The 40466-nt window shown below is 63.4% G+C and carries 37 protein-coding genes and 2 pseudogenes; 18 read left to right on the forward strand and 21 right to left on the reverse strand.

What is annotated here, in order from left to right; genetic code table 11:
• Window positions 1-203 precede the first annotated feature (203 nt).
• Both ACTHNZ_RS20925 and ACTHNZ_RS20930 read left to right on the forward strand, forming a co-directional pair.
• Entirely contained in the window at window positions 204-839 is a 636-nt protein-coding gene (locus ACTHNZ_RS20925; protein WP_440544496.1) for an acyl-homoserine-lactone synthase, read from the forward strand.
• Window positions 840-870: 31 nt separating this feature from the next.
• Window positions 871-1665: a hypothetical protein gene (locus ACTHNZ_RS20930; protein WP_440544497.1), complete on the forward strand. Its 795-nt coding sequence runs from the start codon at window positions 871-873 to the stop codon at window positions 1663-1665.
• Here the strand turns inward: ACTHNZ_RS20930 and ACTHNZ_RS20935 are convergent.
• From ACTHNZ_RS20935 to ACTHNZ_RS20950, 4 genes are all read right to left on the reverse strand, one after another.
• On the reverse strand, window positions 1610-2416 hold the full coding sequence (locus ACTHNZ_RS20935; protein ID WP_440544498.1) for an oxidoreductase: 807 nt from the start codon (window positions 2414-2416) through the stop codon (window positions 1610-1612). The genes ACTHNZ_RS20930 and ACTHNZ_RS20935 overlap by 56 nt on opposite strands.
• 36 nt (window positions 2417-2452) lie before the next feature.
• The gene (locus ACTHNZ_RS20940; RefSeq protein ID WP_440544499.1) at window positions 2453-5605 is read right to left on the reverse strand and encodes an efflux RND transporter permease subunit; all 3153 of its coding nucleotides are present in this window, start codon (window positions 5603-5605) and stop codon (window positions 2453-2455) included.
• Window positions 5602-6717 (reverse strand): efflux RND transporter periplasmic adaptor subunit, encoded by a 1116-nt coding sequence (locus ACTHNZ_RS20945; protein ID WP_440544500.1) that lies wholly within the window; start codon window positions 6715-6717, stop codon window positions 5602-5604. The genes ACTHNZ_RS20940 and ACTHNZ_RS20945 overlap by 4 nt, the downstream gene beginning before the upstream one ends.
• A 96-nt stretch (window positions 6718-6813) precedes the next feature.
• The gene (locus ACTHNZ_RS20950) at window positions 6814-7431 is read right to left on the reverse strand and encodes a TetR/AcrR family transcriptional regulator (RefSeq protein WP_440544501.1); all 618 of its coding nucleotides are present in this window, start codon (window positions 7429-7431) and stop codon (window positions 6814-6816) included.
• A 92-nt stretch (window positions 7432-7523) separates the two neighbouring features.
• Here ACTHNZ_RS20950 and ACTHNZ_RS20955 point away from each other — a divergent pair, with 92 nt between their 5' ends.
• On the forward strand, window positions 7524-9056 hold the full coding sequence (locus ACTHNZ_RS20955) for an efflux transporter outer membrane subunit (RefSeq protein ID WP_440544502.1): 1533 nt from the start codon (window positions 7524-7526) through the stop codon (window positions 9054-9056).
• Window positions 9057-9177: 121 nt separating this feature from the next.
• Here the strand turns inward: ACTHNZ_RS20955 and ACTHNZ_RS20960 are convergent, their stop codons facing one another.
• The 7 genes from ACTHNZ_RS20960 to ACTHNZ_RS20990 form a co-directional block, all read right to left on the reverse strand.
• Window positions 9178-10164, reverse strand: coding sequence for a helix-turn-helix domain-containing protein (locus tag ACTHNZ_RS20960; RefSeq protein WP_440544503.1), 987 nt, complete (start codon window positions 10162-10164; stop codon window positions 9178-9180).
• 108 nt (window positions 10165-10272) lie between these two features.
• Complete coding sequence (eutC, locus tag ACTHNZ_RS20965; protein WP_440544504.1) at window positions 10273-11067, reverse strand: ethanolamine ammonia-lyase subunit EutC; 795 nt, start codon at window positions 11065-11067, stop codon at window positions 10273-10275.
• Window positions 11064-12458, reverse strand: coding sequence for an ethanolamine ammonia-lyase subunit EutB (locus tag ACTHNZ_RS20970; RefSeq protein WP_440544505.1), 1395 nt, complete (start codon window positions 12456-12458; stop codon window positions 11064-11066). The genes eutC and ACTHNZ_RS20970 overlap by 4 nt, the downstream gene beginning before the upstream one ends.
• A 116-nt stretch (window positions 12459-12574) precedes the next feature.
• Window positions 12575-13993: an ethanolamine permease gene (eat, locus tag ACTHNZ_RS20975; protein WP_440544506.1), complete on the reverse strand. Its 1419-nt coding sequence runs from the start codon at window positions 13991-13993 to the stop codon at window positions 12575-12577.
• A 270-nt stretch (window positions 13994-14263) separates the two neighbouring features.
• Window positions 14264-15589 (reverse strand): MFS transporter, encoded by a 1326-nt coding sequence (locus tag ACTHNZ_RS20980; RefSeq protein ID WP_440544534.1) that lies wholly within the window; start codon window positions 15587-15589, stop codon window positions 14264-14266.
• Between the two features lie 252 nt (window positions 15590-15841).
• Window positions 15842-16777, reverse strand: coding sequence for a hydroxymethylglutaryl-CoA lyase (locus ACTHNZ_RS20985; RefSeq protein WP_440544535.1), 936 nt, complete (start codon window positions 16775-16777; stop codon window positions 15842-15844).
• Between the two features lie 32 nt (window positions 16778-16809).
• A complete protein-coding gene (locus tag ACTHNZ_RS20990) occupies window positions 16810-18030 on the reverse strand; it encodes a CaiB/BaiF CoA transferase family protein (protein ID WP_440544507.1) in 1221 nt (406 codons plus the stop codon).
• 223 nt (window positions 18031-18253) lie between these two features.
• Between ACTHNZ_RS20990 and ACTHNZ_RS20995 the strand changes: the two genes are divergently transcribed.
• The gene (locus ACTHNZ_RS20995) at window positions 18254-19192 is read left to right on the forward strand and encodes a LysR substrate-binding domain-containing protein (protein ID WP_440544508.1); all 939 of its coding nucleotides are present in this window, start codon (window positions 18254-18256) and stop codon (window positions 19190-19192) included.
• A gap of 34 nt (window positions 19193-19226) precedes the next feature.
• On the opposite strand, the gene ACTHNZ_RS21000 is transcribed toward ACTHNZ_RS20995, so the two are convergent.
• Entirely contained in the window at window positions 19227-20138 is a 912-nt protein-coding gene (locus ACTHNZ_RS21000) for a LysR family transcriptional regulator (protein ID WP_440544509.1), read from the reverse strand.
• Window positions 20139-20282: 144 nt separating this feature from the next.
• On the opposite strand from ACTHNZ_RS21000, the gene ACTHNZ_RS21005 reads away from it, so the two are divergent.
• The 6 genes from ACTHNZ_RS21005 to ACTHNZ_RS21030 are packed head-to-tail and all read left to right on the forward strand — an operon-like array spanning window position 20283 to window position 27726.
• Window positions 20283-21254, forward strand: a complete 972-nt coding sequence (locus ACTHNZ_RS21005) for an ABC transporter permease (protein WP_440544510.1) — start codon at window positions 20283-20285, stop codon at window positions 21252-21254.
• Window positions 21251-22162 (forward strand): ABC transporter permease, encoded by a 912-nt coding sequence (locus tag ACTHNZ_RS21010; protein ID WP_440544511.1) that lies wholly within the window; start codon window positions 21251-21253, stop codon window positions 22160-22162. Before ACTHNZ_RS21005 ends, ACTHNZ_RS21010 begins: the two co-directional genes overlap by 4 nt.
• A gap of 8 nt (window positions 22163-22170) precedes the next feature.
• A complete protein-coding gene (locus ACTHNZ_RS21015) occupies window positions 22171-23148 on the forward strand; it encodes an ABC transporter ATP-binding protein (RefSeq protein ID WP_440544512.1) in 978 nt (325 codons plus the stop codon).
• On the forward strand, window positions 23145-24188 hold the full coding sequence (locus tag ACTHNZ_RS21020; RefSeq protein WP_440544513.1) for an ABC transporter ATP-binding protein: 1044 nt from the start codon (window positions 23145-23147) through the stop codon (window positions 24186-24188). Before ACTHNZ_RS21015 ends, ACTHNZ_RS21020 begins: the two co-directional genes overlap by 4 nt.
• A complete protein-coding gene (locus ACTHNZ_RS21025; protein ID WP_440544514.1) occupies window positions 24185-25798 on the forward strand; it encodes an ABC transporter substrate-binding protein in 1614 nt (537 codons plus the stop codon). The genes ACTHNZ_RS21020 and ACTHNZ_RS21025 overlap by 4 nt, the downstream gene beginning before the upstream one ends.
• A complete protein-coding gene (locus tag ACTHNZ_RS21030) occupies window positions 25795-27726 on the forward strand; it encodes a CocE/NonD family hydrolase (protein ID WP_440544515.1) in 1932 nt (643 codons plus the stop codon). Before ACTHNZ_RS21025 ends, ACTHNZ_RS21030 begins: the two co-directional genes overlap by 4 nt.
• Window positions 27727-27785: 59 nt before the next feature.
• Here ACTHNZ_RS21030 and ACTHNZ_RS21035 read toward each other — a convergent pair whose 3' ends face one another.
• A complete protein-coding gene (locus tag ACTHNZ_RS21035) occupies window positions 27786-28202 on the reverse strand; it encodes an ACT domain-containing protein (protein ID WP_440544516.1) in 417 nt (138 codons plus the stop codon).
• Window positions 28203-29158: 956 nt separating this feature from the next.
• On the opposite strand from ACTHNZ_RS21035, the gene ACTHNZ_RS21040 reads away from it, so the two are divergent.
• The 3 genes and pseudogenes from ACTHNZ_RS21040 (at window position 29159) to ACTHNZ_RS21050 (ending at window position 29977) form a co-directional block, all read left to right on the forward strand.
• Window positions 29159-29362 (forward strand): hypothetical protein, encoded by a 204-nt coding sequence (locus ACTHNZ_RS21040; RefSeq protein ID WP_440544517.1) that lies wholly within the window; start codon window positions 29159-29161, stop codon window positions 29360-29362.
• Entirely contained in the window at window positions 29343-29678 is a 336-nt protein-coding gene (locus ACTHNZ_RS21045) for a helix-turn-helix domain-containing protein (protein ID WP_440544518.1), read from the forward strand. The genes ACTHNZ_RS21040 and ACTHNZ_RS21045 overlap by 20 nt, the downstream gene beginning before the upstream one ends.
• Window positions 29678-29977: pseudogene (locus tag ACTHNZ_RS21050) on the forward strand (HigA family addiction module antitoxin). Before ACTHNZ_RS21045 ends, ACTHNZ_RS21050 begins: the two are co-directional and overlap by 1 nt.
• Window positions 29978-30008: 31 nt before the next feature.
• Here the strand turns inward: ACTHNZ_RS21050 and ACTHNZ_RS21055 are convergent.
• Both ACTHNZ_RS21055 and ribA read right to left on the reverse strand, forming a co-directional pair.
• Window positions 30009-30704, reverse strand: a complete 696-nt coding sequence (locus ACTHNZ_RS21055) for a DUF6880 family protein (protein WP_440544519.1) — start codon at window positions 30702-30704, stop codon at window positions 30009-30011.
• Between the two features lie 346 nt (window positions 30705-31050).
• Window positions 31051-31698 (reverse strand): GTP cyclohydrolase II, encoded by a 648-nt coding sequence (gene ribA, locus ACTHNZ_RS21060; protein ID WP_440544520.1) that lies wholly within the window; start codon window positions 31696-31698, stop codon window positions 31051-31053.
• A gap of 204 nt (window positions 31699-31902) precedes the next feature.
• Between ribA and ACTHNZ_RS21065 the strand changes: the two genes are divergently transcribed.
• Window positions 31903-32379: a CBS domain-containing protein gene (locus tag ACTHNZ_RS21065; protein WP_440544521.1), complete on the forward strand. Its 477-nt coding sequence runs from the start codon at window positions 31903-31905 to the stop codon at window positions 32377-32379.
• 30 nt (window positions 32380-32409) lie between these two features.
• Here ACTHNZ_RS21065 and ACTHNZ_RS21070 read toward each other — a convergent pair whose 3' ends face one another.
• Window positions 32410-32733: a hypothetical protein gene (locus ACTHNZ_RS21070; RefSeq protein ID WP_440544522.1), complete on the reverse strand. Its 324-nt coding sequence runs from the start codon at window positions 32731-32733 to the stop codon at window positions 32410-32412.
• Window positions 32734-32885: 152 nt separating this feature from the next.
• Here ACTHNZ_RS21070 and ACTHNZ_RS21075 point away from each other — a divergent pair, with 152 nt between their 5' ends.
• Both ACTHNZ_RS21075 and ACTHNZ_RS21080 read left to right on the forward strand, forming a co-directional pair.
• Entirely contained in the window at window positions 32886-33089 is a 204-nt protein-coding gene (locus tag ACTHNZ_RS21075) for a hypothetical protein (protein WP_440544523.1), read from the forward strand.
• 122 nt (window positions 33090-33211) lie between these two features.
• Window positions 33212-33916, forward strand: a complete 705-nt coding sequence (locus tag ACTHNZ_RS21080) for a helix-turn-helix transcriptional regulator (RefSeq protein WP_440544536.1) — start codon at window positions 33212-33214, stop codon at window positions 33914-33916.
• Here ACTHNZ_RS21080 and ACTHNZ_RS21085 read toward each other — a convergent pair.
• On the reverse strand, window positions 33879-34208 hold the full coding sequence (locus tag ACTHNZ_RS21085; protein WP_440544524.1) for an XRE family transcriptional regulator: 330 nt from the start codon (window positions 34206-34208) through the stop codon (window positions 33879-33881). The genes ACTHNZ_RS21080 and ACTHNZ_RS21085 overlap by 38 nt on opposite strands.
• 218 nt (window positions 34209-34426) lie before the next feature.
• Here ACTHNZ_RS21085 and ACTHNZ_RS21090 point away from each other — a divergent pair.
• Window positions 34427-34900 (forward strand): annotated as a pseudogene (locus tag ACTHNZ_RS21090) (acyl-homoserine-lactone synthase); the annotation flags it as partial.
• A gap of 54 nt (window positions 34901-34954) precedes the next feature.
• Here ACTHNZ_RS21090 and ACTHNZ_RS21095 read toward each other — a convergent pair.
• From ACTHNZ_RS21095 to lhpI, 3 genes are read right to left on the reverse strand one after another with little or no spacing between them, the layout of a single operon-like run.
• Entirely contained in the window at window positions 34955-35620 is a 666-nt protein-coding gene (locus tag ACTHNZ_RS21095; protein WP_440544525.1) for a DNA-3-methyladenine glycosylase, read from the reverse strand.
• 3 nt (window positions 35621-35623) lie between these two features.
• Window positions 35624-36505 (reverse strand): transcriptional regulator GcvA, encoded by an 882-nt coding sequence (gcvA, locus tag ACTHNZ_RS21100; protein WP_440544526.1) that lies wholly within the window; start codon window positions 36503-36505, stop codon window positions 35624-35626.
• 48 nt (window positions 36506-36553) lie between these two features.
• A complete protein-coding gene (gene lhpI, locus ACTHNZ_RS21105) occupies window positions 36554-37480 on the reverse strand; it encodes a bifunctional Delta(1)-pyrroline-2-carboxylate/Delta(1)-piperideine-2-carboxylate reductase (protein ID WP_440544527.1) in 927 nt (308 codons plus the stop codon).
• Window positions 37481-37776: 296 nt separating this feature from the next.
• Between lhpI and ACTHNZ_RS21110 the strand changes: the two genes are divergently transcribed.
• Window positions 37777-38631, forward strand: coding sequence for a helix-turn-helix domain-containing protein (locus ACTHNZ_RS21110; RefSeq protein ID WP_440544528.1), 855 nt, complete (start codon window positions 37777-37779; stop codon window positions 38629-38631).
• Between the two features lie 122 nt (window positions 38632-38753).
• Here ACTHNZ_RS21110 and amaB read toward each other — a convergent pair whose 3' ends face one another.
• Complete coding sequence (gene amaB / locus ACTHNZ_RS21115) at window positions 38754-40295, reverse strand: L-piperidine-6-carboxylate dehydrogenase (RefSeq protein WP_440544529.1); 1542 nt, start codon at window positions 40293-40295, stop codon at window positions 38754-38756.
• Between the last annotated feature and the right edge of the window lie 171 nt (window positions 40296-40466).

A 40466-nucleotide genomic window follows, 5' to 3' on the forward strand; every position in this document is an offset into this window, starting at 1 on the left:
TGCCAACTCATTCACAGGTGTCATTTATAAGCAAATCGTCGGCTCATTTCAATCTCATTATTTGATTCGTCCGACTTGCCAAGGCGCCCCATCCGCGTCGGCAGGGAGCGCCGCACCCGCTCGAGTCCTGTCAACGTTGACAGTTACCGCCCCTCCGGGCGCGCGCTGTAATGCCCTCATCCAAAATCGAAGCGAGGGATTTCATGCGGACATCCGTTCACGGCGACGGGGCGTTGCCCGAAGACCTCGATGCTGCGCTCGCGCACTATCGGCACCGAATCTTCATCGAACAGTTGGGATGGCGGCTGCCGTGCGCCGATGGCCGCTTCGAGCGCGACCAATACGATCGCGACGATACCGTCTACGTCGTCGCCCATGACGAATCCGGCTCCATTTGCGGTTGTGCGAGGTTATTGCCGACTACCGAGCCTTACTTGTTGCAAGAACTGTTTCCCACATTGCTGGCAGACGGCATCGAGCCGCCGAAGGCCGCGGCCGTCTGGGAGCTTTCGCGGTTCGCGGCGGGCACCTCGGATGGGATGGCCGGCGAAGACACCGGCGCATGGGCCGTGCGGCCGATGCTGGCCGCCGTCGTCGAGTGCGCGGCCAAGAGGGGCGTGCGCCAGTTGATCGGCGTGACGTTTCTCAGCATGGAGCGCCTGTTTCGCCGCATCGGCGTACACGCTCACCGGGCCGGCCCGGCCCAGCGCGTCGACGGCCGCATGGTCGTTGCTTGTTGGATCGATTTGGATGTCCAAACGCTGACGGCGCTCGGCGTCGATCCGTCCCTCCTTGCCCAGCAGGATTGCAACGCGCTTGCGCGGGCGGCATACGCCTGACCCGTAACCCTTGTCTGAACGAAGAACGATCGTGGATATCACCCAGGACGCCCCCGCCCCGCTTTGGACTGATGATTTTGCCGCGTGGGTGCGGTTGGCAGTGAAGTACGCCGGTCATACATCGGCGATGCCGCTGCTGCGGCTCGATCGGCACGGGCTGACCGTGGCCGTCCATGACGACGCCGATGCGCCGGTCATCGGCTTGCCCCAGCGCGCGGCGATCATCGGCGATGCCACGCCGCTTTGCGAGTTGAGGCTCGTCGCCCGGTCGATCGAGCGGGAAGAAGGGCGTCCGGCGACGGCCATTTTGGAGCCGTCGCGCGCCGACGACCACGCGTCGTTATGGCAAACGCTGCGTGCCTATCGCGCGCAATTGGGCGCCGCGCCGTCCGGCGAGCAACCGGCGCCGCTACCCGGTCCTGATTCGTCCGCGCCCGAATGGCGATATCGCGCATCGTGCGATGCCGCTTTCACGCTCGCAAACCATGACGACGCTTGCTTTTTTTCGCGTTGGCTCGACTATCACTTCGCCGAACTACGCGCACGAGCGAGGATGAACGATGTGGGAGGCGATCTGCGCGAGATCTTCATGCGCGTGGCGGATCAGGAGGTCGACGTTCGCTTCGTCTTTCACGCCGGCGCGCGCGCGGTGCGGACATCGAGCGAGCTGGCCTGCCGCTGGATCGCGGAACAAGCCGAGCACCAGTTGGGCATGACCGTCGAGCATTGGGTGCCCGGGACCATGCCCACCCGCAGCACTGCAGCCCATCTCAGCCTAGGCCGAAAGCCTTCCTCAGGCTTGCGTCCACGGGGCCGGCAGGCATGAACCGTCTGAGCTTGCTGAGCAAGGCGGCCTGCCCGCCCGGCGTGCGGCGCATGCGCCAATTGCCGAGCGCGGCTTCGACGATGGTTTTCGCCACGCCGTCGGGCGCGGGCGCGCCTTTGACGCTATCCACTACGGCACGCGATGCAAGGCCGCGCTCTCGATCGTACGCGGGGATCTTCGAACTCGCCTGCGGGGCGTTGACATCCAAATTGGTCCTCGTGAACGACGGCTGGACGAGCGTAACCCGAACACCGAACTGACGCACCTCATGGTCCAGGCTTTCGGTCAACCCCTCGACCGCGTGCTTGGACGCCGAATAGATTCCCATGTACGGCGCCGGCAGAAAACCGAGCACGGAGCTGACGTTGACGATCCGTCCGCTGCGCTGCGCCCGCATGTGAGGCAGCACCGCCTGCGCCGTCCGTAGGATGCTCAAGACATTGGTGTCGAACAGCGACGCGGCTTCGCTCGCCCCGGTTTCCTCCACCGCGCCGATCAAGCTCGTTCCGGCGTTGTTGACGAGCACGTCGATACGTCCGGCACGCTCGACAATCGATTGAATGCCGGCCTTGACGGATACATCGTCGCGCACGTCCATTTCGACCAGCTCGACACCGGGCAATGAAATCGCGTTGGCGATGCTGCGCACCGTTCCGAAAACGCGGCATCCTCGTTTGGCAAACGTCTGGGCGGCGGCGCGTCCGATGCCCGACGATACGCCCGTCACAACGACAACAGTGGGATTCGACATGATGGTTCCCCTCGTACGAGTCAATGGGTGGTGTTGTTAATTGGGCGCATCGAGTGCATCGCGCAGGCGCGGCTCGGAAGACCGCCGCCGTTCCTCTCCGCTATCGCTACCGCTTTCGCGCACATCAGCGGCGCTGCCGGGCCGGATCTTGAACCAGATCGAATACATCGCGGGCAAGAACACGAGCGTCAAAACCGTTCCTGCGAACGTGCCGCCGATCAGCGTGTATGCGAGCGTCCCCCAGAACACTGAATGCGTCAGCGGGATGAAGGCCAAGACCGCGGCCATGGCCGTGAGAATGACGGGCCGGGCGCGCTGCACCGTGGCCTCGACCACTGCGTGGAAAGGATCCAATCCTGCCAGCTTGTTCTGATGGATCTGCCCGATCAGGATCAGCGTGTTGCGCATCAGAATCCCGGAGAGCGCGATGAGGCCGACGAGCGCATTGATGCCGAAGGGCTGACGGAACAGGATCAGCGTCGGCACCACGCCGATCAAACCGAGCGGGCTCGTCATGAACACCATGACCATCGCCGAGATCGAGCGAGTCTGGAAAATGATGATGACGAGCGTGACCGCCAGCATGATCGGGAACAGCGGCAACATGGCCTTCGTCGCTTTGCCCGATTCCTCGATGGAGCCGGCCTGCTCGATCCGATAGCCCGCCGGCAACTTGGCGATAATCGGTTGCAGTTGCTTCGTCATCGCCGTCGACACATCGGGCGGCTGGAGATCGTCGGCGATGTCGCCGCGCACCGTAATCGTCGGAACGCGGTCGCGCCACCGCATGATCGGCTCTTCCATGCGCACGTCGACTTTGCCGATCTGCGACAGCGGGATGCGTTGCCCGCCCGCGCCCGCCAGCGTGAAATCGCCGATCTTCGCCGGGTCGAGGCGAACGTCGCCCGCCGAACGCGCGATCACCTGTACCGTTCGGATATCCTCGCGCACGGCTGTCACAGGCACGCCAGTCAGGAAAAACTGCAGTTGCTGCGCGACGGCGCTCGACGTCAATCCCACGGCTTGCAACCGATCCTGCTGCAACGTGAAATGCAGCGTGGGCTCTCGCGTTCCCCAATCGGTGTTGACCGTGCGCATCATCGAGCTCGCATCCAGCACGCGTTCGACTTGCGCAGCAATGCCGCGCAGCTTGTCGGGATCCGGGCCGGAGACACGATAGGCAACCGGGAACGGCGAGTACGGCCCGAATACGAGCTGCGTCACGCGCACGCGCGCTTCGGGCGCGAGGCCGTCGGCAACTGCTTGGCGCAGCCGCTGCTTCAGCGCATCGCGCTGCTCCTGGTTGTCCGTGCGCACCACTATCTTGGCAAACGACGGATCGGGCAATTCCGGCCCCATCGCCAGGTAAAAGCGCGGCGCACCTTGTCCGACGTAAGCGGTGACGATCTTGGCTTCCTTCTGCTTCGCCAGCCACGCCTCGACTTTCTGCGTAGCGGCGCTGGTTTGAGAGATGGACGTGCCATAGGGCATCTGCACCTCGACGAGCACTTCGGGGCGGTCGGAGATCGGGAAGAACTGCTTCTTGACCACCGCCATGCCGAGGATGGCCAACACGAAAAGACCGACGACAGAACCGGCGACGAGCCACTTGCGCGCAATCACGCGCGTGAGCAGTTGCCGGAAGCGGTTGTAGCGCGGCGTAGCGTAGATCGCGTCATGCCCGCCTTCCACCTTCTTGAAGTCGGGCAGCATCTTCACGCCCAAGTACGGCGTGAAAATCACCGCAACGAGCCACGACGCGATCAGCGCGATGCCGACGATCCAGAACATGTTGCTCGTGTATTCGCCCGCGGTGGAGCGCGCGAAACCATTGGGCATGAAGCCCACGGCCGTCACGAGCGTGCCCGACAGCATCGGTGCGGCCGTGTGGCTCCAGGCATAGGCGGAGGCGGCCACGCGGCTGTAGCCTTCCTCCATTTTCACCACCATCATTTCGATCGCGATGATGGCATCGTCCACCAGCAGGCCTAGCGCAAGGATCAAGGAGCCGAGCGTGATGCGATCGAAGTTCTTCCCCGTCGCGGCCATTACCACGAATACGACGGCCAGCGTCAGCGGCACGGCCGCTGCCACCACCAAACCCGCGCGCCATCCCATGCTCACGAAACTCACGAGCATCACCACGAGCAACGCGGCGAAGAACTTGAGCATGAACTCGTCGACGGCCGAGTGAATGTTGACGGCTTGATCGGTGACTTTCGTGAGGCTCATGCCGAGCGGCAGTTCGCCGTTGATCGCGCCGACCTCGCTGTCCAGCGCCTTGCCGAGATCGAGCCCGTTCCAGCCGTCTCGCATGACGATGCCGAGCAGCAGCGCAGGTGCGCCGTTGTTGCGAATCATGAAGGTGGCCGGATCTTCGTAGCCGCGCGTGACCGTGGCGATATCCGAGAGCTTGAGCGTGCGCCCTTGCGCGACGATCGGCGTGTCGCGAATCTTCTGGAGCTTGTCGAACGCGCCGTCGAGGCGAATGAACACCTCGGGCCCCTTCGTTTCGACGGAGCCGGCCGGCGTCAGGGCATTTTGACCATTGAGCGCGGCGAAGATGTCTTGCGGGCTGACGCCCAGCGTCGCCAAGCGGTCATGGGAAAACTGGACGTAGATGCGTTCCGCTTGCTCGCCGATGATGTTGACCTTCTTCACGCCGGGCACATGCAGCAGGCGTTGGCGTAACCTCTCGGCATCACGCACGAGCAAGCGCTGCGGCTCCCCCTTGGCCTTCAGCGCGAAGAGTGCAAACGTGACATCCGCATATTCGTCATTGACCATCGGCCCGATCACGCCGGCGGGGAGGTTGGCCGCTTCGTCGCTGATCTTCTTCCGCGCTTGGTAAAACTCCTCCTGCACTTCCGACGGCGGCGTGCTGTCGAGCAGCGTCAACGTCGTGAAAGCCAAACCGGGCCGCGTGTAGGTCTCGGTCCGGTCGTACCAGCGCAGCTCCTGCATGCGCTTTTCGATCTTTTCGGCGACCTGATCGTGCATTTCCTGCGCGGTGGCACCGGGCCACGCGGTTACGATCGTCATCACCTTGACCGTGAAAGCGGGATCTTCCGCGCGGCCCAGCTTGAAAAACGAAACGAGCCCGGCCAACGAAATCAGGCAGATCAGAAACAAGGTGATCGAGCGCTCGCGCACCGCAAGCGCCGACAGATTGAAGCGGCCTTCGCTCACGGGCGACCTCCCTCGGATGCGACGGCAACGCCCTGACCTGCCATCCGGACTTGCTCGCCGTCGCGCAACAGTTGGGCGCCCAGCGCAACGACACGCTCGCCTGGCTTCAGTTCGCCGGCGACGCGAGCACTATCGTCGTCCAAGTGCTCGACCGTCACGGGCCGCCACGAAACCTTGGCGGGCTCGCCGCCGATGACCCACACGCCAGGCCCCTTGCCGGTATCCAGCAACGCTCCGATCGGCACTTGCAGCCCGCCTTGCACGGACGAACGCGCATCGGGAAGCTGAATCGTCACGGTGGCGCCCAACGGCGCATCGGCCAATGCACCTTGCAGGACGTATCGCGCTTCATAGGTGCGTGTGCGCGGATCGGCCGCATCCGAGAGTTGGCGCAGCGTGGCCGGTACGCTCGCGCCGTCGCCGCCGAACAACGTGGCTTGCGCGACCGAACCGATGGCCGGACGCAACGTTTCCGGCAGCTGAATCACCGCTTCTCGACGCCCGGCATGGGCCAGGCGCACCACGGGCTGTCCCGCGGCGACGACTTGGCCCGGCTCGGCCAACGTTTCCATGACGACGCCATCACCGTCCGCCACGAGTTCGGCGTAACGCGTCGCGTTGTTCGCCACCTCGGCGTCCGCCTCGGCCGCGCGCAGCTGAGCTTGGGCCGCGTCAGACGCCGCTTTCGCCTGGTCATACGCCGAGGCCGAAATGGCGCCCGTGCCGCGCAGGTCGCGATAGCGCGCTTCATCTTGCGCCGTTTGCTGCGCGCGTGCGCGGGCGGCCGTGACCGCGTCCTGCCGGGCTTGCGCGGCGAGCTTCAGATCGACGGGGTCGATGCGCATGAGCGGCTGGCCGCGCTTGACGGTCTGGCCGGCATCGACGAGCCGCTCGAGCACCTTGCCGGAGACGCGAAAACCCAAATCGCTCTGCACGCGTGCGGCGACGGTTCCGGTGAAGGAGCGCGAGGCGGGGATTGCGCTCTGAACGATGGCGGTCCGCACCAGCGGCGCCTCGGTGCGCGGATCGGGTGGCGCCTTTGCACCGCACGCGGCTAGCGCAAGAGGCAATGCAGAGGCCACTAGAGAGGTAGCGAGGCGACGCCGGAGCATGAAAGACCCATTGACGGAGTGATCGGGGCTTTCATTATGTTTCTAGTGACCAATCTCGTCAATAGTCACGAACGAGATTTTTAGCACCGCCCCCTCCTACGGCGAGAGGCTCCGGAGTACGAGGCCCGCCAGTTGCGCTGGCGCGACTTCGGTGTAGTCGAAGCTGTGCTGCAGCAGCAGAGGATTCAGATAGGGGCGTATGACGAGATAAATGCCCATCGCCGCTTCGTCGAGCGGCGTTTTGCGCTCGAAGTCGCCGCTTTGCCGCCCTTCGTTCAAGACATCGTGAATCAGCGCCTGCACGCGCGCTTCGTAGGCGAGCACCGCTTGCCAGCGCTCCGTGGCGGCGGAAGCCGCGATCTCGTAGAGCTTCCGGTCCTTGAAGAACAAACGAAGGCTCGCTTCGATGTACACCTTGAACATGCGCCGGACCTTCTCCGGAGGCTGATCGGTCTGGGCAAGCGCCGATTTCACGTCGGCTTCGATCTCGCGCAGGCAATTCGCGCAAATCATCTCGCCGATCGCTTGCTTCGACTCGAAGAATTTGTAGATGTAGGCCTTGGAGAAACCGATGGCCTTCGCGAGATCGGAGACCGTCGTCTTCTCATAGCCGTATCGGCTGAAGTGTTCGGTGGCGGCGGTGACGATTTGGTCGCGCACCTCGTGATCGGCGGGGCCGCGCGCCGATACCGGATAAGTCGCTGCTTTTTTCATGGGCTCAAGCTTACCGCCAGTTTTTCCTATAGACAACTAGTGACTATTTGGTATTATAGTCACTCGCACAGCCCACTCGTTGAACCGACGCCATGCCGCTCAAACCCCTTTTTCCTCTGCTGATCGCCGCGAGCCTCATGACAGGCTGCGCGGTCGGCCCCGACTACGTGCGCCCCGAGGTCGGGATGCCGCAACGGTTTCAAGACCAAGCCCAGGTCGAGCAACGGCAGGCTAGCGCCGCGGCGGATCTCACTACTTGGTGGACCGGATTCGACGATCCGCAGCTGACACGGTTCGTGACGCTCGCGCTAGCTCAAAACCTCGACCTTGCGCAGGCGGGCGCGCGCGGGGGTCAGGCGCGGGCGGGGCTCGGCGCGGCCACCGCGGCGCTGCTGCCATCCGGCAGCGTCACCGCGCAGGGCGCCCGGGCTTACCAATCCATCGAAACGCCGCTGGGCCGCGTGTTGAATTCGACGCCCGGCTTCGATCGCTACGGCAATGATTACGAGGTGAATTTCAACGCGAGCTGGGAGCTCGACCTATTCGGAGGTTTGCGCCGCGGGCGCGAAGCGGCGCTCGCGGAGTATCAGGCGTCGGAAGCGGGGGCTATCGCCACGCGCTTGGCCGTGGCTGCGCAAACCGCCGATATCTACATCACGATTCGCGGGTTGCAAGCTCGGCTCGACGTTGCCCGCAAACAGGTCAAGACACAGCAGGACTTGCTCTCGACCATCAACCTTCTCTATGGCAAAGGACTCGCGGCCGATCTTCAGGTGAGCCAGGCCGAGGGCGCGCTGGCGCAGGTTCAGGCGTCCGTGCCCGTGCTCGAGGCAGGCCTAGATGCGGCGATGAACGCACTCGACGTCATGCTGGGCTCGCAGCCCGGCACGCATCGAGCGGAAATCGAGCAAGCCAGCGCGATTCCGATCGCGCCGCGGATCGCCGTCACGGGAACGCCCGGAGACTTGCTCAGACGCCGGCCCGACCTTATCGTCGCGGAGCGTCGCCTCGCGGCGTCGAACGCGCGCATCGGCGAGGCGATTGCCGAGTATTACCCGAAACTGTCGCTCAGCGGACTCCTCGGCAGTGCAACCTCGATCGCAAGCGGCAACCTCTTCACGAGCGGCGCCAATCAGGCCGCCGGCGTGCTCGGACTGCGCTGGCGCCTGTTCGATTTCGGTCGCATCGACGCGCAGATCGAGCAGGCGAAAGGCGAGAAAGCCGAGAGGCTCGCCGCATATCGGCTCGCGGCATTGCATGCCACGGAAGATGTCGAAAACGCGTTCTCGGCACTCGTCAAACATGAGCAGCAAGCAGCGGTGCTGACCCGCGGAGTGGACTCGCTCGGCCGCGCACGAGCCGCTTCGTTCGCGGCCTATCAAAAAGGCGCCGTCAGCCTGATCGAGGTCTTGAACGCCGATGAAAATCTGCTGCGTGCATCCGACGAGCGCGTGCAGGCGCAGACGGAATCGGCGCGTGCGGCGGTGGCGGCGTTCAAGGCATTGGGGGGCGGTTGGGAGCCTCATGAAGCCGAAGCTGCGCGTTCGCGCTCGCGTTCAACTGCAGCCAACGCGAGCCCCGCGAGCGCGCAAGCGGGGACGGCCAACGCCCAGAATCCCGCATAGCGGAACCCAACCGCGCCTGCTGCCGCGCCGATCGCGAATGCCGCATAGCCGGCAACATTTTCTCGAAGCGGGCACGATGGCGACACCTCGAAGTGGGAGGGTTGAGGCGGGAGCTTGGACCCTAGTGAGCCTGAATCGTCCTCAGCGTTTCGGAAGGACGCATGCCGAACAGCCTGCGATAGTCGGTGGCAAACTGGCTCAGATGCCAGAAGCCCCACGCCGCAGCGATATCCTGCACGGTGCGCTCGCCCGGCACCGCACGGCACAGTTCGCGACGCACGCCGTTCAGGCGGATCGCACGCAGGTAGCTCGCCGGCGCGATACCGAGCACGTCCTGAAAGCAGTACTGCAGCGTGCGGCGGCTAACGTGCAGATGTTCGCAAAGCTCCGGTACGCCAACGGGACGGTCGCGATTGGCCAGCACATAGTCGCGCGCTTCGGCAACGATCCACTGTCTGCGCGGACGCGCCGGAACGGCAAGCGTCTCGAACGCGCTCGTTTCACGCAAATCGAACAGCGAACACAGCACCGACGTTTGAAGATTGCGCCTCGCGCGCGAGGCCAGTGCGAGGCCCGACGTCTCGTCGAGCGCACCATACAATAGCGCACGGAATTGCGCCTTTTTCCGCGCATCGGCAGGGATGAGGCCCTTCGTCTGCGCCGCCCGCCCGACGAGCTCCGCGTGCTCGATGAATGCGGCATGCCGATGCAGCGCTTCACTCTTCACCACCACGCCGAAAATGGCGTAGCGGCCCGGCGTGAGCAACTCGAACTCGATGCCGCCACGCTTGAACGCGAGCCGGTCGCTGCCGATCGGATGCGAGTCGATGCGGCCCGTGCCGTCATCGTCTACGGGCATGCCGAACCAGTACGCATCCGTCGGCACCACGCATGTCTGCCGCAACGTCTGGCTCGTCGTCTCGCAAAATACGTGCATGTCGTCGAGTTGCAAACCCGTCAGCTTCCCGACGAAGCGCCCCGCCGTGAGTTGGTCGTATGTCTGCGTCCACCCATGGAGATTGCGCGCCTGCTCGTCGGCATCGTGCGCGATGCTTGTCTGGACGCGGCAAGTGGCCGCGGACGGGATCGAAGAAGAACCGGTCGTCATATGGGGCGTGCACCTGCACGTAACATGGAAGCGACTAGCTGAACGCCTTGCAAGTCTCATGCCGAATGGGGTGCCCGAGCCCCGCGTTGCGGACTGGGCACTGCCGCTTCACGCCGGCTTCGAAGCGCCGGTTATGACCGTTTCCGCTGCCGGCGCTTGAAGCAACGCGTCGCTATCGTCCTTGAGGCCCACCCCTGTCAGCCGAAGACTGCGCGCCTGCGTGAGCAGATAGTGCAGCTTGCGCGCCGCCGCTTCATAGTCGAGACCTTCCGGACGCACATTGGAGATGCAGTTGCGCTGCGCATCGGTGCACCCCACTTTCGGCGCGTACGTCAGATAGATGCCGAGGCTATCCGGCGAACTGAGTCCGGGTCTTTCGCCGATCAGCATGACGACGAGGTTCGCCTTCAACGATTCGCCGATCTCGTCGCCCAAAGCGACGCGCGACTGGCGCGCAACCACGACCGGGCCGATCGTCCAGCCGCTGAGCCGCTTCGCAATGGCCTGCAGGAAGGGAATCGATTGCTTCGACGCGGCGAACGCCGATAAGCCGTCCGCAATCACGAACACCACATTGGGCGCCTCGTCGGATACGAAACCGCGCAGCGCCTCGCGACTTTCATCCGACAACCGGCGGCCCAAGTCCGGACGACGCAAATAATGCGTACGGTCCGGCGCGGCGCTACGCACGTCGAGCGACGAGAAGCCCAATGCGCGCAGCTGTCGATGCAAGGTATCCGCATCGAGAGGATGATGCACGGCATCGCGCGCCTGCGCATGGGCAAGATTGAAGGCCAAAAGCGGCGCGGTCGGCAAGCTATGGCCGGCGCGCCCCAGCGCGATGCGCGCATTCGTGAACGCGCGCAACGCCTGCCACGGGTTCTGTTCGATCGAATCACTCATGCGATGCCCATCCATTCGCTCGCGCTCTCGAGCAGCGGCTGACGCGTCGGCGCGTTGAGCAATGCGCCGCGGGCATCCGTGATCTGCATCGATTCCAGCCACGCCTCGAACTCCGGTGCACGACGCAACCCCAACACATCGCGCAGATACAGCGCATCGTGAAACGAAGTGCTTTGGTAATTGAGCATCACGTCATCGGCACCGGGGATTCCCATGATGAAGTTGACGCCTGCCACGCCGAGCAGCGTCAGCAGATTGTCCATGTCGTCCTGATCGGCTTCCGCGTGGTTCGTATAGCAAATGTCGCACCCCATCGGCACGCCAAGCAGCTTGCCGCAAAAGTGATCCTCGAGACCGGCTCGCGTGATCTGCTTGCCGTCGTACAGATACTCGGGGCCGATGAAGCCCACCACCGTGTTCGTCAGAAACGGATTGAACCGGCGCGCGACGGCATAGGCGCGCGCTTCGCACGTCTGCTGATCGACGCCGTGATGCGCATTCGCCGAGAGCGCACTGCCCTGCCCCGTTTCGAAGTACATCACGTTGTCGCCTACGGTACCGCGCTGGAGCGACAACGCTGCCTCATAGGCCTCTTGCAACAGCGACAGCGAGATGCCGAAGCCGGCGTTCGCCTTCTCGGTGCCCGCGATCGACTGAAAGACGAGATCGACGGGCGCGCCTTTCTCGATGGCGGCGATCGTGCTCGTCACGTGCGTCAGAACGCACGACTGCGTCGGTACGTCATAGCGCGTGCGAAAGTCGTCGATCATCACCAGCAGGCGCGTGATCGCAGATAGATTGTCGGAGGCGGGATTGACTCCGATCATGGCGTCGCCGCAACCGTACATCAAGCCATCGATCATCGAGGCCGCGATGCCCTTTACGTCATCCGTCGGATGATTCGGTTGCAAGCGAACGGACATGTGGCCCGACAGGCCTACCGTGTTGCGAAAGCGCGTGACGACGGGCCGCTTGCGGGCTGCCGTCACCAAATCCTGGTTGCGCATCAGCTTCGAGACGGCCGCGACCATCTCGGGCGTGAGCCCCTGCGTGACACGAACCAGGGCAGCCGTATCCGTCGAACCGGACAGCAGCCAGTTGCGAAATTCGCCGACCGTGAGGTGCGCGATCTCGGCGAACGCCTCGGGCGAATGCGTGTCGATGACGAGGCGCGTGACTTCGTCGCTCTCGTACGGAATCAGCGCTTCCTCGAGGAACGTGCGCAGCGGCACGTCCGCTAGCGCCATCTTCGCGGCGACGCGCTCCTCCTCGCTCGCCGCCGCGATGCCCGCGAGCTGATCGCCGGAACGCAGCGGACTCGCCTTTGCCATCAGCGTCTTCAAATCGGCGAAGCGGTAAGTGCGGTTGCCGATCGTCTCCGTGTAGCTCATTATCGTGCGCTCCATCGCCGCGGCTACCGCACGGCTCGTTGCCTGCCCGTCGGGGTTTCGCCTATGTCTTTGCTGCTGCGCCGGCGGGCGCCTACGGCCTACGCAGGCCGGTGCGATCACTCCTCGAGCAGTGCATCGGCGTACGCGACCGCCCGCTGACTGCCCGTCATCAGGAAGTAGCCATAGCCTAGCGCGACGAACGCCGCGAACACAATGGCGACGAGCAGATTGAAGTACACCATCGTCGCGAGCGAAATCAGCGCTGCCACGAGCGCGAACGCCGGAAAATAGGGAAACAGCGGCGCGCGGAACGGCCGCTCCATGTTGGGCTCGATGCGGCGCAGCTTGAAAAGGGCGAGCATGCTGATGATATACATCACGATGGCGCCGAAAACGGACATCGTCACTATATTGGCGGTAAGCGTCTGGCCGCCGAACTGGATCAGCTCGTCGCTGTAGATCGCCGCGATGCCGATCACGCCGCCCGCGAGAATCGCGCGGTGCGGTGTCTTGAACCGCGGATGGACTTTCGCCAGCCATTCCGGCAGGTAGCCCGCGCGGGCCAGTGCGAAGATTTGCCGCGAGTAGCCGAGGATAATGCCGTGGAACGACGCGACCAGGCCAAACAGTCCCAGCCAGACGAGCATGTGCATCCAGCCGCTGTTCGCGCCCACGATGTACTTCATCGCTTGCGGCAGCGGATCGTTGATGTTCGAGAGCTTCGTCCAATCGCCCGCGGCGCCCGCGAACACCATGACGCCGATGGCGAGCACGATGAGTGTGAGAATCCCCGTCACATAGGCGATAGGAATCGAGCGTTTCGGGTTCTTCGCTTCCTCGGCGGCCATCGCGACGCCTTCGATTGCGAGGAAGAACCAGATCGCGAACGGGATCGCGGCGAACATGCCGTGGACAGCGCCCATGCTCGGCATGTCGGAGCCGGCCCAGCCGCCCTTCGTGAAGTTCGCCCAGTGAAAACCAGGCGATACGACGCCCATGAACACCAGCAATTCGAAAATGGCGAGCAACGTGACGAAGAGTTCGAACGCCGCGGCGATCTGCACGCCGACGATGTTCAGCGCCATGAATACAATGTAGGCTCCCATGGCGGCGTGCTTCGGCTCGAGGCCAGGAAACTGTACGTGCAGGTACGCGCCAATGGCAAGCGCGATCGCAGGCGGCGCGAATACGAATTCGACGAGGGTCGCGGCGCCGGCGAGATAGCCGCCCGTCGGCCCGAACGCGTGGCGTGCGTAGGCGAACGGACCGCCGGCGTGAGGAATCGACGTCGTGAGCTCGGTGAAGCTGAAAATGAACGTCGTGTACATCGCTGCAATGAAGAGCGCGGTAATGACGAAGCCCAGCGTGCCTGCGCTTGCCCAACCGTAGCTCCAGCCGAAATATTCGCCGGAGATCACGAGGCCCACCGCGATTCCCCAAAGCTGCCAGGTACCGAGCGTCTGCTTCAGTTTCAGTTCATCATGCGTGACGGTGCCTGTGTGCTGGGTCTGCGGTGTCGTTGACTGTCGGTCCATCGGAGGCTCCCTGATCGTAGTGGCCACGCTCGTCGAGACCTGTTCAGGCCTGTTGCCGGCGGCATCTGGCGATGGTAGGAAGCCATTAATCGAGGCGTTATCGAAAATCGGCAAAGATGCGGGCTTACGCCGTGCCTGCCGACGAGGCGCCCCTACGAGGTTTAGCCATGCGCGACACCTTCCACTTCATCCTTGGCAGCGGCGAGGACCTGCCCCGGCTCCGCCGCCAGTCCGTCTGGGCGGAGCCTTGGGCACCACGGGCATGACCGTTCAGTGGTTGATGTGCTCCAGCGCGAGGCCGCGCGTGCGCGGTCCAAGTAGGATCATCGCAATGGCGATCAACATCGAGATACCGATAAAGGCCGCCACGCCCTGCACGCCGTAACCGTGCAGCAAAACGCCGATCGCAAGGCCGGCGAAGGCCGCGGAAAGGCGGCTCCACGAATACACGAAGCCGATCGCGCGAGCCCGTATCCGCGTCGGATACAGCTCGGCCTGATAACCGTGATAGGCGAACGACATCACGTTCGATGCCAGCGTGAACAGCACGCCGAGCGCAATCAGAACGACCGCCGATGACGCTTGCGAGAACAGCACGATCACGATGCCCATCGTCGACAGACTCACCACGATCTGCGTCTTGCGCTCGAGCTTGTCGGCGAACCATACGCCCAGCAGCGGCCCGAAGGGATTGGCCAGCGCGATCACGAACGCATAGGCGAGACTCGAGGTCACATGCACGCCGCGGCTCACGAGCAGCGTGGGCACCCAAGCGGCGAAGCCATAAAAACCGATGACTTGCGCCATGTTGAAGATCGACAGCGCCACGGTGCGCTTGAGATAGGGCGAACGAAGAACTTCGCCGAGCGATCCCCGCCCTGCTTTCTCCGGCTGCAACGGCTGCGGCGGCGGCAGCACGATGCCTTTCTCCGCCGCGACGCGCCGCTCGATGTCGCCGACGATTCGCTCCGCCTCTTCGATGCGGCCATGACGCGCGAGCCAGCGCGGGCTTTCAGGGATGGCCCGCCGCAGGAACCAGACTACGACCGCCCCGATCGAACCGATCAAGATCACGACACGCCAATAGTCGAGCCCCAGCGGTTGCGTGTCCTTCAGAACGTAGGCAAGAAAGGCCACGACCGGAACGGCGGAAAACGTAATGACTTGATTGACTGCGTAAGCTCGCCCGCGCTCACCGCTCGGAATGAGCTCCGAGATATAGGTATCGATCGTCACGAGCTCGATGCCGATGCCGATGCCTGCCGCGAAGCGCCAGAGGTTCAACCCGAGGCCCGTCGTCTGAAACGCCATGATCGTCGTGCAGATGACGTACCAGATCAACGACCAGGTGAAGACCTGCCGCCGCCCGCAGCGATCCGCGACCTGACCGAAGGCGAGCGCACCCACCCAGAGTCCCGCGAAGGTCGAAAAGACGAACGTGCCGAACCCGGCCACCTTGAACGAACCAAGCGCCGAAAAAAAGCCGAGCGATTCGGGCGCAAACAATCCGGAACGGACCATTCCCGGCGCGACGTATCCCGTGAAGAACAAGTCGTAGAACTCGAAGACGCCGCCGAGAGAGAGCAGAATCACCATGAGCCAAACGGTGCGCGACGGCGGCAATCGATCGAATCGCGCCGCGATTTCGGCCGACTTGATCAAGCAGCTCGCCTCTTGAGGCCGCGCGCCGGTATCGGCCACTGTACGATCGCGATGGCCCTCGCTCTGCCGCTCGGATGTCTCGGTGCGCAGTATCGATGCGTCCGCATCGAGCCCGCGGTAGTTCGAATCGGTTTTCATGTCTCCTCCGAATGTGCTTTTGCTAAGTAGTGAGTGGTACTCAGTCCTCTATGCCGCTGTATCGGCGCGTGCGAAGCGCCCGGTAGTCGCGCTTCGGCCGTGCAGATCGAGTCGTCGCCCCGCCTTGGCCACCTGGCTCGGCGTTTCATGCCCGAGCAAATCGGGCAACCACCGCGACGCAGCAAGCAACGCATCGAGGTCGACGCCGGTGTCGTAGCCCATCAGATCGAGCGCATGCACGATGTCTTCGCTGCAAACGTTCCCGGTTGCGCCAGGCGCATACGGGCAGCCGCCTATGCCGCCCAACGATGCATCGAAACGCGTCGCCCCCGCCTCGATGGCGGCGAGCACGTTTGCGAGTCCCATGCCGCGCGTGTTATGGAAGTGCAGCGTCAATTCGATGTCAGGCCATCGCACAATGAACGCATGCGTCAACGCCGCGACTTGCGGGGGATACGCCATGCCCGTCGTATCGCAAAGCGTGATGCCGGTTGCCCCGAGCTCCTCGATGGAGCGTCGCGTCCAATCGAGCACTATCTGCTCGGCTACATCGCCCTCCATCGGACATCCGAATGCGCAAGAAAGCGAGACGTTGACCGTAGTGCCCGCATCGCGCGCCAGGCGCCCGACTTCGAGCAGCGCATGAAACGATTCCGCGCATGCCATGCGCAGGTTAGAGAAGTTATGGCTTTCGCTCGCCGACATCACGAGATTGAGTTCATCGGCCCGCGCCTCGATCGCGCGTTCGGCACCGCGCACGTTCGGCACCAATGCCGAATAAACGATGCTCGGATGCCGTTCTATCTCGCGCAGGACCACCTCGGCATCGCGCAGCGCCGGAACCGCGCGCGGCGATACGAAGGCGGTCGTTTCGATTTTCGCGACGCCCGTGCGAGACAGCGCATCGATGAGCGCGATCTTGTCTGCCGTCGGCACGAACGTGCATTCGGCCTGAAAACCATCGCGCGTGCCGACCTCTTGCATATGGATGCGTCGGCCATTGCCACTCCACGTCTTCACTCGATTGCCCCCTTGTTACGCAGCACGCCAATCTCGGCGTCGGAATAGCGGAACTGCCGCAATATCGCGTCCGTGTCATCGCCGAGCCGCGGGGCCGGCGAACGGATCGCGCCCGGCGTGCTCGCAAGCTTCGGCACGATGCCGGGCACGTCGATGTCATAGCCGTCCCGGGTCGTCTGGCGCACGATCATCTCTCGCGCGCGATAGTGCGGGTCTTCGACGATGTCCTTGGCCGAGTAGATCTTGCCGGCGGGCACGCGTGCCGCGGACAGCGTGCCCAGCACGTCTTGCGCGCAGCGCTGCGCCGTCCACGCACCGATCGCGTCGTCGAGCTCGGCGACGCGAGCGACACGGCCCGCGTTATTTGCAAGGACGGGATCGTCGGCTAGATCGTCGCGGCCGATGACGGCCATCAGCCGCCGGAAAATGCTGTCCCCGTTTCCCGCGATGAGCACATAGCCATCGTTGCAACGGTAGGCGTTCGACGGTGCGATGCCGGGCAAGGCACTGCCGGCCGCCTCGCGTACCTGCCCAAACGCGCTGTATTCGGGTACGAGGCTCTCCATGACGTTGAACACCGCTTCGTGCAAAGCGACATCGATCACCTGGCCCGCGCCGCCGTTGGCATCGCGATGATAGAGGGCCATCAGCACGCCAATCACGCCATGCAATGCCGCCAGCGTGTCGCCGATCGAAATGCCGCATCGCACGGGAACACGTCCAGGCTCGCCGGTCAGGTGGCGCAGCCCGCCCATGGCCTCGCCGATAGAACCGAAGCCTGGCAAATCGCGATAGGGTCCGCTCTGTCCATAGCCCGAGATACGCAGCATGATGAGACGCGGATTGATTTCTCGAAGCGAGTCGTAGCCCATCCCCCACCCTTCGAGCGTACCGGGACGAAAGTTTTCGATGAGCACGTCGGCCTCGGCAATGAGCCGACGCGCGACCGCTTGACCATCGGCGGTGCGCAAATCGAGCGCAATCGAGCGCTTGTTGCGCGATTGCACTTGCCACCAGACCGACGTCCCTTCCTTGATCATTCGCCAGTTGCGTAAGGGGTCGCCCGCGCCGGGCGGTTCGATCTTGATGACCTCCGCGCCGAATTCGCCTAGCGTCTTGCCGGCGAATGGACCCGCGATCAACTGTCCCATTTCGATCACGCGAACGCCGTCGAGCGCCGCGGGCGAGCCGGACAACGAACGTTGGCTGCTGCTCATGAACCTGTCTCCAGAACGTTTTATCGAGCGCACGAAAGGCGGCTTCCATGACGATCGATTATCTGTTTCGTCCCGGCGAGGAGGAATGCAAAAGTCGCGCAGCGAGCTTTCGCGAAACGCGAAAGCGGGGATCAGGGTCTTCCCGAGGTGATCGGTACGCTCGGCAACGCCATAGTGCTGCAGCATACGTCCGTCTCACGCCACTCCTCGTACCCTCGATCTCATGAACCTGCACCGTCTGGATTTCGCTTCGCTTTCGCTGTTCAATTTGGTGGCGCGCACCGGCAGCATCAGCAAGGGCGCGGCCCTCGCTCATCTTGCAGTGGGTGCGGCGAGCAAGCGCATCGCCGATCTGGAGGCCGCGATGAGCGTGCCGCTGTTCGAGCGCCATTCGCGCGGTATCACGCTGACCGCGGCGGGCAGCGCCTTGCAGCAGCACGCGCAGCGAATCCTCAGGGACGTCGATCAGATGAACGCCGATCTGTCCGATTACGCAGCCGGCGTGGTAGGCGTGGTGCGGCTGCATGCCAATACGTCGGCGACTACGCAATTCCTGCCGGCCGAAATCGCGGCATTTACGGCAGCCAACCCACAAATCCGAATCGAACTCGAAGAGCAGAACGGCGATCAAGTGGCGATGGCCGTCGTGGATGGCAAAGCCGATTTCGGCATTCTCGCGGAATCCACGCCGACGCTGGGCCTACAAACGATCCCGTACAGGCGCGATCAGCTGGTGCTGGTCGTGCCGAACGGCCATCCGCTCGCCGTGCATCGTTCCATTTCGTTGAGCGAGACGCTCGAGCATGACTTCGTTCATCTCTCGCCGAGCACATCGCTGGCGAAACTGCTCGAGTCCGCGGCCGCGTCCGCGGGAAAGCGGCTGAAGATACGCATCCGCGTACGCAGCTTCGATGCCACCTGCAGGATGGTCGCGGCGAATCTGGGTGTCGCGGTGCTACCGGCCGAGGCCGTGCGTCCGCTTTTGCGCTCGATGGGATTGCGCAAGATCGCGCTGTCGGACGATTGGACGCGCCGGCAACTGCTGATTTGTGCCCGTGATTTGGCTGCGCTGCCGAAACCTGCGCGGATGCTCGTGAATCATCTCTCTGCGCCGCCGTTTGAACGGCCTCGGCTCATCGCTCGGGCAGCCCGCATGGATTGAGATGCTACTGGCCCGGCGGGTAATGGCGCCAGCTTCAGCCAACCGCGCGCTGCGCGCGGAGATCTTCCAGCGCTTCGGCAAGGCAGACGGCAAATGCTTCGCAGGTTCCGCTGATCGGATGGCTTTCGAGGGATGCGATCCCCGTCTCGAAGCTGATCGTCGGCACGAACGGCCTCATCACGAACTGTTCCGTGTCGCAGCATTGTGCGATCAACCGGTTGACGATGGCCGTGCCAACCCCACGCGCCGCCATCGCGCACGCCACGCTCACCGAATGCACCTCGGCCACCACGTTCGGCGTCACCCGCGCGCTGCGGAACGCCGAGTCCACTTCATGGCGAAGCGCGCTCTGTCGCCACAGCAGGACGAGCGGCACGCCGTCCAGATCGCTCGGGGAAATCGTGCTTTTCCCGGCGAGCGGGTGCGAGCGCGGCATCACGCACACCGATTCGCTCTCGAAATGCCGCTTTATTGATAAGCCGCTCAGGCGCGTCGGCAATCGTACGAAGGCAAGATCGATCTCGCGGCTCAGCAGGGCACGCTCCGAAGCGTCGTAGGTGCCCGAAAACACTTCCAATACCGCATCGCGATGCGTTTCGTAGAAACGCTGCATGACAGCGGGCAGCAAGAACTGGGCAAAGGTATTCGGAACCATGATGCGCACGAGCTTGCGCTGCGTCCCCGCCAGTCGCAGCTGCTTGGCATGCCGTTCCAGGCAGCGCGTCGCCTCGACGATTGTCTCCACTTCCGGCACGAGCGCGTCGCCTTCACGCGTTGGCGTCAGCCGGCCTTGTTCCCGCACGAACAAGGTCAGGCCGAGATCCTCTTCCAACTGGCCCAGAAGACGGCTCACCGCCGGCTGTGAGCAGCCTAAGCGCTGCGCGGCTGCCGTCGTCGTATGCAGCGTCGAAATCGCCAGAAAAGCCTCGAGTTGTTTAAGGTTCATCTCAGGTTCGGCATAGGGCTATGTTGAATCAACATAAGGTTGCGGACAGTTTTTTGCCGTCGAATGATCGTGGCGATGCATCAGCCCGGTGCCGCTTGGCCACCGGAACACATCGCATTTTCATCATTTGAGGTTTCGCACGCAATGATCGCCTTCATCATCCGGCGGCTAATCCAGAGCATCGGCGTGTTGCTGCTCACGTCAGTGCTCGTCTTCTGCGGCGTGTTCGCCATCGGCGACCCGATCGCGATCCTCGTTCCTGCCGACGCGACGCCGGCCGAAGTCGCACAGGCCGTGCAATCGCTCGGGCTCGACCAGCCGCTTTGGCAGCAGTATCAGCATTTCATCGGACGAGCACTGCACGGCGATCTCGGGCGCTCTTTCGTGTTCGATCAGCCGTCGATTCAACTGATTCTCGAACGCCTGCCGGCCACGCTGGAACTCGCGTTCGTGGCGCTCGTGCTCGCTTTGATGGTCGGCCTGCCGCTCGGCCTCATCGCCGGGCTGAAGGCCGGATCGGTACTCGACCGCACGGTCATGACGGGTTCGATCCTAGGGTTCAGCCTGCCGAACTTCTGGCAGGGCATCATGCTCGTGCTGGTCTTTTCGGTCACGCTCGGCTGGCTGCCGTCCGCCGGACGTGGCCAGCTCGGCACGCTGTTCGGCATTCACACCAGCCTCGCGACGTGGGATGGCGTGCGGCACCTGCTGCTGCCGGCACTCAATCTGTCGCTGTTCAAGATGTCGCTCGTCACGCGCCTCACGCGCGCAGGCGTGCGCGAAACGCTACCGCTCGATTACGTGAAGTTCGCCCGCGCCAAAGGGCTGCGCGAGCGGCGGGTGATCTTCGTGCACGTCCTGAAGAACATTTTGATTCCCATCGTCACGGTCGTAGGCATGGAATTCGGCTCGTTGATCGCATTCGCCACGGTAACCGAGACGATTTTCGCGTGGCCGGGCGTCGGCAAGCTGATCATCGACAGCATCACGAAGCTCGACCGTCCGGTGATCGTGGCCTATCTGCTGATCGTGGTCGCGATGTTCACGCTACTCAATCTCGTCGTCGACATCGTCTATTCGCTGCTGGATCCCCGCGTGCGGTTGGAGACAGCATGAGAGCCAGCACCGCCTTTCCTTCTTGGCGTATCGATCGAAATACGACATTGGGCATTGTGCTGCACGGTTTGTTCGGCAAGCCGGCCGTCGCTGCCGCAACCTGCGTGTGTCTTGCTCTTGTCGCGATCGCGCTGTTCGCACCATGGATCGCGCCGCAAAACCCCTACGATCTCGCCGTGCTCGATATCGTCGATGGCCGGCTGCCCCCCGGCGCGCGTGGCGTGAGCGGCCATCTGTATCTGCTCGGCAGCGATGCGCTCGGACGCGACATGCTCGCCGCCATGATGTACGGGTTGCGTATCAGCCTTGGCGTGGGACTGCTGAGCGGTGCATTCGCGATGACGCTCGGGACCACGCTCGGCCTTCTCGCCGCGTACTTCGGCCGCTACGTCGACACGCTCGTGATGCGCACCGTGGATCTGATGCTCGGTTTCCCGACGATTCTCGTCGCGCTGATGATGCTCGCCATTCTCGGGCAGGGTGTCGACAAGGTGATCCTGGCGTTGGTCGCCGTGCAGTGGGCCTATTTCGCCCGCACCGTGCGAGCCGTCGCCGCGGTCGAACGCCGCAAGGAGTACATGGAGGCCGCGCTGTGCCTCGGCTTGAGCCATCGGCGCGCCCTGTTCAGCCAGTTGCTGCCGAACTGCCTTCCGCCCGTCATCGTGATCGCCCTCGTACAGATCGCCGCCGCCATTTCAGCCGAAGCGACCTTGAGCTTTCTCGGCATCGGCCTGCCGGTCACGCAGCCCTCGCTGGGCCTGCTGATCGCGAACGGCTATCAGCAATTGATCGCAGGCTTTTACTGGATCAGTGTCTTCCCCGGCCTGTTGCTGCTCGTGCTCGTGTTCAGCATGAATATCGTCGGCGACAGCCTGCGCGAAGCATTGAACCCGCGTTTGCAGAAATAGGATTTCGGATGTCCACACCTACGTTGTCCGTGCAGCATTTGCGCACGCATTTCTTCACCGGGGCCGGTGTCGCGAAAGCCGTCGATGACGCGAGTTTCGACGTCGGGCCGGGCGAGATCGTCGGTCTCGTCGGCGAATCCGGTTCCGGCAAATCGATTACCGGCTTTTCCGTGCTCGGCTTGATCGACGCCCCGGGACGGATCGTCGGGGGACGCGTGCTATTCAAAGGCGAAGACTTGACCGCGCTCTCGCCCGAAGCGCTGCGCCGCCTGCGTGGCAATCGCATCGCGATGATCTTTCAAGATCCGATGATGACGCTGAACCCTGTTCTGCGCATCGACACGCAGATGATCGAGGCAGTGCAAGCCCACGCTCGCGTATCGAAGCGCGTGGCGCGGGAACGCGCGCACGATGCCCTCGCCTCGGTCGGCATTCCGTCGCCAAGCGAGCGCTTGCGCGCGTATCCGCATCAACTGTCGGGGGGTATGCGACAGCGTGTGGCGATCGCCATCGCGCTGCTGCACGCCCCGGAGCTGATCATTGCCGATGAGCCCACCACGGCGCTCGACGTCACGATCCAGGCGCAGATACTCGCGCAAATGCAGAAGCTATGCGCCCGCTTCCGCACTGCGATGGTATGGGTGAGCCACGATCTCGCGGTCGTTGCCGCTCTGGCCGATCGTATCTGTGTGATGTATGCGGGCCGCGTGGTCGAGACCGGCAGCGTCGACGAGATTCTCGAACGGCCGCGCCACCCCTACACCATCGGGCTGATCGACTCCCTACCTGAAAAGGCGCGGTGCGGCGAACCGCTCAAACAGATTCCGGGCATCGCACCGAGCGCACTCCAACTGCCGGCGGGCTGCGCATTTGCACCGCGTTGCGCCTATGCCACCGAACTGTGCCGCAGCGCGGAGCCGCCCGTCAGCGGCCACGGAACTCACCAGTACCGCTGTTTCCACCCACGTTCCGGAGCGCCCGCATGAACGCACCCCATGTCATGGCGCCGATGGTCGAAGTCGACCATGTGTCGCGCCGCTTCGTTCGCCGCCAGAACTATGCGGAGCGAATCGCCGGCTGGCTCGGTGCGCGTACCGAGCAACGGATCGTCCATGCAGTCGATGATGTCAGCCTGACGATCCATCGCGGCGAAGTGGTCGGCCTCGTCGGCGAGTCAGGCTGCGGGAAATCGACGCTCGGCAGGATGCTGGCTGGGATCGGGGCACCGTCGAGCGGCTCGATCCGCACGATCGAGAAGCACGCCGAGCCGTCGGACTCCCGTGGCCTGCATGACGGCACGCGCGCCGGGCAGCGCACCACGCGTCACCGGCTCGCCACGCAGATGATCTTTCAAGACCCCCTGTCGTCGCTCAATCCGCGCAAGCGAGTGCGGGACATCATCGGCGAGGCGCCGCTCGTTCACGGATTCGTTGAACGCAAACACCTCGATGCCTATGTCGTCGACGTGATGGAGCGCGTGGGCCTGAATCCGGATTTCCGCGAACGCTTTCCGCATCAGTTTTCCGGAGGTCAACGTCAGCGCATCGGGATCGGTCGCGCCTTGGCGGTGAAACCGGATTTTTTGATCTGCGACGAATCGATCGCGGCGCTCGACGTGTCGATCCAAGCACAGATCATCAATCTCTTCGTGCAACTGCGCCGCGATCTCGGGCTCACGTACCTGTTCATCAGCCACGATCTGGGTGTCGTCGAACACATTAGCGATCGTGTCGCGATCATGTATCTCGGCCGTATCGTCGAGATCGCACCGACGGTCGAACTGTTCGCCCATCCGCAACATCCGTACACGATCGCGCTGCTTTCGCAGCGGCCGCGCCTGTCGAACCGGAAACGGCAGTTCGAGTCGATTCAAGGCGAAATTCCATCGCCACTCGCGCCTCCCGACGGTTGCCATTTCCACCCACGCTGCCCCCATGCAACGCAGCGGTGCCGCACTGAACGTCCCATGTTGCGCGCGAGCGGTCCCGCCCATCAGGTTGCGTGTCATCTGGTGGAGGTGCGATGAAAGCGGTGATTTCATTCATGCGCGGGCGCGGCCTCAAGCGCGCGGCGGCACTCGCACTCGTGTGCGGGCTGGGCTTTGCCGATGCGTCCACCGTCGCGCAAGCTGGCTCGCTCACGATGGCGCTCGCGTCCGAGCCTTCGTCGCTCGATCCGCTGTTTTCGCGCACGCAGAACAATATGCAGATCGCCGAAAACATGTTCGAGCGGCTGATCGAACAGGACGACAACCTGCAGGTGAGGCCCGGACTTGCCGTGTCATGGCGCGCGGTCGATCCGCTGACGTGGGAATTCCGTCTGCGCCCCAACGTGCGCTTCTCGGACGGCTCGCCGATGACGGCCGACGACGTCGCGTATTCGCTGGGCCGCGCGCGATCCGTGCCGAACAGTCCCGCACCGTTTTCCGGTGCCGTCGCCAACATACGGAGCATCGAGGTGGTCGACCCGCTGACGCTGCGCATCGTGACGAAGACACCGTCACCGGCGTTCGTGGAGCAAGTCGGCCTCGTGTATATCGTGTCGCAGCACGCGAGCGCGGGTCATGCGAGCGACGACTACCGCCTGCCCGCAATCGCCGTCGGCACGGGTCCGTATCGTCTCGCCCGCTGGATTCCGGGCGACCGTCTCGAGCTCGTGCGGAACGACTACTACTGGGGCAAGCGGCCTGCGTTCGAGACGTGCACCATCCGCTTCATATCGAACGACGCGGCGCGACTGTCGGCCCTGCTCTCCGGCTCGGTCAGCCTGATCGACAACGTCCCTCCCGTCACGATCGCCCGCCTGCGGCGCGAACGAAGCGTGAAGCTCTTTTCCGGCCCATCCGCACGGCTCGTCTATCTCGCGCTCGATTCGTCTCGCGATGCTTCTCCCTTCGTCACTGCGGCCGACGGCTCGACGATCGCTCGCAATCCGCTGCGCGACGCGCGTGTGCGTGAGGCCATTTCGAAGATGATCGATCGCGATGCGATTACGCAGCATCTGTTGAGCGGCGCGGGAATGCCGGCCGCGCAAATCGTACCGCCCGGCATGGGGGGTTATGACCCGCAGCTTCGACCGGACCGGTACGACCCCGCCGGCGCACGACATCTGCTTGCCGCGGCCGGCTATCCCCACGGTTTCGGGTTGACGCTCCATTCGTCGAACGACCGCTTCGCAAGCGACGGCGATCTCGGGCAAGCCCTAGGGCAGATGCTCGCGCGCGGAGGGATCACCGTGAACGACGTCGTCACGCAACCGTACAACGTCTATGCCGGCGCCGCCGCGCGACGCAGCTACAGCGCGTTCGTCTTCAGTTTCGGCAATACGACGAGCGATTCCGCGATCGGGCTCACCAACGTCATGGAAAGCTATTCACGCGAGGCCGGCACTGGCGCCTTCAACCGCACTCGCTATTCGAACCCCGCGCTCGACCGGTTGCTGCGCGAAGCCGCGGCGAGCTTCGATCCAGTGCGGCGCGATCAGTTGCTGCAGCAGGCCGCGCGTGCGGGTTTCGGCGATTACGGCATCGTGCCGCTCTATTTCCCCGTGGACTACTGGGCGGCACGCAACGGCGTGATTTTCCATCCGAACAAAGCTGAACGCACTTCCCTGCTCTACATCGAGACTCGACCATGACTGAAGCTTCACTCCGTGGCGGAGCCCTTCCCGCTGACTCGGCACAGGGCCCGCTTCGCGACGCCATGGTGCCGATGCGCGACGGCGTACGCCTGGCCACCGACGTGTATTTTCCCACCGGTTACCGCGTCGGCATCGATGCACCGCTGCCCGCGATTCTCGAGCGCACGCCCTATGGCAAATCCGATGTTTCGCGTTCGGAAGTCCATCACGGCCAGCCGCCCGCGAACCGTGCCGACGTGGCACGCTACTTTGCCGCGCGCGGCTACGCTGTCGTCCTGCAGGACTGCCGCGGGCGCTACCACTCCGAGGGCACGTTCACCAAATATGTCGCGGAAGGGCCAGACGGCTTCGACACGATCGAATGGATCGCCCGGCAACCCTGGTCGAACGGCAAAGTCGGCACGATGGGATTGTCGTACGCGGCGCACACGCAGCTTGCCGCCGCCTGCCTGAACCCGCCGGGGCTCGCGTGCATGGTGCTGGACTCGGGCGGCTTCGCGAATGGCTATCGCTGCGGCATTCGCCAGGGCGGTGCCTTCGAACTGAAGCAGGCAACGTGGGCGTTCAACCGTGCAAAGAACAGTACCGCTGCGGCCGAGAATCCGCTTGTTGCGGTGGCGTTGAATGCGAACGATCTACGTGAATGGTTTGCGCGGATCCCATGGCGCCCAGGTCACTCGCCGCTGGCGACGGTGCCGGAATATGAGCGCTATCTGTTCGAGCAATGGACGCGTGACGTGTTCGACGACTACTGGAAACAGCCGGGCATCTATGCCGAGGGCTACTACGACACCATGACGCGCGTGCCCACCGTGCTGATGTCGAGTTGGTACGACGCGTATGTGCGCAGCACGCTCGACAACTTCGCCGCGCTGTCCGGCACGGCCGGCGCGCCGGCCTATTTGATCATGGGTCCATGGCTGCACGGCGACCGCAACGTTTCGTATAGCGGCGACGTCGAGTTCGGGCCCGATGCCGTCATCGAAGGCCAAATCGCGGAAAGCTGGCTGGCATTTCGCGCCGCCTGGTTCGACCGCTGGCTGAAACCGCACGAGGCGGCACGTGAATCCGCCGATGCCGTTGCACGTATCTTCGTGATGGGCGGCGGCAGTGGAGCACGCAATCCACAGGGCCGCATGGAGCACGGCGGACGCTGGGTCAACTCATCGCAATGGCCGCTGCCCGGCACGCGTTTTACGCCGTTTTACCTCACAGCGGAGGGTTCGCTTTCGACGTCGAGCGATGCACGGCATGCGCCGCCCGCGCAGATTTCGTACGCGTTCGATCCATCCGATCCGGTACCGACGATCGGTGGCGCTTTGACGTCGGGCGCACCGGTTTTCGAGGGAGGCGCGTTCGACCAGCGTGAAGACCCGCGTTTTTTCGGTACGCGACACCCGGGCATGCCGCTCTCGGCCCGCTCCGACGTTCTCGTGTTTCAAACCGCGCCGCTTGAAGAAGACGTCGCCGTGATCGGGCCCATTGTCGTCAAGCTCTGGATTTCCTCGGATGCGCCCGATACCGACTTCACGGCGAAGCTGATCGATGTTTATCCGCCCAATGTCGATTACCCCCATGGCTATGCGATGAATCTGACCGACGGAATCTTCCGTTGTCGTTTTCACGAGTCGTGGACAGCGCCATGTGCCCTCGAGAAAGGCTGTATCTACGCGATCGAAATCGAACCGTTCGCTACGGCGAATCTATTTAAACGCGGCCATCGGATCCGGCTCGACATTTCAAGCAGCAATTTCCCGCACTTCGACGTCAACCCGAATAGCGGCGAGCCGCCCGCACTCGCTCGCGCCCCACGCATCGCAGTGAACCGCGTGCATTTCGGCGCAGGTCAAGCGTCGCATGTCGTGCTGCCGCTCGTTTCGACGGCATCGCTCGAAAGCATGCGCCCGAGCCATCCGGCTAGCTGAAACGGACTCACCCAACACTTGACCGCCCCGCGTAGGAAGCATTCCCGATCAGCGTCCGGCTAACCCGGCACGCCTCCTGACCGCGCCTGGAGCGCCGTCAACTGAGCGAGCGCGTCCTTTGCGCGCTCCACGGGCACAAAAATGTGATCGTGAAATGCGGCGGCAACGACGTTGCAACTGATGCGAGCCCTAGTTAGCTCTTCAGCCACGGCCGCCGTGAGTCCCACCGCCTCGAGGTCGGAATGGACGTTCAGCGTGATCCAGGCTGCCCGGAAAAGCACAGGTAACCCTTCGCGCAGCGCCGTCGGCTCATCGACGATGACCGTCAGCCCCTCGCGCTCACGGAACGTCGCCACGGGTGCGAGCTGGGACACGTCCCTGTCTGCCTGCACGGACGAGAAAACATAGGCGCCTTCATTCAGTTCTGGCTGCATTGACGCCAGCAGTTGTGCGAGATCCGAGACGGGTTGGCTCACTGCGCTCCCTATACGAGAAGAAGGTCAATCGGGCGGACACACCGGCTGCGACATCGCGGGCCGGATCCACGTCGAACATCAAAGCTACTGCGGCCGACAGGCAAAATTGTCGCTCATAGTGCGCGTCATGAGTGCGGCAATCAGGGCATCGCAGATGCGAAAACTTTTCTTTTTAGTTCGGCGGCTTATCTACGATATCGGACGCGTCTGGACGATTCCAGCCGGTGCTGGATCTACGGCTATTCGTTTTCTTCGAAGTAGTGAAGCGGCCTTTCCTGGCACGCCTCCGCCTCCAAACCTACGCTAGAACAGTCTTGGTAGGTTTAGCCATGCGCCACACCTTCCACTTCATCCTTAGCTGCGGCGAGGACCTGCTCCGGCTCCGCCGCCAGTACGTCCTGCGGGCGTCGGCCACCGAGGAAGCTGTTGGCCGAGAGAAACCAGTAAGCCAGCCCCCAGCCATCCTTGTTGTCGCCGAAGGTCCGCCTTGTCGCTACCCCGCCGCAGCCACACTGCGACTGATCCGGCCGTGCGCGAAGAAGATGTATTGCCCAACCGGGGCGGCTCCGGACCGTCGAGCGAGTCCATCTCGCCGCCTGAGACAGGTTGCGATTCGAGATTTTCAATTCGTCTACGCTGTCGGGGAGGAATCGAGCTCGCTTAAGGCACGCTGCAAAATTCGGCTGTGCTCGTTGTTCGCGTTGTCGCTCGGTCCGCGCGGATCGTCGAGCAATCGCTGAAGCAAGGCCCTGATTTTCGCAGGGCGACGGCCACGTCCCACTGGATCGGATTCAACGTGTCACCCACGGGGTACTAGTTGTCTCATAAGGTGAAGATCGACCCCTCTCGGCCGATTCGGCTGCAGAAGGGCTCGTCGATCGGCGAGGAGTCCGCCAGTGCCGATGGGTACACTTGCCGTTGGATTGCGGCGTTACCTGAACAGGTATAATATATCAATGATCGACAAAGAAGGACCTCTTGAATGGATTGCGAGCAGCTATAAGGACCTCATGGCGTTGCCGCCCGACGTGCGCCGCTTCCAGAAAAAGAGCAAGAGTGGGATCGCCACGCCGAAAGGCGACATGGACATCATTCGCGCTCGGTTGAAAGTGGCCGAAGCATTGGCACAGGAGCTACGAAATGCAAAAGCGAATCATTGAAGGCGTCGAGGTTCAGCGCGGTTCGAGCAATGTCTATGCCGACCTTGGCTTGCCCGATGCAGAAAAGCTGAAGATCAAGACCGGCCTGGTGATCGAGATCAGAAAAGCCATGCGCGCCCTCGGACTCACCCAACAAGCGGCAGCGAAACGCATGGGCATTCCGCAACCGAAGGTGTCCGGCATGATGCGCGGTGATTTCACCAACCTGTCCGAGCGCAAACTCATGGACTGCTTGAACCGGCTCGGCTACGACATCGAGATCAAAGTGCGGCCGGCCGCCGAGCCGATCGGACATCTCACGCTCGCGGTTGCTTGATGCGAACCACTAGTCCGCCGCATCCAGGCGAAACGCTGCGCGAAGACGTATTGCCCGAACTGGGGCTCACTATCACAAAGGCAGCCGAGTAGCTTGGCTTGACGCGCACTGCTCTGTCGCGCGTGCTGAATGGCCATGCTGCAATCTCGTCCGCAATGGCGTTTCGCCTGGAGCAATGGCTGGGCGTCGAAAATGGTGGGCGTGCCGACTTGTGGATTGCCCAACAAGCGGCCTATGACCTTTGGCAGGCTCACCAGAACGGCGTACCGCAAATCGGGCGAGTCCGTCCCGCTACGTAAAGCAGACACCGATGCCATTGCCCCGACCGGTCTACGTCGTGGTGGGGAAATCGAGTTCCCGTAAGGCTCGCCGCAAGACATGGCTGACTTCACCGTTCGTGCGACCGCTCGGTCCGGGCGGTTCGTCCAGCAATCGCAGAAGTAGCGCCTTGATCTCGGAGACATAGGTGGACGCCCACGGCTGCGCGGATGCAATCGCCGGAATCAGTACGCTGTACTCTCCGTACCCGTCAGAGCTGATCGCAGACACGACTTTCGCGGCAAACAGCTTCGGTTCAACCTCTGCGTCGACGCTCACTTTGACGAGATCGGCGCAGGCTTGATCGAAAACTTGGCTGACGTCCCATCCCTCTTCGGTCGTACGGTCATACACAGTTCCGGCGAGCGTGAATAGCTGCCACATCAGCTCCGGCGCAAGCTTCGGAGCAGCCCGGGAAACGTTCGAGACAATGCTGGCCCGTATGTCATCGAGTTCTCTGGCCAGTTGGCCAACCTCCCCCGCACCGAGGAACGGCGTTTGTTCGCGCAGCTCGTTGATCCACCGGCGAATGACCTCGGGTACGTTGTCATTTTGCGCAGACAGTTCGAATTGCACGCGACGCCGCATGGATGGATTCGTCATTGCCGCCTCGGCCAACAACATCGCCAAGCGTTTCGATCCGATGGCCGCCAGGACGTTGACATCGATTGGATCCTCCTCACCCGACATCGCTCCTCCAGTCAGCATTTATCGAACCAAGCAAACTACTTTCCGGCGTATGTTCCGCTTACGAAGGGACGCCGGCGTAGGTTTTTTTTCGCATCGAAAAAACCTACGCCAGCGCAGCCGGTGTAGACCTAGCAAGAAGGTCGAGATTCATCAACGGGACGTTCGAATCGATACGGATTTGTTTAAAAATCAAGCAACTACCGATAACCACCCGCACCTAGCCCCTCATTCGTTCATTATCCTCCGCGGCCCGAGGAGATCCGGGCTACGAGGCTCGCCGGCGACGCGAAAGTCCCTGATAGATCAAGCGATTGCGGACAGAATATTCAAATCCGACCGATAACCTCGCAGCCCCAACCCCAACCTACTCATTCTCCTCGAAGTAATGCCCGAACTTCACCTGCTTCGTCCGAATGTACCGCTCGTTCTCGTCGCGGACGGGAATCGCTAGCGCGACCCGTTCGCAAACCGGAATGCCATGCTTCGAGAGCGTATCGAACTTCTCCGGGTTGTTGCTCATGAGCCGCACCGACGTGACGCTCAGATCGCGCAGAATCGCCGCGGCCGAATCGTACTCACGTGCATCGTCGGGCAGCCCAAGCTCGAGGTTCGCCTCCACGGTGTCGAGACCCTGCTCCTGCAACGCGTATGCGCGGATTTTGTTCGACAATCCGATCCCGCGCCCTTCATGCCCGCGCAGATAGAGCAGCACGCCCCGCCCTTCCGCAGCGATGTAGCGCAGCGCCAGGTCGAGTTGCTCTCCGCAATCGCACCGGTACGAACCCAGCACATCACCGGTCAAGCATTCCGAATGCAAACGCGTAAGCACCGATGCCTGCCCCGCGACGTCGCCCATCACCAAGGCCAAATGCTCGGCTTCTCCCGCGACGACACGGTAGGCATACGAGGTGAACGTACCGTACCGAGTGGGCAAGGTGGCCTTGGCTGCGAGCGTCACGCATTGCGTGCCGCTTTCGCCGTCCGCATGCGACGGCTGGGATGACATGGGCATGACTGATCGAATATGAGCTTTTGACGGTTCGCGCGGCCCGATAGCCGGCGCGCATCGGGAGTTTACCGCTAATCGTCACGCAGGGTTCGCCGCACGACACCCGGGCTCCTCGCCACCGCATATACTGAAACTCAGCGCCGCGCCGCAATGCGCTCGTTGCGTCCAGCGCTCGACGCCGCCCCAACCGAGAAGACGGAGATGCCCATGCCCAACGTAGCGCAGATTCTCAAGTCGAAACAGAACGATCCTCAGGCCGCGAAGAGGATCGCCGCGCAGCCGGTCGTCACGATCGATACCGACGCGTCCGTCTTCGAAGCCGTGAAAATGATGGCGCAGCATCAAATCGGCGCGCTGATCGTCACGGAAGGCCCTGAGGGAAGAATCGCGGGAATCGTCACCGAACGCGACTACGCTCGCAAGATCGTCTTGATGGACCGGTCATCGAAATCGACGCGGGTCGGCGACATCATGACCAAGCAGGTGTTGCACGTGCGCATGAGCGATACCACGGAGGCCTGCATGGCCTTGATGACGGAACACCGGATGCGCCATCTTCCCGTCATCGACGATGGCAGGCTCGTCGGCATGGTCTCCATCGGAGACCTCGTCAAAGCCATCATTTCGGAGCAAGAATTCACCATCCAGCAACTCGAACATTACATCGCGGGCGTTCATATCTAGACTTGCCGCCCGTCCAATGGCAACCCGTCATCAAACGCCGAAATAGATGGATCCGGGCCCCTTCGGCTCGCGCGAACCCGATTCGCTGCGCGGATAGGACGGCTTCCCGTAGCCGCTCGCGCCGGCGCTTCGGGCACGCTCGTCCGGTTCCTGCGGCGCGGGCTGCGCACCCGCGTCGGCCGCCGTCGAATGCGCCGTCTCGTCGCCGACGCGGCGATACCCCGCATCGGCCCTCTGCAGCGTCTGCTCGCGCTGCAGGGCTCCGCTGTCGGGCTGTCCCGGCTGAGCGAACGAATAGGTCGGCGCGGCCATCGCGCCGACGATCAGCACAGCCATCATCGTCGATTTCATCATCGGTCCTTCCAGTTTGGATTGGTTCGTCCGGAACCGGTACCTGACGCCCAGCGCAGTCTACGTTTCCCGTCGTTGCCCGAAAACACCGGTTTCGGCCAATCACCTTTGCAATATCCGAAACTATCGAGTCGACCGGAATTTATCGATCGTCCATGCAATTGCGACACGCCTCGTCATGGAATCGGTTTGCCGACAGGAATGAGACAAATAGCGGGGGCGCGCAGGCAGCAAAAATCATTATCCCGCCCATCGGTGAAATCGATCTCGAACGCCCATTTATCGAAGCTCTATTCCAAAAATCGACTTGCCGCTGGTCAGCGCCCGGATTTTCGAGAAACATTATTTCATTCGTCTGATATGATTCGATGAACCAATTTCCCGAACGTCATTTTTTTCGGCAGAACAGCCAATTATCTGTTTCGGGCAAGTAATATTTCCGACACGCGAGGACACCATGCCGGACGCATTCATAGAGCCGCTGGCGCCGCTATGGCGCGCAAAGAACGAGGACGCCTGGTTCGAAGCGCTCGCGTTGCTGGGCCGAAAATATGGCTTCGACCATACCCTGTTTGCAGTCGTGCCGCGGCCAGGCATGCGCTTCACCGACGCCTACCTGCGCAGCACCTATGCCGCCAGTTGGCGGCAGACGTACGACGAGCGGGCGCTTTTCCGGATCGACCCGACCGTCGCCCACTGCCTGACGCAAACCTCCCCGTTGATTTGGACATCTTCACATTTCGTCGAGCGCAGCCAGCGGGAAATGTACGAGGAAGCCCGCCAGCACGGTCTGTGCACCGGCATTTCGCTGCCGATCCACGGTCCTAAGCAGGAAGTCGGGATGCTGTGCTTCGTGCGCAGCGAGCAAGCGGGCAAGTCGCCGGATCTGCACATACAACGCGATCTGCCGATGCTGACGCTGCTGCGCGACGTCGCCTTCGATACGAGCCAGCGTTTCCTCGATGGATACACCGAGCGGCTCGTGCCGAAGCTGACGCCGCGCGAATACGAGTGCTTGAAGTGGACGGCCCAAGGGAAGTCGACGTGGGAAATCGCCAAGATCTTCGGCTGCTCGGAAGCCACCGTCAACTTTCACATGACCAACATTCGCGGCAAATTCGGCGTCAGTTCGAGAAGCGCCGCCGCCGTCAAAGCGACCCGAATGGGCTTGATAGATCCGGATTGACCAATGCCTGCCGAAGCGCGGCCGCGCGCTTCTGAGAAACGCTGCGAATGTCGTCGTCCGAAATCCTGGCCTCGAAATAGAGCCTCAAGAGAAGCATGACCGGCTTTGGAATATTGGCGCCCAATTCGAAACGGCTCCCGCGAGATTGCGTCACGCCGAAGCGTGACCAGAACGTCTTTTGGCTCTCTTTTACTTGCCTGCGGTAAGCCTGAATGAATGCACTGTCGATTTCAGTCCGCAACGGCCGGGCCGTATCTTCGGCATGCGGTTGACGAATATCGGCTATGGACATGGTTTCCACCTGATCAAGGGGCGTACGCGATACCCGCAATGATCTCAGCGTCACCCGCCGATTTGTACCTATCTTGCTTGACAGTTACCGTGAGCACGCAAAGTGCATATCGTCCATGCCCGTTAGGTAAGAGGTTAATGACAACTCGGGAGGGCGAGATGAAGGTGAAAATCGTGATCGGTCAACAAGGCGGTTTCGACGTCGACACACTGACGCAAATGTACCGGTTGCGCGCAAGGATTTTCGGCGAGCGCCTGGGATGGGACGTTGCCGTGCGATCCGGGATGGAAATCGACGATTACGACGCGCTGTCGCCGTACTACATGCTGGTGCGCGACGAGTCGGACGCAATGTGCGGCTGCTGGCGGCTCCTGCCGACACAAGGGCCGTACATGTTGCGCGACACGTTTGCTCCGCTGCTTCACGGACAGGCGGCACCGGCCTCGCCCCGCATCTGGGAACTGAGCCGCTTTGCCGTCGTCTCCCCCGCACGCGCCGGGTTCGGGCTCGGCGAATTGACGCTCGAGGCGATGCGCGCCATCGTGACGTTCGCCGACGGGCGCAACATCACGAGCTACGTCACCGTCACCACCACGGCACTCGAGCGGCTGCTCGTGCGCGCCGGCATCGCAACGCGCCGTTTCGGGCCGCCGATGCGCATCGGCAAGGTCAACGCCGTCGCGCTTTCGATCGATCTCGGAGCGCAGACCCACGCGGCGCTGTTCGGCAGCGAACAGGCGAGCGCTTCAGCGTCCGATAGGTTCGAGCAGCCGCTTGGGGCCGCTGACGAAGGCGCTGCCGGGCTCGTAAAAGCGCAGCAACGCGTGCGTCTCGCGCGACAAGCCGATGCGCTTGGTAGCCGCGACGCGAGCGCCGGACGGAGCGTCGGCGGCGTTTAGCCCGTTTAGCCCGTTTAGGCGCCCTATCCAAAGCGAGCCGCCGCATAAGTCGGCACCGTCCTGTTCGGGACCGATGGCGAACGCCGCGCATAGCCGCCCGGGCCCGCGCGCGAGATCGGCATGCTTGGCACCGGGTCGCCGGCTTTGCATGAGCGGCACGCCGTCGAGCGGCTCCACGGCGCGAAGCAGCACGGCGGCCCCCTCGCCTTCAGCCTCGGCCGACATATTGAGCGTATAGGACACGCCGTAGACGAGCCGCACGTAAGCATGGCCCGGGGCACTGAACAACGGGGCGTTGTGGGCGCGCAGTCCGGGATAAGCATAGCCGGTCGAGTCGCCGATCGGATAGGCTTCGGTCTCGACGATCCGGCCGCTTACCCGGCCCTGTCCGGTATCGTGCACGAGGCATTTGCCGATCATGAAGCGTGCGAGCTCGACGGTGTCCACGGGAAGTTCCTCCCGCACCAAAGGCACGATGGGATAGGCGCCGGCATCCTCTTGGGCAGGCCGCATCGTCTACGAGGTCTCGTCACGGTGAGAGGCCAGCCATGCCCAGAACTGCTCCACCTTGCGCACCTGGGTGGCGCTGTCCGGGCAGACCAAGTAGTAACGCGCTCCGCTTTCGACGACGCAATCGAGCGGCGTGACGAGCCGCTTGGCGGCGATGTCCTCGGCGGCAAGGGTTGCGTCGCCGAGCGCGACGCCGAATCCCTGCATCGCCGCGTTCGTCGCCAGATCCAGCGTATCGAAGCTCGGGCCGACGTCGGCGTCGACATCCTCGCCGCCCGCGCGCGCGAGCCACAGCTTCCAGTCCCGGTGGTCGCGCGTCGGGTGCAGCAGCGTATGGCGCGCCAAATCGGCCACGCACGCGAGCGGCTTATCCGCGAGCAACTGCGGCGAGCACACGGGCATCAAGCGTTCGTCGAACAGCGTCAACGCGCGCACGCCGGGCCCCGGCGCCGAACCATAGACGATCGCGGCATCGAACGGTTCGACGTCGAAGTCGACGTCGTGCCGCCACGTCGTGGTGATTCTCAATTCCAAATCGGGGTGCTCGCTCTGAAATTTCATGATTCTCGGCAGCACCCATCGCATGACGCACGTGGGGACCTTGAGCGCGAGGTCCGTTTGCTTGCGCGTCAGGCGCAACGAGACCTCCTCGATACGGGCGAAGCTCTCTTTCACCGCGGGCAACAGCGTCTCGCCTTCGGGCGTCAGCGTCAGCCCGCGCGGATGGCGTTTGAACAGGGCGAACCGGTAGTAATCCTCGAGCGCCAGGATCTGCCGGCTCACGGCACCTTGCGTCACGCATAGTTCCTCGGCCGCGCGCGTGAAGCTGCGATGGCGCGCAACGGTCTCGAACACTTGCAAGGCATTGAGCGGCGGCAGTCGACGCATCTTCGTCGGTTCCTCTTCGTTCCGTCGTTGCGAGAAACGCTCGCCGCGTCAACGCGTGTGCGCGCGTGCGACTCGGCAAGCGGCCAAATCCCACGCTGCGCAGCCGACGCTCTTGAACACGACGGGTGCCGCATCGGCAAGCACGCCGGGGCGAGCCGCTCCCTGCGCGGCCAATACGTCGCCCAGCCCGGCAACGCGCGCCCAATCGACGCCCGCTTGAATGAAATCCCCCGCTTCATGAGGAGCGCCGGCCAGATCGTCCACATAGAGCGTACTGCCCGCGAGCGTGCGCGGCCCGATTTCGGCCATCTCGGGCGTGAATGCGCCCACGCCGATCACGAGCCGCTCCAGCCGGGCGGCCTCGTCGTAGACGGGCACGCGGCTCGTCGTAAGCGCCACGACGGCATCGACGAAATCGGGAATCGCGCCGCCCTCGTCCGCGCTCATCGGCATGTCCTTGCCATGATCCGCGCAGAACGCTTCCGCGCGCGCCGGCGCGCTGCCGCGCACCAGCACGCGCGCCTCCGGATAGATCGCAGCCAACGCCCGAGCGTGATAGGCGGCTTGCGTGCCCGTGCCGATCAGAAGAACCGCCTTCGGCGCAGCACGCAAGAACGTGCGCATCGCGAGCAGCGTCACGGCTGCGGTACGCCGGCCCGTGACGGTCGGCCCATCGAGCGCGAAGAGCCCCTCGCCGGTATCGGGATCGCACACGCTCACGTGGCCGTGGATCGTAGGAATCCCGCGTTCGCGGTTCGCGGGACATACGTTCACGAGCTTATGGATGGCGAGGTCGCGCGCCGCGGCCGGCATCGCGAGCATGACGCCCTCCTGATTGAGCGGCACCACGAGCCGCGCGGGGCTCGCAATCTCGCCACGGGCCGCTTCGACAGACGCCTGTGCAAGCGCATCGACGAGCGCCGGAAAAGGCGTCAAGCGCGCGGTCGCCTCGGCATCGAAAAACTGCATCGTCATAGGGTTTCCTCCAGTACGGGCCGCCTCTGGGGGCCGCGAAATCGCCGCGAGGCCGATGGGGTAAGGATAAGGCAGTGCACGGCGCGGGCGGCATCAGGCATTTGCCGATTGCCGCACAGCCGCTCGTTGACCACCGGTAACGAACGTAACCTGTCGATACATATTTGACGCGGGTACGCGAGCGCGTTGCCCGTTAAAATACGCCCGCCTCGTTACTTTTACCGCTGCGGCGTAGCAATGCGCCACGGCCATTCTCGATCCGTGACCGCCTTGACGCCGCAGCGCCCAGAAGCAGCATGACCACAGAAGCCACCTTAGCGGACTCACTCGCCGTTGCCGACCGCGTGCGCGCACTGATGGTTCGTCATGGCATCGGCAAGCGACAGCAAACCACCGAGCTGTGCCGAATCCTCGATCTGAGCTTTTCGCAAGGACACCGCAAATTGCGCGGGAGCAGCCCGTGGACGCTCGCGCAAATCCGCAAAGTAGCCGAAGCGTTCGGCGAGGCGCCCACGCAACTGTTCGCCGCACAAGAAAACGGGCTCGGTGCTCCTGGCCCGCAGCCGCGCGAAGCGATGCTCAACATGGGCGCGTTCGAAGGAACCTGCGTCGCCTGGATCGGCGAGCCGCTCGGCCCCTATGAGCGGGCCGAGTTCGTCGCGTATGGCGAAGGCGAGCGCTGGCGCATCGTGCGGTGCGACGGTGCCCCCGGCGAGCACGCGCACGAAGTGCTGAAGATCGAGATCCATCCGCGCCGCGGCGAAGCCGGCCGGCCGGCGGTCGCTGTCGTGGACGTCGATCGAGCGGCTGCCGAGGCACTGTGCGACTACCTCGCGCAAAACGGCTTCGCGGCCAGCGCTTACGATCGCCTCGCCGCGTTTGCCGACGCACTGCAGACGCAAACGTTTGACGCCGTCGTCACCGACTGGCTTTTCGACGGTCATACGGCGGCAGCGGCGATCGAAGCGGTCCGCCGCTCGGCCCGGCCCGATGCCCCCATCTTCCTGCTCACGGGCGACCTGCTGACCGGCAAAGCGAGCGAGTCCGAGATCAGCGAAGTCATTCGCCGGTTCGATGTCGCCTGCTACGAAAAGCCGGCGCGCTTGGCGATTCTCGTCGCCGATCTGTCCAAACGACTCGGCCGCGCGTAAAGACGCAATCGGACCGCGCGCGCGAGCTACCTTGCGCGCTGGGCATAGGCATAGGCAGGGCATAGGCGCGGCGCAATGGCGTGCCGATCGCCGCGCCGCCCCCGGGGCCGACGAGACCGAGTTCAAACGTCGAATTTCACGCCTTGCGCAAGCGGCAGCTCGCGGCTGTAGTTGATAGTGTTCGTCGCGCGCCGCATGTAGCTCTTCCATGCGTCGGAGCCCGATTCTCGGCCGCCGCCCGTTTCCTTCTCACCCCCGAACGCCCCGCCGATCTCGGCGCCGCTCGTGCCGATGTTGACGTTGACGATGCCGCAATCGCTACCGGCCGCCGACATGAACTGCTCGGCTTCGCGCATGTCGTTCGTGAAAATCGCCGAAGAGAGTCCTTGAGGCACGGCGTTGTGCACGGCAAGCGCTTGCTCGAAATCGTCGTAGACGAGCACGTAGAGAATCGGCGCGAACGTCTCGCGCTCGACGACAGCCGTCTGAGCCGGCATGCGCACGATCGCCGGACGCACGTAATACGCGCCGTCGTGGCCCACGTCGACGCGCTCGCCGCCCATCACTTGGCCGCCGTCCTTGCGGGCCTCTCTCAACGCGGTTTGCATCGCATCGAACGAGCCGCGGTCGATCAGCGGGCCGACGAGCGTATCGGCCTCGAGCGGATCGCCCACCTTGACCGATGCGAAAGCCTTCTCGAGCCGCGGCAGCAACGCGTCCGCCACGCTGCGATGCACGATCAGCCGGCGCAGCGTCGTGCAGCGCTGACCGGCCGTGCCGACCGCCGCGAACGTGACGGCCCGCACGACGAGGTCGAGATCGGCGCTGGGCGCGACGATCATGCCGTTGTTGCCGCCGAGCTCGAGGATGCTGCGTGCGAGGCGCAGGCTCAACGTCTGCGCGACTTCGATGCCCATGCGCACGCTGCCCGTGGCGCTGACGAGCGGCACCTTGTGCGAACGCGTCAACGCCTCGCCCACGTCGCGGCCGCCGATGATCAACTGCACCAGTCCCTCCGGCGCGACGCCGGGGTGCGTCTTATCGAATTCGCGAACGGCTTGCGCGAAGAGCGCATGGCACGCGACGGCCGTGAGCGGCGTTTTCTCGGAGGGCTTCCAAACGATCGGATCGCCGCACACGAGGGCCAGCGCGGCATTCCATGCCCACACCGCAACCGGGAAGTTGAACGCCGAGATCACGCCGCACACGCCGAGCGGATGCCACGTTTCCATCATGCGGTGCCCCGGGCGCTCGGACGCGATCGTCAGACCGTAGAGCTGGCGCGACAGGCCGACCGCGAAATCGCAGATGTCGATCATCTCCTGAACCTCGCCCAGTCCCTCCGAGACGATCTTGCCCACCTCGATCGAAACCAGCCGGCCCAGGGCGTCCTTGCTCTCGCGCAATTCTTCGCCAAGCAGCCGGACCAGCTCACCGCGCTTCGGCGCCGGCACCAGCCGCCAGACGCCAAACGCGGCATGCGCGGCTTCGATGGCCGCGGCAGCCTCGTTGGTGCTTGTTGCCCGGACCTCTGCGATGATTTCGCCGGTGATGGGGGTATGCACCTTGAGTGCACCATCCCGGTAGCGGGGCCGGCTCACGCCGAGTTCAGTGAGCAGCCTCTCGACTTCGCCGGACAGATCGAGCTTCGTTGAAACCGACATGGCGTTCTCCGAGAGCAGGGCTATGCAGGTATCGTGGCGAACCACATAAACAGATGCCTTTAATCGGCCTGACCGGCACGCGCGTCAAATCATATTCCGCTCTCGGCGAAGGCGGGCTTATGTCTGCAAAGCGCGTCGCTGCGGTGCTTCATCAAAATTGATCTGGCTTTG

The organism is Trinickia sp. (assembly GCF_051953955.1).
Classification (GTDB): Bacteria; Pseudomonadota; Gammaproteobacteria; order Burkholderiales; family Burkholderiaceae; genus Trinickia.

Excerpts from the sequence above, each read along its gene's own strand:
- ACTHNZ_RS20935 (WP_440544498.1), bottom strand. The coding sequence starts at position 2,416 with ATGTCGAATCCCACTGTTGTCGTTGTGACGGGCGTATCGTCGGGCATC.
- ACTHNZ_RS20985 (WP_440544535.1), bottom strand. The coding sequence starts at position 16,777 with ATGCAAGAGGTCGGCACGCGCGATGGTTTTCAGGCCGAATGCACGTTC.
- ACTHNZ_RS20955 (WP_440544502.1), top strand. The coding sequence starts at position 7,524 with ATGCCGCTCAAACCCCTTTTTCCTCTGCTGATCGCCGCGAGCCTCATG.
- ACTHNZ_RS21020 (WP_440544513.1), top strand. The coding sequence starts at position 23,145 with ATGAACGCACCCCATGTCATGGCGCCGATGGTCGAAGTCGACCATGTG.
- ACTHNZ_RS21005 (WP_440544510.1), top strand. The coding sequence starts at position 20,283 with ATGATCGCCTTCATCATCCGGCGGCTAATCCAGAGCATCGGCGTGTTG.
- ACTHNZ_RS20970 (WP_440544505.1), bottom strand. The coding sequence starts at position 12,458 with ATGAGCTACACGGAGACGATCGGCAACCGCACTTACCGCTTCGCCGAT.
- ACTHNZ_RS21075 (WP_440544523.1), top strand. The coding sequence starts at position 32,886 with ATGCAATTGCGACACGCCTCGTCATGGAATCGGTTTGCCGACAGGAAT.
- ACTHNZ_RS20995 (WP_440544508.1), top strand. The coding sequence starts at position 18,254 with ATGAACCTGCACCGTCTGGATTTCGCTTCGCTTTCGCTGTTCAATTTG.
- ACTHNZ_RS20950 (WP_440544501.1), bottom strand. The coding sequence starts at position 7,431 with ATGAAAAAAGCAGCGACTTATCCGGTATCGGCGCGCGGCCCCGCCGAT.
- ribA (WP_440544520.1), bottom strand. The coding sequence starts at position 31,698 with ATGCCCATGTCATCCCAGCCGTCGCATGCGGACGGCGAAAGCGGCACG.
- ACTHNZ_RS21015 (WP_440544512.1), top strand. The coding sequence starts at position 22,171 with ATGTCCACACCTACGTTGTCCGTGCAGCATTTGCGCACGCATTTCTTC.
- eat (WP_440544506.1), bottom strand. The coding sequence starts at position 13,993 with ATGGACCGACAGTCAACGACACCGCAGACCCAGCACACAGGCACCGTC.
- ACTHNZ_RS21000 (WP_440544509.1), bottom strand. The coding sequence starts at position 20,138 with ATGAACCTTAAACAACTCGAGGCTTTTCTGGCGATTTCGACGCTGCAT.
- ACTHNZ_RS21095 (WP_440544525.1), bottom strand. The coding sequence starts at position 35,620 with ATGCGGCCTGCCCAAGAGGATGCCGGCGCCTATCCCATCGTGCCTTTG.
- lhpI (WP_440544527.1), bottom strand. The coding sequence starts at position 37,480 with ATGACGATGCAGTTTTTCGATGCCGAGGCGACCGCGCGCTTGACGCCT.
- ACTHNZ_RS21040 (WP_440544517.1), top strand. The coding sequence starts at position 29,159 with ATGATCGACAAAGAAGGACCTCTTGAATGGATTGCGAGCAGCTATAAG.
- ACTHNZ_RS20990 (WP_440544507.1), bottom strand. The coding sequence starts at position 18,030 with ATGAGCAGCAGCCAACGTTCGTTGTCCGGCTCGCCCGCGGCGCTCGAC.
- ACTHNZ_RS20980 (WP_440544534.1), bottom strand. The coding sequence starts at position 15,589 with ATGGTGATTCTGCTCTCTCTCGGCGGCGTCTTCGAGTTCTACGACTTG.
- ACTHNZ_RS21055 (WP_440544519.1), bottom strand. The coding sequence starts at position 30,704 with ATGCTGACTGGAGGAGCGATGTCGGGTGAGGAGGATCCAATCGATGTC.
- ACTHNZ_RS20945 (WP_440544500.1), bottom strand. The coding sequence starts at position 6,717 with ATGCTCCGGCGTCGCCTCGCTACCTCTCTAGTGGCCTCTGCATTGCCT.
- ACTHNZ_RS20960 (WP_440544503.1), bottom strand. The coding sequence starts at position 10,164 with ATGACGACCGGTTCTTCTTCGATCCCGTCCGCGGCCACTTGCCGCGTC.
- ACTHNZ_RS21030 (WP_440544515.1), top strand. The coding sequence starts at position 25,795 with ATGACTGAAGCTTCACTCCGTGGCGGAGCCCTTCCCGCTGACTCGGCA.
- ACTHNZ_RS21065 (WP_440544521.1), top strand. The coding sequence starts at position 31,903 with ATGCCCAACGTAGCGCAGATTCTCAAGTCGAAACAGAACGATCCTCAG.
- eutC (WP_440544504.1), bottom strand. The coding sequence starts at position 11,067 with ATGAGTGATTCGATCGAACAGAACCCGTGGCAGGCGTTGCGCGCGTTC.
- amaB (WP_440544529.1), bottom strand. The coding sequence starts at position 40,295 with ATGTCGGTTTCAACGAAGCTCGATCTGTCCGGCGAAGTCGAGAGGCTG.
- ACTHNZ_RS21070 (WP_440544522.1), bottom strand. The coding sequence starts at position 32,733 with ATGATGAAATCGACGATGATGGCTGTGCTGATCGTCGGCGCGATGGCC.
- ACTHNZ_RS20925 (WP_440544496.1), top strand. The coding sequence starts at position 204 with ATGCGGACATCCGTTCACGGCGACGGGGCGTTGCCCGAAGACCTCGAT.
- ACTHNZ_RS21045 (WP_440544518.1), top strand. The coding sequence starts at position 29,343 with ATGCAAAAGCGAATCATTGAAGGCGTCGAGGTTCAGCGCGGTTCGAGC.
- ACTHNZ_RS21010 (WP_440544511.1), top strand. The coding sequence starts at position 21,251 with ATGAGAGCCAGCACCGCCTTTCCTTCTTGGCGTATCGATCGAAATACG.
- ACTHNZ_RS21085 (WP_440544524.1), bottom strand. The coding sequence starts at position 34,208 with ATGTCCATAGCCGATATTCGTCAACCGCATGCCGAAGATACGGCCCGG.
- gcvA (WP_440544526.1), bottom strand. The coding sequence starts at position 36,505 with ATGCGTCGACTGCCGCCGCTCAATGCCTTGCAAGTGTTCGAGACCGTT.
- ACTHNZ_RS21110 (WP_440544528.1), top strand. The coding sequence starts at position 37,777 with ATGACCACAGAAGCCACCTTAGCGGACTCACTCGCCGTTGCCGACCGC.
- ACTHNZ_RS21025 (WP_440544514.1), top strand. The coding sequence starts at position 24,185 with ATGAAAGCGGTGATTTCATTCATGCGCGGGCGCGGCCTCAAGCGCGCG.